General features: G+C 68.2%; 52 protein-coding genes (2 of these 52 running past the window's edge). 26 read left to right on the forward strand and 26 right to left on the reverse strand.

The genetic code is table 11. The features are described from left to right. The 4 genes from P3102_RS20025 to P3102_RS20040 form a co-directional block, all read right to left on the reverse strand. On the reverse strand, window positions 1-386 hold the beginning of the coding sequence (locus P3102_RS20025) for a M3 family metallopeptidase (RefSeq protein WP_276360785.1). 1657 nt of this gene lie to the left of the window's left edge; 386 of the gene's 2043 nt are visible here — the first part of the coding sequence; the start codon lies at window positions 384-386; its stop codon lies beyond the left edge, outside the window. Window positions 387-489: 103 nt separating this feature from the next. Then, entirely contained in the window at window positions 490-1200 is a 711-nt protein-coding gene (locus P3102_RS20030) for a histidine phosphatase family protein (RefSeq protein WP_276360787.1), read from the reverse strand. 105 nt (window positions 1201-1305) lie between these two features. Further along, window positions 1306-2145: an undecaprenyl-diphosphate phosphatase gene (locus tag P3102_RS20035; RefSeq protein WP_276360789.1), complete on the reverse strand. Its 840-nt coding sequence runs from the start codon at window positions 2143-2145 to the stop codon at window positions 1306-1308. Then, window positions 2145-3191, reverse strand: a complete 1047-nt coding sequence (locus P3102_RS20040) for an LLM class F420-dependent oxidoreductase (RefSeq protein ID WP_276360791.1) — start codon at window positions 3189-3191, stop codon at window positions 2145-2147. Before P3102_RS20040 ends, P3102_RS20035 begins: the two co-directional genes overlap by 1 nt. A 136-nt stretch (window positions 3192-3327) precedes the next feature. Here P3102_RS20040 and P3102_RS20045 point away from each other — a divergent pair, with 136 nt between their 5' ends. The 3 genes from P3102_RS20045 to P3102_RS20055 all read left to right on the forward strand — a co-directional run bounded on the left by P3102_RS20045 (window position 3328) and on the right by P3102_RS20055 (window position 5637). Beyond that, entirely contained in the window at window positions 3328-4293 is a 966-nt protein-coding gene (locus P3102_RS20045; RefSeq protein WP_276360793.1) for an aldo/keto reductase, read from the forward strand. Window positions 4294-4405: 112 nt separating this feature from the next. After that, window positions 4406-5419 (forward strand): hypothetical protein, encoded by a 1014-nt coding sequence (locus tag P3102_RS20050; protein ID WP_276360795.1) that lies wholly within the window; start codon window positions 4406-4408, stop codon window positions 5417-5419. After that, window positions 5416-5637: a DUF5703 family protein gene (locus tag P3102_RS20055; protein ID WP_016334446.1), complete on the forward strand. Its 222-nt coding sequence runs from the start codon at window positions 5416-5418 to the stop codon at window positions 5635-5637. Before P3102_RS20050 ends, P3102_RS20055 begins: the two co-directional genes overlap by 4 nt. Here P3102_RS20055 and P3102_RS20060 read toward each other — a convergent pair. The 9 genes from P3102_RS20060 to P3102_RS20100 form a co-directional block, all read right to left on the reverse strand. Then, window positions 5630-6373, reverse strand: coding sequence for an SRPBCC domain-containing protein (locus tag P3102_RS20060; protein ID WP_276360812.1), 744 nt, complete (start codon window positions 6371-6373; stop codon window positions 5630-5632). The two genes, P3102_RS20055 and P3102_RS20060, sit on opposite strands and share 8 nt — an antisense overlap. Beyond that, a complete protein-coding gene (locus P3102_RS20065; RefSeq protein WP_276360813.1) occupies window positions 6374-6970 on the reverse strand; it encodes a helix-turn-helix domain-containing protein in 597 nt (198 codons plus the stop codon). 40 nt (window positions 6971-7010) lie between these two features. Continuing rightward, complete coding sequence (locus P3102_RS20070) at window positions 7011-7898, reverse strand: alpha/beta hydrolase (protein ID WP_276360815.1); 888 nt, start codon at window positions 7896-7898, stop codon at window positions 7011-7013. Beyond that, complete coding sequence (locus tag P3102_RS20075; protein WP_276360816.1) at window positions 7898-9220, reverse strand: M20/M25/M40 family metallo-hydrolase; 1323 nt, start codon at window positions 9218-9220, stop codon at window positions 7898-7900. The genes P3102_RS20070 and P3102_RS20075 overlap by 1 nt, the downstream gene beginning before the upstream one ends. A 1660-nt stretch (window positions 9221-10880) precedes the next feature. After that, entirely contained in the window at window positions 10881-16880 is a 6000-nt protein-coding gene (locus P3102_RS20080; RefSeq protein WP_276360818.1) for an RHS repeat-associated core domain-containing protein, read from the reverse strand. Window positions 16881-16959: 79 nt separating this feature from the next. Beyond that, entirely contained in the window at window positions 16960-20040 is a 3081-nt protein-coding gene (locus P3102_RS20085) for a LamG-like jellyroll fold domain-containing protein (protein WP_276360820.1), read from the reverse strand. A 133-nt stretch (window positions 20041-20173) separates the two neighbouring features. Next, window positions 20174-22930: an AfsR/SARP family transcriptional regulator gene (locus tag P3102_RS20090; protein WP_276360822.1), complete on the reverse strand. Its 2757-nt coding sequence runs from the start codon at window positions 22928-22930 to the stop codon at window positions 20174-20176. A gap of 271 nt (window positions 22931-23201) precedes the next feature. Next, on the reverse strand, window positions 23202-23519 hold the full coding sequence (locus P3102_RS20095) for a YciI family protein (protein ID WP_276360823.1): 318 nt from the start codon (window positions 23517-23519) through the stop codon (window positions 23202-23204). A 792-nt stretch (window positions 23520-24311) separates the two neighbouring features. Beyond that, window positions 24312-24953, reverse strand: coding sequence for a TetR/AcrR family transcriptional regulator (locus P3102_RS20100; protein WP_276360825.1), 642 nt, complete (start codon window positions 24951-24953; stop codon window positions 24312-24314). A 360-nt stretch (window positions 24954-25313) separates the two neighbouring features. On the opposite strand from P3102_RS20100, the gene P3102_RS20105 reads away from it, so the two are divergent. Then, window positions 25314-25547, forward strand: coding sequence for an SRPBCC domain-containing protein (locus tag P3102_RS20105; RefSeq protein ID WP_276360827.1), 234 nt, complete (start codon window positions 25314-25316; stop codon window positions 25545-25547). Window positions 25548-25915: 368 nt separating this feature from the next. On the opposite strand, the gene P3102_RS20110 is transcribed toward P3102_RS20105, so the two are convergent. Continuing rightward, complete coding sequence (locus P3102_RS20110) at window positions 25916-26455, reverse strand: helix-turn-helix domain-containing protein (RefSeq protein WP_276360829.1); 540 nt, start codon at window positions 26453-26455, stop codon at window positions 25916-25918. A gap of 62 nt (window positions 26456-26517) precedes the next feature. On the opposite strand from P3102_RS20110, the gene P3102_RS20115 reads away from it, so the two are divergent. After that, entirely contained in the window at window positions 26518-27504 is a 987-nt protein-coding gene (locus P3102_RS20115) for an alpha/beta fold hydrolase (RefSeq protein WP_276360830.1), read from the forward strand. A gap of 411 nt (window positions 27505-27915) precedes the next feature. On the opposite strand, the gene P3102_RS20120 is transcribed toward P3102_RS20115, so the two are convergent. Together P3102_RS20120 and P3102_RS20125 are read right to left on the reverse strand one after the other, a co-directional pair. Next, window positions 27916-28359, reverse strand: coding sequence for an Lsr2 family protein (locus tag P3102_RS20120; RefSeq protein WP_276360832.1), 444 nt, complete (start codon window positions 28357-28359; stop codon window positions 27916-27918). A gap of 288 nt (window positions 28360-28647) precedes the next feature. Then, window positions 28648-29295 carry a TetR/AcrR family transcriptional regulator gene (locus P3102_RS20125; protein WP_276360834.1) on the reverse strand — a complete coding sequence of 216 codons (648 nt, stop codon included), beginning with the start codon at window positions 29293-29295 and terminating at the stop codon, window positions 28648-28650. Window positions 29296-29390: 95 nt separating this feature from the next. On the opposite strand from P3102_RS20125, the gene P3102_RS20130 reads away from it, so the two are divergent. Beyond that, the gene (locus P3102_RS20130) at window positions 29391-30881 is read left to right on the forward strand and encodes an FAD-dependent monooxygenase (protein WP_276360835.1); all 1491 of its coding nucleotides are present in this window, start codon (window positions 29391-29393) and stop codon (window positions 30879-30881) included. Further along, complete coding sequence (locus tag P3102_RS20135; protein WP_276360837.1) at window positions 30878-31279, forward strand: RidA family protein; 402 nt, start codon at window positions 30878-30880, stop codon at window positions 31277-31279. Before P3102_RS20130 ends, P3102_RS20135 begins: the two co-directional genes overlap by 4 nt. 287 nt (window positions 31280-31566) lie before the next feature. Here the strand turns inward: P3102_RS20135 and P3102_RS20140 are convergent, their stop codons facing one another. After that, window positions 31567-32448 (reverse strand): UbiA family prenyltransferase, encoded by an 882-nt coding sequence (locus P3102_RS20140; RefSeq protein ID WP_276360839.1) that lies wholly within the window; start codon window positions 32446-32448, stop codon window positions 31567-31569. Window positions 32449-32475: 27 nt separating this feature from the next. On the opposite strand from P3102_RS20140, the gene P3102_RS20145 reads away from it, so the two are divergent. From P3102_RS20145 to P3102_RS20185, 9 genes are all read left to right on the forward strand, one after another. Beyond that, window positions 32476-33543 carry a 3-oxoacyl-[acyl-carrier-protein] synthase III C-terminal domain-containing protein gene (locus P3102_RS20145; RefSeq protein WP_276360840.1) on the forward strand — a complete coding sequence of 356 codons (1068 nt, stop codon included), beginning with the start codon at window positions 32476-32478 and terminating at the stop codon, window positions 33541-33543. Further along, window positions 33537-34058: an isoprenylcysteine carboxyl methyltransferase family protein gene (locus P3102_RS20150; protein ID WP_276360842.1), complete on the forward strand. Its 522-nt coding sequence runs from the start codon at window positions 33537-33539 to the stop codon at window positions 34056-34058. The genes P3102_RS20145 and P3102_RS20150 overlap by 7 nt, the downstream gene beginning before the upstream one ends. Beyond that, window positions 34051-35094: an NAD(P)/FAD-dependent oxidoreductase gene (locus P3102_RS20155; RefSeq protein WP_276360844.1), complete on the forward strand. Its 1044-nt coding sequence runs from the start codon at window positions 34051-34053 to the stop codon at window positions 35092-35094. The genes P3102_RS20150 and P3102_RS20155 overlap by 8 nt, the downstream gene beginning before the upstream one ends. Next, complete coding sequence (locus P3102_RS20160; RefSeq protein WP_276360845.1) at window positions 35094-36239, forward strand: geranylgeranyl reductase family protein; 1146 nt, start codon at window positions 35094-35096, stop codon at window positions 36237-36239. Before P3102_RS20155 ends, P3102_RS20160 begins: the two co-directional genes overlap by 1 nt. A 953-nt stretch (window positions 36240-37192) precedes the next feature. Further along, entirely contained in the window at window positions 37193-37504 is a 312-nt protein-coding gene (locus tag P3102_RS20165) for a hypothetical protein (protein ID WP_276360846.1), read from the forward strand. Window positions 37505-37643: 139 nt separating this feature from the next. Continuing rightward, window positions 37644-38366, forward strand: a complete 723-nt coding sequence (locus P3102_RS20170) for a hypothetical protein (RefSeq protein ID WP_276360848.1) — start codon at window positions 37644-37646, stop codon at window positions 38364-38366. A 451-nt stretch (window positions 38367-38817) separates the two neighbouring features. Further along, window positions 38818-39009: a hypothetical protein gene (locus P3102_RS20175; protein ID WP_276360849.1), complete on the forward strand. Its 192-nt coding sequence runs from the start codon at window positions 38818-38820 to the stop codon at window positions 39007-39009. 208 nt (window positions 39010-39217) lie between these two features. Further along, window positions 39218-39478, forward strand: a complete 261-nt coding sequence (locus P3102_RS20180) for a hypothetical protein (RefSeq protein WP_276360850.1) — start codon at window positions 39218-39220, stop codon at window positions 39476-39478. A 251-nt stretch (window positions 39479-39729) separates the two neighbouring features. Further along, window positions 39730-39948 carry a cold shock domain-containing protein gene (locus P3102_RS20185; RefSeq protein WP_276371264.1) on the forward strand — a complete coding sequence of 73 codons (219 nt, stop codon included), beginning with the start codon at window positions 39730-39732 and terminating at the stop codon, window positions 39946-39948. 312 nt (window positions 39949-40260) lie between these two features. Here the strand turns inward: P3102_RS20185 and P3102_RS20190 are convergent, their stop codons facing one another. From P3102_RS20190 to P3102_RS20210, 5 genes are all read right to left on the reverse strand, one after another. Beyond that, window positions 40261-40827: a MauE/DoxX family redox-associated membrane protein gene (locus P3102_RS20190; protein WP_276360852.1), complete on the reverse strand. Its 567-nt coding sequence runs from the start codon at window positions 40825-40827 to the stop codon at window positions 40261-40263. 3 nt (window positions 40828-40830) lie between these two features. Then, on the reverse strand, window positions 40831-41256 hold the full coding sequence (locus P3102_RS20195) for a S26 family signal peptidase (RefSeq protein WP_276360854.1): 426 nt from the start codon (window positions 41254-41256) through the stop codon (window positions 40831-40833). Beyond that, complete coding sequence (locus P3102_RS20200) at window positions 41256-43088, reverse strand: ABC transporter ATP-binding protein (protein WP_276360855.1); 1833 nt, start codon at window positions 43086-43088, stop codon at window positions 41256-41258. Before P3102_RS20200 ends, P3102_RS20195 begins: the two co-directional genes overlap by 1 nt. Beyond that, entirely contained in the window at window positions 43085-43627 is a 543-nt protein-coding gene (locus P3102_RS20205; protein ID WP_276360857.1) for a TlpA disulfide reductase family protein, read from the reverse strand. Before P3102_RS20205 ends, P3102_RS20200 begins: the two co-directional genes overlap by 4 nt. Before the next feature lie 87 nt (window positions 43628-43714). Next, window positions 43715-43921, reverse strand: a complete 207-nt coding sequence (locus tag P3102_RS20210; protein ID WP_276360858.1) for a hypothetical protein — start codon at window positions 43919-43921, stop codon at window positions 43715-43717. A gap of 208 nt (window positions 43922-44129) precedes the next feature. On the opposite strand from P3102_RS20210, the gene P3102_RS20215 reads away from it, so the two are divergent. Next, window positions 44130-45941 carry an AfsR/SARP family transcriptional regulator gene (locus P3102_RS20215; RefSeq protein ID WP_276360860.1) on the forward strand — a complete coding sequence of 604 codons (1812 nt, stop codon included), beginning with the start codon at window positions 44130-44132 and terminating at the stop codon, window positions 45939-45941. 180 nt (window positions 45942-46121) lie between these two features. Here the strand turns inward: P3102_RS20215 and P3102_RS20220 are convergent, their stop codons facing one another. Both P3102_RS20220 and P3102_RS20225 read right to left on the reverse strand, forming a co-directional pair. Beyond that, the gene (locus tag P3102_RS20220; RefSeq protein ID WP_276360862.1) at window positions 46122-46421 is read right to left on the reverse strand and encodes an ANTAR domain-containing protein; all 300 of its coding nucleotides are present in this window, start codon (window positions 46419-46421) and stop codon (window positions 46122-46124) included. Between the two features lie 431 nt (window positions 46422-46852). Then, window positions 46853-47911 (reverse strand): glucose 1-dehydrogenase, encoded by a 1059-nt coding sequence (locus P3102_RS20225; RefSeq protein ID WP_276360863.1) that lies wholly within the window; start codon window positions 47909-47911, stop codon window positions 46853-46855. 361 nt (window positions 47912-48272) lie between these two features. Here P3102_RS20225 and P3102_RS20230 point away from each other — a divergent pair, with 361 nt between their 5' ends. The 4 genes from P3102_RS20230 to P3102_RS20245 all read left to right on the forward strand — a co-directional run bounded on the left by P3102_RS20230 (window position 48273) and on the right by P3102_RS20245 (window position 51170). Next, window positions 48273-48647 (forward strand): YciI family protein, encoded by a 375-nt coding sequence (locus P3102_RS20230; RefSeq protein WP_276360865.1) that lies wholly within the window; start codon window positions 48273-48275, stop codon window positions 48645-48647. After that, window positions 48644-49879: a DUF6596 domain-containing protein gene (locus P3102_RS20235; protein WP_276360866.1), complete on the forward strand. Its 1236-nt coding sequence runs from the start codon at window positions 48644-48646 to the stop codon at window positions 49877-49879. The genes P3102_RS20230 and P3102_RS20235 overlap by 4 nt, the downstream gene beginning before the upstream one ends. Then, window positions 49876-50760: a hypothetical protein gene (locus P3102_RS20240; RefSeq protein ID WP_276360868.1), complete on the forward strand. Its 885-nt coding sequence runs from the start codon at window positions 49876-49878 to the stop codon at window positions 50758-50760. Before P3102_RS20235 ends, P3102_RS20240 begins: the two co-directional genes overlap by 4 nt. Window positions 50761-50828: 68 nt before the next feature. Then, entirely contained in the window at window positions 50829-51170 is a 342-nt protein-coding gene (locus P3102_RS20245) for a VOC family protein (protein ID WP_276360869.1), read from the forward strand. 371 nt (window positions 51171-51541) lie between these two features. On the opposite strand, the gene P3102_RS20250 is transcribed toward P3102_RS20245, so the two are convergent. Continuing rightward, a complete protein-coding gene (locus tag P3102_RS20250) occupies window positions 51542-52057 on the reverse strand; it encodes a 2'-5' RNA ligase family protein (RefSeq protein ID WP_276360871.1) in 516 nt (171 codons plus the stop codon). Window positions 52058-52191: 134 nt separating this feature from the next. Between P3102_RS20250 and P3102_RS20255 the strand changes: the two genes are divergently transcribed. Next, the gene (locus P3102_RS20255; RefSeq protein WP_276360873.1) at window positions 52192-53259 is read left to right on the forward strand and encodes a spore photoproduct lyase family protein; all 1068 of its coding nucleotides are present in this window, start codon (window positions 52192-52194) and stop codon (window positions 53257-53259) included. Between the two features lie 111 nt (window positions 53260-53370). On the opposite strand, the gene P3102_RS20260 is transcribed toward P3102_RS20255, so the two are convergent. Then, window positions 53371-53808, reverse strand: coding sequence for an SRPBCC family protein (locus tag P3102_RS20260; protein ID WP_276360874.1), 438 nt, complete (start codon window positions 53806-53808; stop codon window positions 53371-53373). A 614-nt stretch (window positions 53809-54422) separates the two neighbouring features. On the opposite strand from P3102_RS20260, the gene P3102_RS20265 reads away from it, so the two are divergent. The 4 genes from P3102_RS20265 to P3102_RS20280 form a co-directional block, all read left to right on the forward strand. Next, window positions 54423-54578, forward strand: a complete 156-nt coding sequence (locus P3102_RS20265; protein ID WP_276360876.1) for a hypothetical protein — start codon at window positions 54423-54425, stop codon at window positions 54576-54578. A gap of 780 nt (window positions 54579-55358) precedes the next feature. Beyond that, window positions 55359-56210 carry a hypothetical protein gene (locus tag P3102_RS20270; protein WP_276360877.1) on the forward strand — a complete coding sequence of 284 codons (852 nt, stop codon included), beginning with the start codon at window positions 55359-55361 and terminating at the stop codon, window positions 56208-56210. 98 nt (window positions 56211-56308) lie between these two features. Then, the gene (locus tag P3102_RS20275; protein WP_276360879.1) at window positions 56309-57415 is read left to right on the forward strand and encodes a serine hydrolase domain-containing protein; all 1107 of its coding nucleotides are present in this window, start codon (window positions 56309-56311) and stop codon (window positions 57413-57415) included. Window positions 57416-57571: 156 nt separating this feature from the next. Then, window positions 57572-57671, forward strand: the 5' end (the start) of a protein-coding gene (locus P3102_RS20280; protein WP_276360880.1) for a hypothetical protein. 122 nt of this gene lie beyond the right edge of the window; only the first 100 of its 222 coding nucleotides appear in the window; its start codon is at window positions 57572-57574; its stop codon lies beyond the right edge, outside the window.

Consider the following 57671-nt stretch of genomic DNA (forward strand, 5'->3'; position numbering starts at 1 on the left):
AGACCGAGTTCTTCCCTGCGCTCGAACAGGGTGTTGATCCGGGCGAACAGCGCCGGGTTCAGGTTGACGGCGTCGGCGTGCGCGGCCAGCCGCGGCGCCATCTCGGCCTGCACGCGCTGGATCTCGTCGTTCGCGTTCGATCCGGAGAGGTTGAAGAACACGCTGGAGACGCGGGACAACAGCCTGCCGGACTTTTCGAGCGCGACGATGGTGTTCTCGAAGGTCGGCGGCTCCGCCGAGTTCGCGATCGCGTCGATTTCGGCGGCGTGCTCGGCCAGCCCCGCTTCGAAGGCGGGAAGGAAGTGTTCGTCGGCGATCCGGTCGAACGGCGGAAGGGCGTAGGGCAGCTCACTCGGCGCGGCGAACGGGTTGTCCTGCGAAATCATCGGTGTTGCTCCCGGGTCGTCGAATCTGCTGATCCGGCCACCTTACGGGCAGCGAGGGGCCGGTGGATGCCGTCCGTGGCGTGACGCCACGCCACGGCCGTGGTCACGCTCCGGTGGTACCGCCCACCACCGCGTCGGAGCTCCGCTTTCCCTTGCCCCGCTTGGCTTTCGTCTTGGATTCCGGGGGCGCGATACCGGTCAGGTCGCCGCCGTTGTCGTTGACGCGCAACACGAACGGACGAGTCTCGGTATACCGGACGACCGAAACCGACCCCGGATCGACCACGATCCGCTGAAAGGAATCGAGATGCTGGCCGAGCGCGTCGGCGAGGATCGCCTTGATCACGTCGCCATGACTGCACAAGAGCCACACCGCGTCGTCCCCGTGTTTCGCGGTGATCCGGGCGTCATGCGCGCGGACGGCCGCGACCGACCGGGCCTGCATCTCGGCGAGCCCTTCGCCGCCGGGAAAGACCGCGGCCGAGGGATGTGCCTGCACGACCCGCCACAGAGGTTCCTTGAACAGGTCCTTGAGCGCGCGACCGGTCCATTCACCGTAGTCCACTTCGGACAAACCGGGCTCTTTGACCTTGTCCATCCCGCGCGCCTCGGCCAGCTTCGCGACCGTCTGACGGCAGCGGAGCATCGGCGAGACGACCAACTCCGCGAGCGGGACCGGCGCCAGTCGTTCGACGAGCGCGGCCGCCTGTGCCCGGCCGGTGTCGTCCAAGCCGATCTTGGGCGTGCGCCCGGCCAGGACACCCGAACCGTTCGCCGTCGACTTGCCGTGGCGCAGAAGGATCACAGTACTCACGTGGCCCACCCTACGTGTCGTGCTTCGCCCACTCCCGCAATTCGGCACCTGGTTGCGATCGTTGCGCGTGCAACTACCGCAACCAGGTGACGAATTGCGCAGGATTCACAGGTGCGGACCCGCGCCGGGATCCAGGACGCCGGTGAAGATCAGCACGAACAGCAGGGCACCGAGCACGAGCCGGTAGATCACGAACGGGACGAAGCTCTTGGTCTTGATGTAGGACATCAGCCAGGCGATGACGGCGTAGCCCACGCCGAACGCGACCAGCGTCGCCAGGATCGTCGGCCCCCACTGTGCCGGGGCGCCGTCCTTGCCGATGTCGGTCAGCTTGTACAGGCCCGAGCCGAACACCGCCGGCAGCGCCAGCAGGAAGGAGTACTCCGCCGCCTCCGCGCGGGTGTAGCCGAGCAGCAGCCCGGCGCTGGTGGTGCCGCCGGAGCGGGAGACGCCCGGGATCAGCGCCAGCGCCTGTGCGAACCCGAAGCCGAGGCCGTGCGGCACGGTCAGGTGGTCGAGCGTGCGCTGCTGCTTCCCGATGCGGTCGGCCACCAGGAGGATCAGCCCGAACACGATCAGGGTGGTCGCGGTGATCCGCAGGTCACGGAAGGTTTCGTCGATGGCGTCCTGCAACAGCAGGCCCAGGACGACGATCGGCATCGAGCCGACGATGATCAGCCAGCCCAGCCGGGCGTCGGGGTCGCGGCGCCAGTCCTTCTGGTAGATCGAGAAGAACCAGGCGCGGAGGATCTTCCCGATCTTGCTCGAGAAGTACAGGATGACCGCGAGTTCGGTGCCGATCTGGGTCACCGCGGTGAACGCGGCACCCGGGTCGTCCCAGCCGGCGAGCGCCGCGGTGATCCGCAGGTGCGCGCTGGAGGAGATCGGCAGGAACTCCGTGAGGCCCTGGACGAGACCGAGGACCAGTGCTTCGAACCATCCCATCAGGCGACACCGGCCAGGGCGATCGCTTCGGCCGCGATCTCGAGGGCGCGTGCGGAGCCCTCCGGATCCGGCATGGACGGCGCGACGGTCAGCGTCGTGACACCGGACTCGGCGAAGGCCCGCATCCGGTCGGCGATCCGCTCCTTGGGGCCCAGCAGCGACGTCGCGTCGATGAACTCGAGCGGGACGGCCGCCATGGCGCCCGCGTAATCCTTGCCCAGGTACTTCTGCTGGACGTCGGCCGCTTCGCGGTCGAAGCCCATCCGGCAGGCTAGCTGGTTGTAGAAGTTCTCCTCCCGGCTGCCCATCCCGCCGATGTACAGCGCCGCGTACCCGCGGACCGCGTCGGCGCAGGCCTCCCAGTCGTCCCCGACCACCAGCGGGACGGTGGGAACGACGTCGAAGCCGTCGAGCGAGCGCCCGGCCTTGTCGGCCCCTGCCTGGATCAGCTTCAGTTGCGTATCGGCGTGCTCGGGCGAGTAGAACACCGGCAGCCAGCCGTTCGCGATCTCACCGGTCAGTTCGAGGTTCTTCGGGCCGATGGCGGCGAGGTACACGGGGATCTCTTCGCGCACGGGGTGCACGGTCAGGGTCAGCGCCTTCCCCGGTCCGCCGGGCAGGGGAAGCTGGAAGTGGTCGCCGTCGTAGCGGACCCGGTCGCGGCTCAGCGCCTTGCGGACGATGTCGACGTATTCGCGGGTGCGGCCGAGCGGCGACGCGAACTTCACCCCGTGCCAGCCTTCGGACACCTGTGGGCCGGAAACACCGAGGCCGAGGCGGAATCGGCCACCCGAAAGCGTGTCCAGGGTCGCGGCGGTCATCGCGGTCATCGCCGGTGTCCGCGCGGGGATCTGCAGTACCGCGCTGCCCACGTCGATCCGTGAGGTCTGCGCCGCCACCCACGCCAGCACCGTCGGCGCGTCCGAGCCGTACGCTTCCGCGGCCCAGACGACCGCGTAGTCCAGGTCGTCCGCCTTCTTCGCCAATGCCAGGTTGGCCGCGTCGTTCCCCGCGCCCCAATAGCCCAAGTTCAGTCCGAGTCGCACGGCGTGAATGTATCCATCGGAGTGTCACTCCTCCGTTCAGGGTGTTGACAGCCGATGACCCGCACGGTGGTACTCGACGACGACACGCTCACCTGCTCCGTGTCACCCACTTGCCTTCCGGCTAGGCTCGCCCGTCGTGGAAAAACGACAGCTCGGCCGGTCGGGACTTCGGGTCTCGCGGATGGCCCTCGGGACCATGACGTGGGGTGGCGACACCGACTCGGAGGAGGCGGCCAGCCAGCTGGTCGCGTTCGTCGACGCCGGGGGCACCCTGGTCGACACCGCCGACATCTACGGCGAGGGCGAGAGCGAACGCGTCCTCGGCGCGCTGCTCGGCGACCTGGTCCCGCGTGACGACATCGTGCTCGCCACCAAGGCCGTCGCCCGCCGCGCCGATGGCCCGTTCGGCGGTGGAGCCTCGCGCGGCGCGCTGCTGAGCGCGCTCGAAGGTTCGCTGCGCCGGCTCGGCACCGATCACATCGACCTCTGGCAGCTGCACGCCTGGGACACCACCGTTCCGGTCGACGAGACCCTCGGCGCCCTCGAGTACGCCGTGACCAGCGGCAAGGTCCGCTACGTCGGCGTCTCCAACTACTCCGGCTGGCAGCTGGCGACCGCCGCGGCCCGCAGTTCCGCCGTCGCCCCGCTGGTCTCGACGCAGGTCGAGTACTCGCTGCTGGAGCGCGGTGTCGATCGTGAGGTCGTCCCGGCCGCGGAACACCACGGCGTCGGACTCCTGCCGTGGGCACCGCTCGGCCGGGGCGTGCTCACCGGCAAGTACCGCAGCGGGACACCCGCCGATTCGCGTGGTGCTTCGAGTGTTTTCGCGGGGTATGTCGAACATCACCGGACCGAACGCGCGGCCCGGATCGTGCAGGCGGTCGCGACGGCCGCCGACGGCCTCGGGACCTCGCCGCTGGCGGTCGCGCTGGCCTGGGTCCGCGATCGGCCCGGAGTGGCCGCGCCCGTGGTCGGAGCCCGTGACACCGGTCAGTTGACCGGCTCGCTCACCGCCGAGGGCATCATGCTCCCGCCCGCCATCCGCTCGGCGCTCGACGACGTCAGCGCGATCGAGGTCGGATACCCGGAACGCGGCCTGTGAGCCGTCCGAACACTGGATTAGGTGACTGTTGAGTGACACCGGCGTGACGTGGTGGAGTTCCTGGAGGATGCTGGACAGGTCCGTTCGACGAGTAGCAGGTGGAGGCACCAAGGTGGGTCGGCTGTCCGCCGTTTCCCGGATCGCGATCCCGCTCGCCGGTGCGCTGGTGCTCTCGTCCTGTAGTGCGGACGACACCCCCAACGACACCTTGCAGATCGTGCAGAACCCCGTCGCGGCGACCGCGGCGGTCTCCCCCGCGGTGACGACCAAGCCCGCGGGTGCGGTGTTCGCCGGGCCGGGAGTGCGGGCGCTGGTGACCGACGAGGCGAGCAAGACGCTGGTCGTCGCCGTCTCGGAGCCGCCCTCCCTGCGTATCTACGATCTCGCCGTCCTGGGGGCCCCGAAGACGACCGTGGCCTTGCCCGGTCCGGCGGAGCGGCTCACGGTGTCGGGTTCCCAGGTCCTCGCCAGCGTGCCCGGCAAGAGCCTGCTGGCGAAGGTCTCCCTGCCCGATGGCGCTCTGGAGACGGTTCCGGTGGCGGGGCAGCCGTCGGCCGGACTCGCCGACGGCGACGCGACGCTCGTCTCGGTCCGCGACCGCAAGGCCGTCGAGGTGCTGACGAAGAACGCGGACCCGAAGACCATCACCGGCCAGATCTACAGCGCCGACGACGTGCTGGACACCGGCGACGGCGTGGTCGTGCTGGACAAACTGCGCACCGCCTTGTTCGCCGTCGACCTCACCGAAGGCAAGATCGGCGAGGGTTTGCGTGCCGGCGACGGCGCGGCCAACGCCGTCACCGACGACCTTGGCCGTGTCTTCGTCACCGACGCGCGGGCGGGTGCGCTGCTGGCGTTTTCCACGACACCGTTGCTGCTTCGCCAGCGCTATCCCGTCCCCGGCGGGGCGTACGGCCTCGTCTACGACCGCCCGCGTGGCCTCGTGTGGGTCACGCTCACGGGACGCAACGAGGTCGTCGGCTTCGACGTCCGCGGCGGGGAGCCGATCGAGAAGCACCGGTTCCCCACCGTGCGGCAGCCGGATTCGGTCACCGTCGACGCCCGCGGCGGCCGCGTGGTCGTCGGCTCGGCCATCGGAGAAGGGATCCAGGTGATCACGCCATGACAGTGGTGGACGAGGCGGTGGTCGAAGGGGATTGGGAGTACCGGCGGCTGCAACTGCCTCCCGGTGTCTCCCGGCGGGCGGCGGCGACGCAGCTGTCGATCCACGCCGAGTTCGCCGGTTGGGAGCTCTCGACCGTCCGGCTCTACTCCGATGGGACCAGGAGGGTGTGGTTGCGCCGCAAGCGCACCGCCACTCCCCTGCCCGGCCTCATCACCTGAACACCCGGCCGAGCCAGCCGGCCCAAAGCGCGTCCTGTTCTGCGGAGTCGACGTCGCCGAACAGGTGGTGCATCGCGACCATCGGCCCGGCGAAACCGCGGACGAACCTGAGGAGCGCGTCCTCGGTCCGGATCCCGACCGTCTGCACGTTCGCGAAGTAGACCTCGCCGTCCACAGTGGACACAGCGCCGGTGGACAGGCGGACCTTGTCCCCCGTTTCCGGCCGCCCGGCCAGGCCCAGTTCCCGGCCCAGCTTCAGCCACGCGCCGTCCCAGTCCTCGATCATCGGCCCGAAGACCGTGACCGGCACCGCCCGCCTGCCCGCGAAGCCGTTGAGATACTCCACCAGGGTGCGGAAGAACAGCTCGCCACCGGCGGTCATCGCCTCGAACTCGTCCTCCCAGTCGTCGCCGGGCAGGAAACCGCTCGTCACGGTCCGTAGCACGGTGCTGCCACCGGAACGGCCTTCGATGAGGAATTCGTAGGCGACGAACCGCCCGTCCGGCGCGGGTTCCGTGCCGTGGACGAGTCGTTCCAGTGGATCCCACGCCGTGATCGCCGACGTGGGTTCGTAGCCGCCGAAGGCGGTCTTCACGGTGCCGCCGACGCCGCCGTCGACCTTGTTGCGCCCCATGAACCACGACGTGATCCCCGGCCCGGTGGCGATGGCGTCCCAAACCTGTTCCGGTGTCGCGTCGACCTCGATGCGGTCGGTGATCTCGAATTCGTGGCCCATTCAGCGCTCCTCGGGCTCGGTTTCGACGCTCGGGTGGACGGCGACGACGATTCGGTGGTCGCGGCCCTGTTCGGCGCCTTCGTCGTGGTATCTGCTCACCAGGTTCGTGATCGCGACGGTGAGTTCTTCGGCGAACGCGGCCCTGTCCGCGGCGGAGGAGAACCGCACTTCGCCGTCGATCGCGAAGGTCGCGACCCGTTTGCGCGCCTTGGCCGAACCGGTGATCAGCAGGCCGACGTCGCGCACCAGCCTGCCTGCCACCGCGAGCAGCCAGCGCGCGGACAGCCGGTCCGGCGACTGGGCCGGATCGGGCTGCACCGCCGAAAGCGCCGTCGGTGAAATGACGTAGGAGGACGCGGTCGCGCGCATCATGCGTTCGGTGACGTTGCCCTTGCGTCGTTCCTCGACGAGCTCGACCAGCCCGTGCTTCTCCAGCGCGCGCAGGTGGTAGTTCACCTTCTGTCTCGGCAGGTCCACTCGCGCAGCGAGCATCGTGGCCGAAGCCGGTTCGGCGAGTTCGGCGAGCAGCCGGGCCCGGACCGGATCCAGCGACACTTCGGCCGCTTCCGCGTCCTCGATCACCGCAACGGAGAACATGGCAAGAAGATGGCACCGAAAAGAGAATTTGTCAAGAACGTCAGGCTTGTCGGCGAGCTCGGGACACCAGGGCGAGCAGGCGCGGAACCACCTGCGGCGCCGCTTCGAGCGGCACGACGTGCCCGACCCCGGGCAGCACCACGGCCGTCCCGTTCTCCACGGCACCCGCCAGTTCTTCGACGTCCGCCGTGGGCACCAGCCTGTCGCGCTCTCCCACGATCGCGGTCACCGGCACCGCGCCTACCTGCGACAACGCCGATTCCCGCAGGTAGGCGTCCAAGGCAGGCCGGAACGCGGACACCGTCTGCGGCCAGTTGCCGCGGATCATCCGCACGGTCAGCTCGACATCGGCGGGTACCGGGTCGTCGCCGAAGAGCCACCATCGCAGCCCGGCGGTCACCGCTTTGCTCGTATGGTCCCGCACCAGGCCGATCAGCTTCGACCCGAACACCATCTCCAGGTCCCGGCCGAGTTTCCCGAGGGCGTTCGGCCAGATCGCGTCCGGGGTGACGCCGCCCGCGGACATGGCGAGCAGCCCGATACCCGCCACCCGCGCCGCGAAGACGTCCGGATGGCGCTGGGCGAGCGACAGGATGGCGAGACCGCCCATGTCATGGCCTGCCAAGACGACCCGGCCATCGGGGATCACCTTCTCCAGCACCTCGGCCAGGTCGTCGGCGAGCTGCCCCATGGTGGCCGACGCGGCCCGGACCGCGCCGGATTCGCCGTGCCCACGCTGGTCGTACGTCAACACCGAAACGGGTTCCTCCGACGATTCGGCTGCCTCGGCCAGCACCGGCGCGATGGCGCGCCAGCTCCGCCTGTCGAGGGCGTATCCGTGGAGGAGCACCACGGTCACCGGCGCCGACGAAGCACCCCAGCGCTCGAAGTACAGGGGTGTGCCGTCGGCCGCCAGCAAACCGGGCATCAGGCCGAGCGGAGGAAGCGGTCGAGCACGCGCACGCCGAACTTCAGCGCGTCGACCGGGACACGCTCGTCGACTCCGTGGAACAGCGCGGAGAAATCGAGGTCCGCGGGCAGCCGCAACGGCGCGAACCCGAAGTTGCGGATCCCGAGCGTCTGGAAGGACTTCGCGTCCGTGCCACCGGAAAGCATGTACGGGAGCGTGCGGGCACCCGGGTCCTCGGCGAGGACCGCGTTGGTCATCGCGTCGACGAGAGCGCCGTCGAAGGTCGTCTCGACCGGCGGCAGCTCCATCCACTCCTTCTCGATGTCCGGGCCGAGGATCTCCTCCAGTTCGGCGTTGAACGCTTCGAGACGGCCGGGCAGGATCCGGCAGTCGACCGAGGCCTCCGCGACCGAGGGGATGACGTTCGACTTGTACCCGGCGGTGAGCATCGTCGGGTTCGCCGTGTCGCGCAGGGTCGCGCCGATCATCCGGGAGATGTTGCCGAGCTTCGCGACGGAACCCTCGATGTCGTCCTCGGGGAAGTCCCAGCCGGTGATCTCGGTGACGCCGTCCAGGAACTCGCGCACGGAGTCGGTCATCACCAGCGGGAAGCGGTGGTTGCCGAGCCTGGCGACGGCCTCGGAAAGCTTGGTGACGGCGTTGTCGCGGTGGATCATCGAACCGTGGCCGGCGGTGCCCCGCACCCGCAGCTTCATCCAGCGGATGCCCTTTTCGGCCGTCTCGATGAGGTACGCGCGGACGTTGTCCTTCAGCGTGATCGAGAACCCGCCGACCTCGCTGATCGCCTCGGTGACCCCTTCGAACAGCTCGGGCCGGTTCTCGACCAGCCACTGCGCGCCGTACTTGCCGCCCGCTTCTTCGTCCGCGAGGAACGCGAAGACGAGGTCACGCGGCGGGACGATGCCGTTGAGCTTGTAGTGGCGGGCCAGCGCGAGCGCCATGCCGACCATGTCCTTCATGTCCACGGCACCGCGGCCCCAGACGTAGTCGTCTTGGATCGCGCCGGAGAACGGGTGGACCGACCACTCCGAGGCGTCGGCCGGAACCGCGTCGAGATGACCGTGGATCAGGAGCGCGCCGCGCGAAGGGTCGGCCCCCGGCAACCGGACGATCACGTTGTGGCGGTCCTTGCCGCCGGACTCGACGTAGGTGATCTCGTAGCCCGCGTCGGTGAGCTTCTCGGCGACGTACTCCGCCGCGGCGCGTTCACCCACCAGCGTGTCCGGGTCACCCGTGTTGGTCGTGTCGATGCGGATCAGTTCGCTGGTGAGCGTGACTGCCTCTTCGGCGGCTGCTGCGATCAAATTCGGTTCGGTCACCAGGCATTCCTACCATTGGTGGAGCCGACCGACCCGTCACGACCGCCGCGCGGGCACGTGTGAAGACCCACTCCCGGCCGCACCACCGCAGGCGGCAGCCCAATCGGCAACCCGCACTCGAGTGCCTCCGTCAGTGCACGACTAAGACGCCGCAAGTCGAAGCCTCAGGAAACCAGGCCTCGCACGACAGCACCGACCCGAAACGGACAAATCGAGCCACTTCTCGGCCGGCGACTGTGGTCCGGCGTCGACCGGACGACGAGCCATAACCTCGGGCTCCGCCCAGGCCGCCACACGGACACCGGAGGAAAGCCTTCGCGGCGGGGCCCCGCCCCGGTCGCCTGCAGGCCGACACGCGTTCGAACTGGTCAGAACCGATTGCGACCGGACGTCCCACAGCGGGCCCAGCTTCCCACGGGAGGCGCCCAGCTGAACAACACAGGCACCCGGCTCACGATGCGGCGATTCTTGCATCGCCACGGCCGTACTCCGCGCCTTCCGGGCCGACGCCGCCAATGGATTCCCAGCGACGATTCCAGCACTAACCTCGACGAGGGCTCGCTGATTATGCGCCAACCCCTGCTTTGATTTAGCGGAAGACACCAAATCTCATCTGCCATTTCGACCCCAGAGGACGAGGGTCAAGAACTCACCAGATAGGGAGAAGATCGGATCTCTCGATGGCTGGATGCGCATACTCAGGATGCGGCTCGTCCGGCACAAATTCCCAGGTCATGCGAAATGCGGGCATCGAGGCCATGCAGGGCTCGGCGTCATCTCACCGCTGAAGATATGGGTGATACCTGCGGGTATCACCCATATCTTGCGGTGGCCGAGAATCGGGTGACTCAGCGCGTCGCACGCCTGAACGCGGAACGAGGGTTCGACGCTCGCCGAGGCCAAGTTGATGGCATTCTGGCGCACGCCTCGCGCACTACCAGCACTGGTGCCACCTTCGCGGCTATCAGACCGGCACGAACGCGATCACGACCACCAATCTCCTCGAGTACGTCGACGACCAGATCACCCGCTGGGACGACACCCACGACCAGGACACCCACGACCAGGACACCGACGCCTACCCGAAGTACCGGCCCGACACGATCCGGCAGACCATCAACGCGCTGGTTTCTGGGCCGAACGCAGCACCGGCCAGGCACCCGACGACCACCCCGGCTCACTCTGGGCCGGGCAACGCGGCAGGCTGACCCTCTCCGGCATCACCCAAGTCGTCCTCGCCGTCAACGTGGCGCCGGAAACCAGGGTCTCCGCCCCATCGGCTACGCCGTACCTCCGGCACCCCTCGAAGAGGCGGCGCCGACGTCGCCCAAGTCCAAGCTTTGCTTGATCACGCCTTCATCGAAGCTTCCCCCGATACCTCCAAGCTGGGAAAGCTGAACAAGCGTCCATCATCGGCACCGACGGAGCTGACGTTGACCGATTCTTTCTTCACGACCCCAGCGCGAACGGGCTCGGGCCGACGCCGACGTCAACCTTGCCAGTGAGCTCATCGTGGAAATGGCCGCGAGCGAAGGGCTGAGCAATGAATGCAAAGGCTGTCGCCAACGTTCACCGGTCCCATTTGCGAAGCCTGAGCTTCTGTCGGCGAATGTGTGGTGCCCCGGTCAATCGAATACCGGGGCACCACACAGCACGGTTCTCATCTGGGTCCTGGCTGTCTCCCGCCGACGTCTCGGCCATCCCTGATTCCACCGAGGCCAGCGGGTGATCCGCCGCCACCTGCCATCAACGGTATGGTCAACGCGTCGGCCACGGCGTTGGCCGAGACTGTGAATCCTCTGCCGAGGGTTTCGGCTCCCGCGCGGACGACGTTCGCTCCGTGGCGGACCGTTCTACCGACGGCCTTGCCGGTGATGTGCGCGCCGCGTACAAGATGCCAGGTGGCCGGAGTGACTCCTTCTTGCAGCAGCCATCGGGCGCCTTGTTGTGGGCCATAGGAGACCCATTCGAGGACGTTGCGCTCACCGATCTTGAATGAGCCCATTCCAGCGAAGGAGGCGCCGACTCCGGTAGTCACCAAACCGTTGGACATGAGTCCGGCCATCGGACCGCTCACCACAGTCGCGCCGATTGCCTCGCGCGCGGTGAACCAGCTGCCCAAGACATCGCCAAATCCTTCGTTGATGGGCCTCATACGCTCCCGGTACTGTCGGTAGGCGGCTTCGTACGCGGTCTTCTGAGTGATCGCCCTGGCCTTACGCGCAGTGACCACGGCAGCATTGGCCCGGGCACGGGTGACCGAGCGCTTGGCAGCCTGAATGCTCTTGATGCGTTTCACGTGCCGCGACATCGTGGCTCGCTGGGCTGCGGCACGAGCTTTCGCCTTGACCGCTTTGTTGTAGGCGAATCGGGCCATCGAGAACGCGAGGCCCCACAGTTTTCCGGTCGGGTCGCTGAAGCTGGCGGGGCTGTTGTTGGCGTAGGCGTAGGCGTTGAGCTGTTGCGGGTTGTCGGCGTCCAGGACGGGGTCGACGGAGGTGAATCGGCCGGTGTCCGGGTCGTACTGTCGGACTCCGACGTTGACCAGCCCTCCTGGTTCCTTCGCTCCCATTTGGAATCCGTGCTCGTTGGGCCACGCCGCCGTTTGGCCGCGTACTTCGCCGAACGGCGTTTGCCTGCGCTGCACCACTTCCTGTGACTTTTCGGCTACGGCCGTATGCGCGGTGCCCTGGGCGTCGGTGACCAGCCACGTCACCCCGGCGATGGTGCGCTGGGCGACGATGGCGCCTCCGTGCTCGTAGAACCTGATGCCGTCGACCTTGCCGGTGGCCCGGTCGAACCGGACCTGGGTGTCGGAGAGGAACAGTGTGGTGCCGGTCGGGTCGGCGCGGACGACCCGGTTGCCTTCGGCGTCGTCGACGTAGGTCGTCGTGCCGGTGCGGTCGGTGGTGGAGACGAGGTTTCCCTCCACGTCCCAAGTCATCTTCTGGTCGCCGGGCCTGCCGGTGGTGTTGCCCAGTTCGTCGTAGGCGTAGCCGTCCGTGCGTGTCCCGGTGTTGTCGGTCGTGCTGGTCGAGGCCAGAGCGTGCGGTTTCGCCGACTTCGCCGCCGGATAGGTGTAGGTGGTGGTGACGTCACCCGTCGGCGTCGCGTGCCGGACGCGGCGAGTGCGGTTGCCGACGGCGTCGTAGTCGAAGCTCTGCCAGTAGGGCGCGGGACCTCCGAGGCCGGCCGTGCTGGGTGCCGCCGCGCAGTCGCCGGACGTCGGGGTCCAGGCCCCCGTCATCCGCTGGTTGTGGTCGTAGGTGAAGCACTGGGTGTCGGCGGAGGCCGCCTCGGCGATCCGGGTGACGTTGCCCGCCGGGTCGTAGTCCTGACTCACATCGGACACGACGGGTGCACCGGTTTCTTTGGTGGTCAGGGCACGGGTGAGTCGCCCGGTGGGTTCGTAGCTGTATTGCGTCTCCATCAGTTTGCCGGTGGTGCCGGTGGCGAAGGTGTGCACGCCGGTCTGGCCGAGGTTGGTGTATTGGGTGGCCGCGACGTAGGTGGTCACCGGTCCGGTGCCGAGTTTGGACTTCAGTACCGAAGGTTTGCCCAGATCGTCGTAGCCGTATTCGACCACTTCCGTGGGCAGTTCGCCGACCTGCGGGTAGGTGCTGGTGACGAGCTGACCGTTCGCACGGTAGGTGTTCTTGAACTCGTAGACACCGGCGAGCTTGCCCGCCGGGGTGCCCGCGGTCTCCGGGATGGTGATCTTCGTGCCGGTCGGCTGGTAGTGATTGTCGTAGCCGGTGACCTCGCTGGTGTAGGTCTTGCCGTCCTGGTGGCGGATCGCCGCGTCCAGCTGACCGTCCTGCTTGTCGTCGTAGATCCACTCGGCCCGTTTCACGGCGCCTTCGTGCAGTGCGGTACGCCTGCCGAGGACGTCGTAGGTGGTGGTCAGGACGCGGCCTTTGGCGTCGGTCGTCGTGAGCTCGTCTCCGGCGGTGTCGTAGGTGCTCTTCGTGGTTCCCGAGTCCGGGTCGGTCGTGGACGTGCGACGGCCGCGAAGGTCGTAGCCGTAGCTCCACGTGTTGCCCGCGGGGTCGACGACGGTCGCTTCCAGGTTTTTGCGGGTGTAGGTGTATTTGGTGCTGTCGTAGGGCCCGGTCGGTGTGCCGTCCCGGTACTGGCGTAGCTCGACCTTGCGGTCGCGGCCGTCGGTGACGGTGCTCGTCGCGGTGCCTCCCTTCGGCGGGGTGACGTCCACGCGGTCGCCGCCGTAGACGGTCGTGGTGGTGGACTGCACCTGGTCGTAGGCTTTGACCACTTGGGACACGGGCCGGTCGGCCGCGTCGAACGTGGTCAGCACCTGATTGGGGATGCCGTTGTCCTGCAACGCGACGAACAGTTCGGTGCCGGGTGCGCCGCCGACCGGGTAGGCGGAGTTGGCCTTGACGGTCCGGCCTGCCGAGTCGTGGACGGCGTCGCTGACGACACGCCCGGACGATCCAGGGCCCTGAGTCTGGCGTTGCCGCAGGAAACCGTCGTAGAGCACCGTGGACGTCACGTAGCGCACGTCGTCGGGATGCAGTTCGGCCGTGATGACGGAGGTCGGCGCGTCCGCGCGAAACAGGTACGTGTGCTTGACGTGCGGCTCGGCCTTGCCCTGTAGGCGGCCTGGTTTCCAGACCGCGGTGAGGTGACCCAGCGGGTCGTGCGCCTGGCTGGTGATCTTGCCGTTGGGGTCGGTCGTGCCTACTTCGGCCTCGGCCCAGGCCGGTTCCACGGTGGTGGTCGTGGTGTGCCCGAGAGCGTTGGTCTCGGCAATGGCCGTCACCGGACCACCGGTCGCCGGGGTGAACACGGTCTTGGTGAGCGCATCACGGGCGTCCCAGGACTCCACGACGCGGCCGTGCGCGTCGTACCCGGCACGCGAGACGGTCGTGTAGCCGCGCGCACCGCCGGACAGGGAAGAGATCTCCTCGGTGCGGGTCTCGTCTCCCTTGGTCGGCGCTAGGCCGAAGTCGCGGCCGTCGTAGGACGTCCGGGTGTCGCTGACGATCTCCTCGTCGCGGGTGGGCTGTTTGTCGCAGGACAGAGCGTAAGTCTGCTCACGGGACGGGAACTCGATCAGCCAGCGTCCCTCGTCCCGGACGTATTCGGTCCTGGTGCACTGGTCGTCGTCGGCCGTGTTCTCGTCGCCCAGGTCGTTCTCCGCGACGGGAAGCCCATGCTTGTCGAATTCCGTCGTGGTGCGGGTGCGGAGGTATCCCCGGCCACCGTCGAGTGCGACACGGTGCCGGGTCGTTCCGTCGGCGACGAAACGGGCCTGCACCGTGGCACCACCGCGGACGTCGGTGGCGGTCGGATCGGACAGCCACGGGTCGACGATCTCTCCGGAGATCTCAGCGCCGCCAGGTCCGGCGAGGGTACGTTTCTCCCGCGCTCGTCCCTCCAGGCCGGGGCTGTCGGGCACCTCGACGTTCTCGGAGTCCTTGACACGTGCCGGTCGTTTGCCGCCGCCGGGCAACTGGTCGCCGTCCATGCCCCGGAAGTAGAGCGTCTCGCCGTGGCGTGCTCCGGTGCCGGTCCCTTCGGTCACGCGGACTTTCTCGTAGCCGCGCCAGCCGTTCCACGTGCGGTATTTGCCGGGCACGGTCTCGTCTTCGGTGTGGTGCCAGGCCGCTCCGCCGACGTACTCGTAGGCCGTGGTGCTCACCGGGTTGCCGCCGGTATGGTCCACTTCGGACACTGAGGTCACGACGTACTTGTGGAAGTAGTCGATCTTGGGGTCGGTATCGCCGGTCCTGGTCCAGTAGGAGGGGAAGCAGCGCAGTGTGTTGGTCTCGGGCGCGGCGGGCATGGTGCCGCCCGCGGCGCAGTGGGGATCGGAATAGCCGACGACGATTTCACCGCCGGTGCCGTTGCGGATGCGTTCGATGCGGCGCCACTTCATGGGCGGCGCGGTGTCGGAGACCGCGCGTACCCGGTTGTCCCGTGCCATTCCGGTGAAGGTGGTTTCGGGCATGTCGAGCGTGCCGCCGACGTGGCCGGTGTGGGTGATGCCGTCCAGCCACAGGCCGGCGCGGGTGTTGTCGCCGGGGTCGGGGTAGGAGTGCCGCAGCGTCCACGAGTCGACCGCGCGGCGCCCGGTGCTCCCGGCGACGTTGGTGGAGAGTTTGCTCAGGCGTTTGGTCGTCCAGAAGGTCGGACTTGCCACGCGGCACGGGCTGCCGGTGCACTCCAGGTCCCAGGGAACGTCCTTCCACGTGGTGGCGTTCTTGGTGTCACAGTCGGCTTCGCAGCGGTCGGCGACCTCGACCACGACCTGCATGGGCACATGGCCGTACTCGGAGTCGGTGCGGGTGCCGTAGTCGATGCGGGTCAGCCAGCCGCCGCGAACGTAGTCGGTCGCTTTGGTGGCGTCGTTGTTCCGGGCGTATTTGTTGCTTTCTTTGGTGTACCACAAGGACATGGAGTTGCCGTGGGTGTCCACCACGTGGTCGAGGTTCCAACGCCACGCCTGGGAACAGGAAGGACCCGTTTGGTCGGCTGTGCGACACGGATCGGTGCCGTACACGGGAACCGTCCACGTGGAGTCGGTCTGTGGACGGCCCTCGGCCCAGCCGGGCAAACGGTTCCGGCCGAACCAGAACTCGGTGCCGTGCCGGTCGGTGACCACCCAGTGCTCGCCGTCGTTGTCGCCGTTGACGGCTCCGGTGCGGCGCTCGACGCGCATCCCGGCGTCGTGTCGGGCACGGAACTTCCCGGTGACGTCGTCCCGCACCAGTTCGACGGTGCGCCCGTCCAGCGACAAGACGGCGTTGTCGGAGACCCAGCACTGGTCTCCGGTCTTGGCGACTCCTCCGCCCATGTCAGTGCAGGAGCGGTAAGACCGCTCGATATAGCCTTGGGTGAACGAGAATCCCTCCCCCACCCAGCTCGGCTGGTTGTTGGTGGCGGCGGTCATCCCGTCGACCGATTGGCTGGAATAGTCCAGACGAAGCTGAGGAGCGGGCCCTTCCAGAGCAGGCGGAGTGCGCATCGGGTACTGCCAGGAGAAGTCGCCGGACGAGCCGCCGAATTCCCAGGATCCGGAGGCTTTGAGTTCGGTGGCCTTGAAGTCGCCCGAACTCCCCTCAGGGCCCGCCGCCAGCGCGACCAGGCCGCCGGCCGGGACCCTGCCGGAAACCTTGGTGCCATCGTTGACCGACGGCACTGCGATTCCGGCGCACTTCGGATCGCCGGGCGTGTCCACGGCGCAGGCGGGCAGGCTGAGCAGCCGGAGCCGGTTGCCGTAGTCGGCGCCGAAAGCCGAGCGGAACGCCGAGTAATCCACAGAGAGGTCTGCGTGGCCTTTCTCTGCGTGGGTGTTGCTCTCCAAGCGCATCAGCACGGCCCAGGAGCCGCGTTCGGCCGCATTCCGGTCCAGCACCTCGACGCTCGCCGTGCCCGCCGCTCCCACCGGGGTCACGCTGACCGGTAAGCCACCCACACGGGCATTCGTGGCCTGCCGGACGGCGGCCTTGCCCGGCTGCGGCCACACGGGCGCGGGAACAAGCTTGCGAGCCGCTTCGTCGTCGGGGTCGGGCGCATAGGGCACCGAGGACGCGGTTTTCCCCTCCACCACAGGATGTTGTTGCGCCTTCAGCCGCTCATATGCCGCGGCGGGTGCCGCCGTGGCGACGGCCAGCCCGGCGACGAGAATCGGCACCAGTGCCGCCGCGCATCCTCTGCGCGCCAGGGACTGTAACGGTCTTTTCTTCTGCACGTGAGTCATCCCCTCGATGTGGTCACTGCTGGTAGAGCGCGGTGATTTCCAGGTCTGTCGGCACGCCGGCCAGCACCCGGACGTCGTCGAGACCGCCGAACCAGGAGTCGGAGTCGGCGCCGTTCCATCGGCCTTGGCCGACTATCAGGGGCCCGGTGGAGTCCCAGGACGTCGGGGCCGACACGGTCGAAGCCAGTTGCCCGTCGACGTAGAGCCGGACCTGACGCGCACCCGGGTCATGCACACCGACCAGGTGCGTCCACCGCCCCGGCACCGCCTCGCCCGTCGAATAGGCGCGGTGCTGCGCGGGGTTGTCGACGTCGGCGCCGGTGACGGCGAACGCCCACTTCCGGGATGTCGCGGCGTATTGGAGCAAGAACGGGCTGGTGCGTGAACCGTGGCCCGCGACCGCCGCCTGCCATCCCGGCGTCGGCTGGTCGATCTTCACCCAAGCGGATACCGCGAACCCGGTCGTGGACCGCGTCACCGGCCCTTGGGTCGTCCCCGGCCTGCCGCCGGTGTGGATCGAGCGTCCCGTCCCACTGTGGCCCTCGCGCCTCCCCCAGCCGGGATGGGTGCCGCCGGGAAAGGTCAAGTGCCTGCCGAAACCGGAAGTGTCCAGCGCGGTGGCCCCGGACTCCTCCTCGAAGAGCCAATCTCCGACCGGGGTGGTCGCGTTGGCCAGTTCGGTGACTTCGCTGAGATAGATCCGGCGGGGCCAGACCTGGACGTCGGCCAGCTCGCCCTGCCAAGGATCGGCGGCACCGGGGCCACGTCCCAGAACCAGCGGGCCGGTCGCGGCCCAGGCCTCAGCCGGAGCGACGGTCTCCCCGGCATGGCGCCCGTCGACATACAACGTGAGCTTGCGGGTCGCCGAGTCGTAGGTGCCCGCCAAGTGAGTCCACACGCCGTGACGCGCAGGATGGATGGAGGACGCCGTGCTGCGTGCGGCGGTGTCGCTGTCGCCCTGCGGCATGGAAAACACCCATCGATCACCGGCACGGCCGAGCGCGAAGCCGCCCACGTGAGTGCCCTCTTGGGTGACGGCCGTACCGGCGGGCGCGGTCGAGCGCACCCACGCGGCCACGCTGAAACTGTCGGCGGTACCGACCACCGGTCCCGCCGTGGCCGCGGTACCGCCGGCCAGGGCGGTGGGGCCGCCGAAGAGCCTGCCGGGTGCGCCGAGGGCACCACTGCTCAAGGTCGCCGGTTGCCGTCCGTCCGCCGTGTCGGCGAGAGTCGGACCGGTCGCTTCGTCCAGCTTCCAGCGGCCGACCGGGGGCGCGCCCGAGCCGACCCGGAAGTGGTACTGGGCGGTGCCGGACTGGTTACCCGCCCTGTCCACCGACCGGACGTACAAAGTGTTGGTGCCGCGCCATTCCGGCGTCACTCCGGCGGTCGCCGTGCCGCCGAGAGCGGTGGCCGGCACGAAGTGCGCGGGCGGGTCCGCGACGCCCACGAGGTAGCCGGCGACGTCGGCGACGCCCGCCGCCGCGAGCGTGAAGTCTCCGCTGACACCCACCCCACCGTGCACCACGCCATCGGATGGGTAGCGGCCATCGGCGGTGGCGATGGCGGGCGGCACGTGCGGGCGAGTCACGTCGACGTAGAACTCGCAGTACGCGGACTTCTCACCGGGGTCGATACCGTCGTGGGACTGGCTCTGGAAGGCGTAAAGCTTCCCGTCCGCCAGCGGACCCGCCATGCGGAACTGGGCGACGGCCCCGGCGGGGATACCGGGTACGAACGTCGATTCCCAGGTGACGAACCGGCCACCGGGCGACTCGCGCTCGCCACGGGCGAAGTAGGTGTCGTGGATTTGGCCGTCCTCATCGCGGGGGCGGGCACGCAACGTCGGGCTGGTCGTACCCACATAGAGCGGCTGTGCGCCACACGCCTTGCCCTCGACGCTGAGCTGGTCGGGAGCCTGGGGGTAGGAGTTGTACTCGACCGACAGCGCCGTGCGGTTCTCGTCGAACTTCTTCCAGCCGGCGTTGATCGTGCCCTCGTCACCGGCACGCAGGCCGAGGGTGAGGGTCCCCCAGCCGGTGCCGTCCTGCGCGGCCTTGGTGACCTTGTCGCCACCCCATTCGCTGTACCGCCCGGCGTCCCGGCAATCGTTGTTGTTCGCCCCCGCCAGATAGCTCGACCACGGCCACGAACCCCAGTGGTTGGCCCACGTCGTACCGGCGTTGACCGAGTTGACCAGGTACAGGTCGGTCCACGTGTCGGAACAGGAATAGGTGTGCTTGAGGTAGGAGCTGAACCAGGCGCGCAACACGTGCTTGCTGCGCAGGTTCTCCATCGGGAAGGTCCAGATCGCGCGGTAGCGTTCCCACCCGTCGCCGCTCTGTTCGACGTAGCCGACTTTCGCGCCCTCACCGCGGTCATAGGACCAATAGGACTGATCCGGATGCCGTTCGTTGATCATGGTCCAGTTCGCGGCGCCCACGGTGGTCGCAGGAGCTACGACCGCTGGATAGGCGGCGGCGGAAGTCAGCCGGGCCAGATCCGCGTCAGGGTCAGGAGAAAGTGTGCGCAGCGCGGCGACGAGTTCGGCGCTGCCCGCCGCCTCGCGGGACTTCACGCTCAGCGCGGTGACGACTCCGCCGACGTCGAGGGTGGTGGTCAGGTCCACTCCAGGCAGGGCCTCGCGGTAGACGGCGGTTTTCCCGTCGAGGACAGGAACCGGAAGGGCGCGCGGCCAGGGCAGGATGCGGTCGCCCGACGCGAACAGCGGGCCGGCGCCACCCCCCGACAGAGTTGCTCGCAGCGACGACATCGTGGCGGTCACCCGGCCTCCGGCGTCGCGGCGGAGGGTCGTGTCGACCGGGGCCCAGCCGCCGCCGGGAAGGCGCACCCGCACCGGTCTCGCGTTCACGACCGCGGTGAACGTGCCGCTGGGGTTGGCGAACACCTGGGAGGTCTCCGACTTCAGGCCGGCGACCTCCACCCGCCGGTCGAACCGACTGGCGGCCACCGAGGCCGAAGCCTCGTCGGGCAGCTCGGCGGGTGCCGCGACCGCGATGGCGCCAGTCCCTTGCACAGCCCCTGACACCACCGCGGCCACCATGAACGCCACGATCGATCTTCGCTTCGCCACCCTCGCCCTCCCCAGTCCGAGAGCGACGGAAGCGCGGCCGTGTGCTCCCGCCGGCGTGGCGGGCCGCGTCGCTCGAACAGGACCGTAGGGCGGCGAACGCGGTAGCCGCTGTCGTCACACTTGCACGGCGCTGTCACGCGGTACCGGTGCCCGGCCGGGTGTGCGCGGAAAGCAGCGCCTGGATCTCTTCGGCGGTGGCGTCATCGCCCTCCCGCAGGCACCGGTCGTAGGCCTCCCGCCAAACTCCGTGTGCTTGATCGACATCGCCGAGCGCGAGCAGCGCGTGCCCCAGTCCCACCCGCAGCGGCACCGCCGACCTGGTCACGTGGACCTCTTCGACGAGGTCGATGGCTTCCCGATAGGTTCCGGCGGCGGTGTGATGATCGCCTGCGCCGGCTTGCACTGCGGCGATGGTCTCCAGACCGGCGACGATCCGCGAGGGTTCTTTCCCTTTGCGGAAGATGCCGAGGGCTCGCCGGGCGGGTTCATCCGCCTCCTCGAAGCGGCCGAGCCCGACGAGGGTGTCCGCGAGGTTGTTGAGGGCCATCGCGATGGACAATTCGTCGCCTACGGACTCGTGCAAGCGGACGGCTTCCCGTAGTGGTTCGACGGCCTCGGCGAACCGGCGCCCCCAGTTGAGGGCAGACCCCAGGTTGAGCAGCGACGTGCCCTGTTCCGCGAGGTCGCCCAGCTCGCGAAAAACCTCCAGCGCGGTGTGGTAGCAGAAGATCTGCTTTCTCCGGTCGGCGACCCGGCCGTAGCCGGTGCCCACACCGTTGTAGCACTTCGCCCGCAGGAACCGGTCCCCGGCCGCGGTCGCGCTGCGGATGGCGGCCTCCCCCATCGCGACCATCCGCCGCCAATGCCCACGCAAGTAGAGGTACTGCCAGCACAGCTGGAACAACACCGCGGCTTGAACGTGCAGGCCGTGCTCGTCCGCGCCGAGGACCAACTTCGCGATCGTGTCGATTTCCCGGTCGAACCAGGCGACGGCGGCATGGTGGTCGGGGAAGTCGACCAGCGGCACGCCGGGACCGGCCGGAGTGATCGGCATCCGGTGCGCAGTGCCGCTGAGGTGACCGCGCGCCCGCTCCGCAGTGTGCACATAATGCGCTACCAGCCGTTCGATGGCCGCCGGCGCGCCGGGCATTGTCGCCGCCTTGTCCCGCGCGTATTGCCGCAGCAGGTCGTGCAGTTCGAACCGGTCGGGCAACCGCTGCTGGAGAATGCTGACTTCCGCCAATCGCCCGAGCGCGGCACCCGCGTCCGCCGTCGGGATCGCGGCCAGTGCGGCGACCGCGTGCCTGCCGATGGTGTCGCCGGGAAACAGGCCCAGTACAGCGAAAACCGCCGCGGCTTGCGCATCGAGGGCGTCATACGACCAGTCGAACAGCGAACGCAGGTCGGTGTTGCGATCGTCCTCGACCGTCAGGACCTCCAGCCCGCGCTGGCCGGCCAGCTCGTCTCGTAGCGATGACAGCGGCCACTCCGGGTGCCGGGCGGCGTGGTCCGCGGCGAGCCGCAGCGCGAGCGGCAACTGCGCGCACGACTCCACGATCGCCGCCGCCGCTTCCGGCTCGGCCGCCGCCCTCTCCCTGCCGACCTGATCGGTGAACAACTCCAGCCCCTCGACGGGGGAGAGCAAGCCCAGGGTGAGGTGGCGCGCGCCCTCCCGAGCGGAGAGGCCCCGCAGTTTGCGACGGCTGGTCACCACGACCGAACCCCCACCGGGCAGCAACGGCCGCACCTGGGCGCTGTCACGGGCGTTGTCCAGCACGACCAGCACCCGGCGGACCGCGGACTCGGTACGCCAGAGCGCCGCTCGTTCCTCGACGTCGGCCGGGACACGCTCCGGCGGCACCCCCAGCGAACGCAGCAGCACGTCCAACGCCTCCGCCGGATCGACCGGCGCGCTGGGACCGTAACCACGAAGGTCCAGATACAGCTGCCCGTCCGGGAACCGCGGCACGACCCGATGTGCCCAGTGCACGGCCAAAGTCGTCTTCCCGATACCGGCGGCCCCGTCGACGGCGGAGATCACGACCGGTTGACTGCCGCCTTCGTCCACCAGGTGATCCAGCCCCGCCAGCTCGTTCCCCCGCCCGACGAACCCGCGTATGTCACCCGGCAACTGGCGAGGCACCCGCGCCGTGGCCGGCTGATCGGCCACGAGCGCTTCGTCGTCGAGCAGGATCGCTTGGTGCAGATCGGCGACGGCGCACCCCACGTCGAGCCCGAGTTGCTCCCGTACCAGTTCGGAAACCTGGCGATAGGCTTCCAAGGCCTCGGCCCGCCGGCCGGCCCGGTGCAGCGCCAGCATCAGCCTGGCCCACAACGTTTCGCGCAGCGGGTGCCGGGCGGTCAGATCTCGTAGGTCGGCGATCACTTCCTGCCCGCGACCGCGTTCCAGGTCGACGTCCAGCATTCGCTCGCGGGTGGCGAACCACAGCTCGGCGACTTTCGGTCCCGCCTCCGCCCGCAGATCCGGCGACGCGACATCCTCCAACGGATCGCCACGCCACAGCCGGACTGCCGACGCCAGCAACGCGTACTCCCGGCCGGCGTCCCCTTCCCGTGCCGCGGCGGCCGCCGAGTCGACCAGCTCACGCATTTCGAGCAGGTCCAGATCGGCGGCGGCGGCGCGCAGCAGATATCCCCCCTCGGTCGTCTCGATGACGTCGGCTCCGAGGCTGCGCCGCAACCTGCTCACCAGCGTCTGAAGGCCATTGCGCACATCCAGCGGGGACTCCTCACCCCACACATGGCCGATCAGTTTCCACTGCGGGACGACTTGGTTCGCCGAGAACGCCAGCGACGCCAGCAAAACACGCTGTCGGCCACCCACGTCGACCGGCCCGGCGGCCGTCTCGACCTCGAATGGCCCCAGCACCCTGATTCGCACACCCCGAGCCACCGCTTCTCCCCGGAACAAGCCTGGCATCTTCAGTCTCCGTGCACGCCAAAGAAATGTTCACCTGCGTCTGTTCACCAGCACCTTTTCGGGCGATCGGGGAGATTCCGGGAGAACCATCCGGACGGTGCCGGCGGCCAGGCTGCACGTCTGGCCGTCGGCACCCCGAGAACCCGATCACGCCGGACTGCCGAGACCTGGCCCTTGCCAACGTGGTCGTACCACTGCGATCGACCCGTCTGCCGGACGCTCAGGTGGGGGGTTCCTCCTGGAGGGCACGTACCTCGACCCTGCTTCGCAGCGCACGCGATGCCTGCTTGGCCCATTCGATCGCGACGTCGTCGTTCTCGGCCTCGATGATCCAGAAGCCACCGAGGTACTCGTCGGCTTCGGCGAACGGGCCCGGGGTGAGTACGGGGCTGTCTCCGGAGTAGTCCACCGTGGTCGCGCTCGACGGCGGGTGCAGGCCGCCGGCGGTCACGAACGCGCCCGCCTCCTGGACGGCGGTGTTGAACGCGCCGACCGCGGCCATGATCTCCTGCAGCTCCGCGGGGTCCATGCCCTCCATCGTCGGCTCCTCGGCGGAGTCGTGCGGGAGGCTCAGGAAATACTTCGCTATGGTCGTCTCCTCGTCGTTCGTGTCTGTCGAAAACGCTATGTGGGGTATCCCGGTGGCGTATCGGTCATCGTGACCGATGTCCGGTAAGCCGATGACCGGCGTCAGCCGTCAGACGAGGCCGGCCGGTTCGCGCGTTCAGGGGCCGGCTGCGCCGCACTCGATACCTCTCACGCTCCCCTGTGGACTGTCTTCAGGTACCGGTAAGAAAGATTTCGCCAGTGCGGACGCTGGTGAGCGGCGGGCAGAACACGCAGGAAGCCTCACCGATCGCCGTCCACGATCCCGGTTCGCGAAAGACGTCCGGCCCCCCGCCCAGAGGCGTGCAGATCACTGTGGCCTTTTACCCACCTGTACCCGAGTTGCATTGGGCCGTCCAGCCGTTACCGGTTTGCTCGCTCGACAAGAACGGACGCGGGCACGGGCACTCCCGCTTCTGCCAAAAGCACCGCCGGCACGCAGCGCTGCCTCGCAGGCCCCAGCTCGACCGGTGCGTTATTGGCCGTCGCGAAACCCCGCCTAATAAAGCGAACGAAACCGGCACCTACCTCTCCTGACTGCGTACAAGGAATCACCGTAGTGTGGTTCTACCGCTCGATCTGCCACAGCATTCAACAGCCAAGAGCAGATGAATGAATGTGGACCAGTGCCCATTCCGAGCGCGACGTGTAACGTTGGCGGGAAAGGTACGAAATCCTGAACTTGCCGAGGACCAGGTAGTGCGTCAGGCGCACCGCTCGATCATCAGGACACCTCCCGAACGGCATATTCCAGCACGCGTTTCCCGAGCAGGTCCTCGATGGCGTCGAGCAACGTGAGCACGGGCTCGGCGATCGCGTCAGGCTCTTCCCCCGCCAAGGTGCGGGTGCCGATTTCAGCGAAGATCAGCGAGTGGAACCACCCGATCTGACTCGCGACCAGCCGGGGCACCGGATCCCCGGCCGGCGCACCGGTCTCCTCGGCGAGCAGGGCGGCGAGCTCGTCGACATTCTGCACGGCGAGGTCACTCAACCGCGCGGCCAGCGAGGGCGTGGCGAGCATCATCGCCAATACCCGACCGAACCCGGGCGTGAGGCCGACGGTTCGTTCGCGGTCGCGCACCTCTTGCCGCAGATGGACGAGCACCGCGCGCGCGGCCGATCGGCCGACGCCGCGCGCGGCCACGATTCCGGCCAATCGCCGGTGCGACGCCGCTTCTGGCGGCAAGACGAGGTCTTCCTTGGTGTGGAAGTAGTTGTAGACGGTGTTGGGCGAAACCTCGGCCGCCTCCGCGACCTCCGCAATCGTCACCTGATCGAATCCGCGCGCCACGAACAAGGAGATCGCGACGTCGGAAATCCGGCGCAACGTCTGCCGCTTCTTCCGCTCCCTCAGCCCCTCCACCATGACATAAGTCAAGCACACTGCAAACTTTAAGTCGACCCCAAAATTCAGCCGAGGCCCGGCCCGCCTGTCGCAAGTGTCTGGCTACACCAGGCCAACCGGCATTCTCACCGCTGATCAGCCTCGAGTGATTCTCGCGCTCTGCGCCTGCGGGGCGGCTGGTGATGGTCGAGTGGAACTTCGACCGCCTATTACTCCAGCCGCACTTTCGCCACTGAGTGAGGTCGACGTGTGCCTGGACCGGTTCCGCGGCTTCTGGGACCAGCGACTCGATGCCCTGGGCACCGAGTTGGCCCGCAGCAGGCGCGCGTCCCGGACCTCAGGTGTCGACAAGGCCGATTCGCCGGAGAAAAGGAAGACGACATGAAGGACGTGCTTGACGAACTGGCCGCCGCGCGCCGGACGATGGGAACAGCGGCCTTGCCTGCCGGCGACGCTTACACGATGGAGTTGCGGCGTCGCTACGACGCACCGATCGAGGACGTGTGGAACGCCATCACCGACCCCGAGCGGCTGGACCGTTGGCTGAAGTCGGTCACCGGGGACTTCCGCCTAGGGCGTGTCCTGCGGATTTCCTCCATGATTGTGTGTAGATGATTGCGTGGTGAGCTGACGAACAAGGCCTGGGCAACGATCGCGCCGTTGCTGCCTGCGGAGTCGGGGCAGCACTTCCTGCGCGACGGGGCCAGGTCACCTATCGACAGGCTCGCGGAAGCGCGGCGCGCGCTCGCTGTCGAACCACTACTTACTTGGTCGATGTTCGAGGTCATCAGGGCCGATTACAGCGATTGGCAAAGCAGCAATGACCGACCTCATAGATCGCCGACCCGCGACGATGAATCCGCCCCGGCTCCGGCTGTCGTTCCGCCACGCCGGCACGGTAACTCCCATCCTGCTGAATACTTTTCGCTTCCCCACCACTAGAGCGACCACGGAGCAGCCGAGCGAGCTGTCTCAACGCGCGTCTACGTGTCGGCCTGACCGCCGGCGGGGAACAGGATCGGGCTCAGTAAATACTGCGCACGATCGGGAGTGGCCGAGTTGCGCAGGCGCGGAAGGATCGCCGCCCGCAGATCCTCGATCAGGGCCGCGGCCTCCTGATGGGAGAGCCACACCGCGTGTTGCCGATAGCCGACCAGGTCGGCGACCGGATCGGCGTCTTCCCGGTCGACATAGTTGGCGAACTCGGCGAGCAGGGTGACCATGGCCAGGGCGAAGATCTCGCGGTGGTCTTCGGGTGTTGCCGCGGCGACCGCGTCGGCGTCGATGGTCGCGCGCTCCGGGCGCAGGCGGTAGCTCCGCTCCACGGCGCCCCGCACGCGGTGCTCGGCGGCGACCTCGAGAACCCCCGCGGTGGCGAGCAGATCGACGTGCCGGTACACGGTCGCCTTCGACACGTCCGTCAAGCGTGCGCACAGCTGCGCGATCGTTTGGATCCGCCCGCCGGACAGAGCGTGCACGATCCGCAGCCGCACCGGGTGCGCCAGCAGTTCCAGAGAGTCCATGACCCTATGCTCTCACTCGTGATAACGTTCTCAAAGTTGAGAACGTTGGAGTGGAGGACAGTATGGCGTCAAACGAACCGACCAATACGGACCTCGAGGTGTGGCGATCGCCGGACTATGCGGATCCGGCTCTGTTCGACGAACAAGAGGTGACCGTGGGTTCGGGCCCTTTCGCCGTGCAAGGCACGATCGCCCTTCCGCACGGCGAGGGCCCCCATCCGGCGGCCGTGGTACTCGCCGGCGGCGGGCCGTTCGATCGGGACGGCACGGCAGGGCCGAACAAGAACTTGAAGGACATCGCTTGGGGTTTGGCCAGTCGCGGTGTGGCGGTCCTGCGTTTCGACAAGGTCACCTACACGCACCGCGAACAGGTCGCGGCCACACCGGAATTCACGCCGACCGAGGAATACGTTCCCCACGCCGTCGCGGGCATCGAGATCCTGCGCCGGCTGCCGACAGTGAACGCTGATCTCGTTTTCGTGATCGGGCACAGCATGGGCGGCAAGTTCGCGCCGCGGGTGGCCGCCGCCGGAGCCGAGGTGGCCGGTCTTGTCGTTCTCGCCGGGGACACGGTGCCGATGCAATGGTCGATGGTGCGTGTCATCGAACACCTGACGAAGGCCGATCCGGCGACCGCGGCGTTGCTGCCCACCGTCGAAGCGGCCACCGAACACGCGAAACTGGTGGACAGCCCGGATCTTTCACCCGCCACGCCCGCCGCCAAGCTCCCATTCGGGATGCCCGCACCGTATTGGCTGGACATGCGGGCCTACGATCCGGTGGCGGTCGCCGCGACGCTGGATCTGCCCATGCTCTTCCTCCAAGGAGAGCGCGATTACCAGCTGACCATCGACGGCGATCTGGCCGGATGGCGGGCCGGCCTCGCCGGCAAGCCGGATGTCACATTCCGCGTTTACACCGCCGACGACCACATGTTCTTCCCCGGGACCGGACCATCGATGCCCGAGGACTACGCACATCCGCACCACGTGGACCCCGAAGTCATCACCGACATCGCAGACTGGCTCAAGGACCCGCGTTCGAACTGACCGCCGCTGACCCGCACTGCGCGAGACAGAGTCACCTATACCGGTGGCCGGGTAGTTATCCGGTGCGTGTGCCCTGGCCGAGACCGCGCGCGCCACGTGCCGGCCCTCACGAACACCTACGCCATCACCTGCAACCTCGGCGTTGACCGCACGACGCCAGGTACGTCATGCCACCCCTGGCAGATGGTGGTCCGGTGCGGGGTAGCCTCACCGCCCCGCACCCGCGTCCCGGACAAGCGATCGGCGCGCAACCGGTCCCCGCACCACGTGACGACCAAGCCTGAAGCCAGAGCTGACGAAAGGCGACGCTGCCCAACTGGCCTTTGCCCAGATTCTCGCGCCCACGCCCTGGTACTCGGCGCACTCGATAGTGACGCCGGAGCCGGGGTCCGACGTCGCCGAAGGAACCTGTCAGCTGTCCGTTTTCTTCTTCCGCGGTGCGCGTTTGCCGGTCGGTTTCACCGGTACTTCCTCCACCGGTTCCGGTTCCACGTCATCGACCGGCCCGGCGTCATGGAACGCCTCGTAGATCTCGTGCGGGACACGCCCACGGCCGGCGATGGCGTATCCGTTCGCCGACGCCCACGCCCGGACCTGCCGGTTACGCTCACGATCCGTGGACGCCGCAGCACGGCCGTGTTCAGCAGTGGACTGACCCGCAGCGACACGAAGTTTGCGTCCACCCGTGCGGGTTCCCGCTTCGACGTAACGCTCCAGCTCCTCACGCAGCGCCTGCGCGTTCTCGTCGGAGAGATCGATCTCGTACAGCACACCATCGAGCGCGAACGGCACCGTCTGCGTCGCCTCACCGCCATCGAGATCATCGACGATCTGAACACTGACCTTCTGAGCCATTTACACAGCATTCAAAAAATCGAACGACGCCCCTACGCGCCGCCGAACTCCCCGCAGCCTGCGCACCTCATCCGTGTCCCAGTCGCCCAGCGCAGCAACCACTGGAGGCCGTCTGGTGGCAGCTCGACGGCGGCCTGCTCGCCAAGGCCTCCGCGCGAGGAACGTGTTGTGATCACCACTGTCTACTTCGATGAAGGGTGCCAACTCGTCCCCTCATCGCGCGGCATCACCCACGTGCGTCGTTCATGGCTGGTCAAAGAAGGCCGAACCAGCCGGAACAGTTGATCATCAGGGCAAATCTGCGGTGAGCAACCGTAGGCCCTGTTCGAAGAGTTCGGTCAGATCCGTTCCCGTGAGGTGATCTTGACCCTGGGCGAGATGGGAGTATTCGCCGTCCTGGATCGCCTTGTGCAACTGTTCGATGCCGGCGGGCAGATCCGGGCCGGATTGGATCGCCGCTTGCTCCTCGAGGGCATGGCCGGTGACGAAGTGCAGGATCAAGAGCGCGATCCGCATTGCCGCCGCGGCGTCGAGCCCGGTCTCCCGTAGAGCGCCGTTGAGAGCTTCGGCGAATCCCAGGGTGTTCGGTCCGATGGCGTGCGTGCCCGCGTACACCCGCGCTCCGTCGCGATAGGACAAGAGTGCTGTGCGTAGGCTTCTTGCGAGGGCCCATACCCGTTCACGCGGTTGAGCGATTCCTTCGCCCACACCACGGCAGCCGCTGAGCATCGCCTCGGCCATGGCGGTCAGCAATGCCCGCTTGGTGGGGAAATAGCCGTAGAGCGTCCCCACTTGGACGCCGACCGCAGTGGCCAGTTTCCGCATGGTGAGCCCGTCAAGGCCCACTTCCTCGAGTAGCCGCAGTGCGGCGGCGGTGACGTGGTCCCGGTCGGCGGACGGCGGCCGTCCTCGGGTGCGGGGCTGGTGCGCGGTCATGTTCGGGCGAGCCTAGCAGCGTGTTGACAACTTCTCGGTCGCCCAGGACACTGAGCGATATAATGAACGTTGTTCATAAATTAGAGGAGACGACCGTGGATGCCGATGTGGTGATCAGCGGAGCGGGCCCGACGGGCCTGTTGCTCGGCGCCGAACTCGCGCTGGCCGGATTGCGGGTCCGAATACTCGAACGGCAGGAGGCGCGGCACGGGCAGTCCCGCGCCCTCACACTGCATCCCCGCAGCATCGAGATCCTCGACCTGCGCGGTATCGCCGATCGCTTTCTCGCCGTCGGCCATACCGTCCCGAGCTGGCATTTCGCGGGCCTGCCACGAAAACTGGACTTCTCCGTCCTCGACACCCGCCACGGTCACACCCTGTTCCTGGAGCAGGCCCGGACAGAGCGACTGCTCGAAGATCGTGCACGGGAACTCGGAGCCGAAATCTCCTATGGGCACGAAGTCGTGTCGCTGACTCAGACCGGCGACGGAGTCGACGTCGTGGGAGTGGGGCCTGACGGGGACTTCAGCCTTCGCGCGGCGTATCTCGTTGGCTGTGATGGTGGCCGCAGCAAGGTCCGGGAGTGCGCCGGCATCGGTTTTCCGGGATCGGACAGCACGATGAGCACCATGCTCGGCGACTTCGCCGTCTCCGACAAGGAGGAGATCGCCGCGGCCGGGCAAGTCCCCGTGCTGATCGCCCCGCTGTCCGGCGGCGTGACCCGCTTCGTGGTCACCAGTCCGGGGCGTATGCGTATCCCGCCGGCGGAACCGGTGACTTTCGAAGAGTTCCGCGAAGCGCTGGTGGAACTGACGGGTACGTCCTTCGGAGTCGCGGAGCCACAGTGGCTGTCGCGCTTCGGCAACGCCACACGGCTGGCCGAGAACTACCGGGCCGGCCGGGTGTTCCTCGCCGGCGACGCGGCGCACATCCATTTTCCCGCAGGCGGGCAGGGCCTCAACACCGGTCTGCAGGACGCGATGAACCTGGGCTGGAAGCTCGCTGCCGAGATCAAGGGCTGGGCCCCGCCGGGTCTGCTCGACACCTACCACGCGGAGCGCTTCCCGGTGGGACAACTGGTCGCCGACAACACCCAGGCCCAGACGTTGCTGCTCGAACTCACCCTGGTACCCGACTACCGGCGTCCGGTGATCGCGCTGCGCGGGCTGCTGGACTCCCTTCTGGACCTCCCCGAGGTCAACGCCCGGCTGGCCGGTCTCGTGTCCGCGCTGGCGACGTCCTACCCGGCACCGGACGACGACCCGCTCGTCGGCACCCGCATGCCCGATCTGTCCCTGTGCTCACCAGGCACGAAAGTCTCGAAACTGGTGCACAGCGGCACATTCGGCTACGTCGACTTCACCGGGGACGGCGCGGCACAGGTCACCGAGGGATGGAAGGACCGGATCGCGGTAGCCACCGGTGACGATCGGGCCTGGGCCGAGGACGTCGGCGAAGTGCTCGTCCGGCCGGACGGCCATATCGCGTGGGTTCGCCGCGAAAACGACCTCCCGGACTCCGCGAGCCGGGAAGCTGGGCTCACGGCCTGGGCTGGAACCCCTGATCGTGCGGCGGTGCGGCGATGACCGATCCCGAGTACCTGACGCCCGCAGGTCTCCACCACGTTCCCGGAGGCTTCACCCCCGTCGTGCTCGTCTCCGGCGCCGACCTCGTCTTCCTGTCCGGACAGGTCGCCTGGGACGAGCAGGGGAACCTGTGCGGAACGGACCATGTGTCCCAGATCCGGCAGATCGCGCGGAACCTCGACACCGCGCTCGCGGCCGTCGGTTGCGGACGCGAGCACATCATCAAGGAAACCGTGTACGTCGTGGACTACCACCCCCAGGTGCTCTCCGGGCTCTTCGCGGTACTGCGCCAAGGGGGGTCCCGGCCTCCGGCGAGCACCCTGGTCGGGGTCGCCGCGCTGTTCGAACCCGGCGTGCTGGTCGAGGTCGACGTCGTCGCGAAGATGGCCACCCGATGAGCCATTACGTCCTAGTGCACGGATCATGGTGTGGCGCCTGGGTGTGGGACCGGATCGCGGCGCGGTGTGTCCGATCAAGGACACACCGCACCCATATCCGCCGACACACTCGATCATTACGGGACAACCTTTAATGTCGCGTACGTCTTTTGCCATGCGTCCGCTGTGGGTTCACGTGGTTCTGGCCAGCCTGAGGAAGTGGCTCGTTCGGGATGTACATGGGCTTTCTCCGGCGCGGACGCCGGCGCGCATTGCGTCGGAACCCCGGCAGAGAAGACACGAGCGCTCTAAGCAGTGATGACGATCAGTAGCGTGACATCCAGGATCGCGCTCACGATCGTCAGCCGAAACGCCACGGGGCTTAGCGGTGCCCGGACCGCGGCCACGGCGGTCGCGGCGGCCAACGCGATCCCCACCCCCGACACCGTCAGCGCGAACACCGTGGAAGTCGTGGCGGGGGCGACGCCGAGGATCACCGACGCGGTGGCCAGTGCCGTGGCCATGACGATCACCCCGTTTCGGGGGCCGAATCGGTGCGGCAGACCGCGTACACCGGTTTCCGCGTCCGCCCGAAGGTCGGGCAGAACGTTCGCGAAGTGGGCGCCGAACCCGATGAGTGCGCCGGTGATCGGTATCCACCACGGCGGCCACGGCTGCCCGGGCAACGCGACGTACGGCGCGACAGGCAGCGCACCGAAAGCGAGCAGATAAGTCGCTCCGGACCAGATCGTGGCTTTGAGCCCGAGGTTGTACGCCCACCCAGCCACGACCACGATCAAGAGCGCCACCGCTGCGGCCGGTCCCAGCAGCGCCGACAGCACGATCGCCGCCATCAGAGAGACCGACGCGGCTCCGGCGATCACCACCGGTGGGACGGTTCCGGCAGCGACCGGCTTGTCCGGCCGCCCGACCGCGCGGTCCCGTGTGGCATCGATCCAATCGTTGGACCAGCCGATCGACAGCTGGCCGGTCAGCACCGCGGCACCGAGCAAACCCACCTTGGCCACGTCGAGCCCGGTACCCACGGCCAGGATCACCGACACCAAGGTCACCGCGAGTCCCGGAACGGGATGGCACGCACCAGCCAGACCCCGCCACAGATGTTGCCGCCGGGATCTGGTGCCCGCGTCGGGTGGAGCGCCGTCCGGTGCGGTCGGTGAACCGGTCATCTGCCGAGTGTAGGCCGAAGCCGTACCGTGACAGAGGTGACGACAATTTCGGCGGTCCATGGAGTCCTTCCGCCGCATCGCTATCCCCAGGCGCAACTGACCGAACTATTCGGCAGACTCTGCCTGCCGGACTCGGCCGCGCGCGCTGTGGCGAACCGGTTCCACACCAGCGCGCGGGTCAGCACCCGTCACCTGGCAATGCCCATCGAAAACTATGAGAACCTCGATAATTTCACCGCGGCGAACGACGCGTTCCTCTCGGTCGCGGTGGACCTGGGCTGCGAGGCCGCGCTCGCCGCTCTCGACGACGCAGGCCTCGCCCCCTCCGATGTGGATCTCGTGGTGTCCACGACGGTGACCGGCATCGCCGTGCCCTCCTTGGACGCCCGCATCGCGTCGCGGATCGGGATGCGGTCAGACGTCAAACGGATCCCGATCGTCGGGCTGGGTTGCCTGGCCGGAGCGGCGGGTATCGCGCGATTACACGACTACCTGCGTGGCTGGCCGACGTCGGTGGCGATGCTGATCTCTGTCGAGCTGTGCTCGCTCACCGTCCAGCGTGGGGACGCCAGTGCCGCCAACATGATCGCGTCCGGACTGTTCGGTGACGGCGCCGCCGCGGTGGTCGCGGTGGGCGACAGGCATCGAGCCGCGAGGACAGGACCGCGGGTTGTGGATTCGGTCAGCCACCTGTATGAGAACTCTGAACGCGCGATGGGATGGGACATCGGCAGCACCGGGTTGAAAGTGGTGCTGGGTGCGGAAGTGCCGGAACTGGTGCACAAGTACCTGGCGGGCGATGTCGAGCACCTGCTGGCCAGGCACGGATTGGACATCGGCGATGTCGCGCGCTGGATCTGTCATCCCGGTGGGCCGAAGGTGATCGAGGCGATCCAGACGGTCCTGGGCTTGGACGAGGACGATCTGGCGATGACATGGAGTTCGCTGGACCGGATCGGGAACCTGTCGTCGGCCTCGGTGCTGCACGTCTTCGCCGACACCGTCGCCGACCGACCGGCGTCCGCCGGTGATTGGGGTGTGGTGATGGCGATGGGCCCGGGTTTCTGCGCCGAGCTGGTGTTGCTGCAATGGTGAGCCAAATCTGGTACACGGTCCTGGTAGGACTGGTCGCGGCGGAACGGCTGGCCGAACTGGTCGTCGCGAAACGCAATCTGGCCTGGAGTCTGGCGCGGGGAGGGCGGGAGACCGGGTTCGGGCACTACCCCTTCATGGTCGTGCTGCACACCGGGCTACTGGCCGGTTGCCTGCTTGAAGTGTGGCTGGCCGGCCGGGTCTTCACGCCGGTGCTGGGCTGGTTGATGCTGGCGTTGGTGCTCGCATCACAGGCGTTGCGATGGTGGTGCATCCGCGCTCTCGGCCGTCAGTGGAACACCCGCATCGTGGTCGTCCCGGGGCTCCCCCGCGTCACCGGCGGCCCCTATCGCCTGTTGCCTCACCCGAACTACGTCGCGGTCGTCGTCGAGGGTTTCGCCCTGCCGCTCGTGCACGGCGCCTGGCTGACGGCCCTCGTGTTCAGTGTGCTGAACGCCGGGCTGCTGACGGTTCGGATCCGCGCCGAGAACCGGGCGCTGAGGTCGGCGCATGCCTGATCATCTGCACGATGTGATCGTGGTCGGCGGTGGTCCCGCCGGGCTCGCCGTCGCACTCGGTTGTGCGCGGGCGGGCATGGACGTCGTGGTGTGCGAAAAGCGCACCGGTGTGATCGACAAGGCGTGTGGGGAAGGGCTCATGCCGGGCGCCGTGCGCGCCTTGGCGGCGCTCGGCATCGATCCGCCGGGATACCCGATCGAGGGCATCACCTACCGGCAGGGAGCGACGGTCGCGCACGCGATGTTCCGCGCCGGCTCTGGCCTGGGCGTACGGCGCACCGCACTCCACGACGCCCTCCGTACCGGAATATACCGACAAGGCGTACCGGTCCTGCCGATGGCGATCACTGAACTCACCCAGCACGATGGGCATGTACGGGCGGGTGAGCTGCGAGCGCGCTATCTGGTCGCCGCCGACGGGCTGCACTCCACGGTCCGCGACCTCGCCGGCCTCGCCAAGACCGGCACCACAAGGTCCGAGGGCAGGCACCGCTGGGGGCTGCGCCGTCACTACGCCCTCGCCCCGTTCTCCAGTGCGGTCGAGGTGACATGGGCGGATCGATCCGAGGCCTACGTGACGCCGGTCGGACCGGGCACGATCGGCGTGGCGATCCTGTCCTCGGTCCGCGCCGGGTTCTCCGAACAACTCACCGCCTTCCCCGACCTCGCGGCACGCCTTTCCGGAGCGGAACCGGTCTCGTCGGTCCGGGGCGCCGGCCCGCTCCGGCAGCGAACCTCAAGCCGGGTCGCCGGTCGTGTCCTGCTCGCCGGGGATGCGGCCGGTTACGTCGACGCCCTCACCGGAGAAGGACTCGCGGTCTCCCTCACCACTGCGGCGGCACTTGTTCGCTGCCTGCGGGCGGACCGGCCCGCCGCCTACGACCACGTCTGGAAGCGGACCTCGCGACGGTCACGCTGGCTGACCGAAACACTGCTGTGGGCGCGCGGACGGCCCGCGTTCGCACCGCGGATCGTGCCGGCTGCCGCCCGTGCCCCTCGGTTGTTCGCCGCCGTCGTCGACCAGCTCGCACGCTGATGCGCGACGTGGCCGAGTGGGACCTGGTGATCGTCGGCGCCGGACCCGCGGGAACGACGGCGGCAATCGCCGCATTGAACGCGAATCCGTCCGCGCGCGTACTCATGCTGGACACCGCCGACTTCCCCCGGGACAAGGTCTGCGGTGACGGGGTCGCACCGCACTCGATGGACGTTCTCGCCGATCTCGGGGTGCCGGTCACCGAACTCGCGGCAGGTACCAGGCCCATCACCACACTCAGCCTCACATCACCACAAGGCCTGCACGCCAAGCGGAATTTCGCGCGGCCCGCCTTCGTCATCCCTCGCGCGCTCTTCGACGCGAGGCTCGTGCAGGCCGCTCAACGGAAGGGCGCGGTACTCCGACGCCATCGTGTCCGCACACTCGTCCAGCAGGACGAGCTGGTCCTCGTCGACGGCACGATCCGCGCCCGGACCGTCATCGGCGCGGACGGTGCGGAATCGGTCGTCCGACGACAATGCGGCGCCGAAAAACCCCGGGCAGGCACCATCGCGATCGCCTTGCGCGGATACACCCACGCGGGTCTCTGGCCGCCCGGTGAACAACGGCTCGTCATGGCCAGCGCGCACTGGCCCGCCTACGCCTGGGTGTTCCCGGCCGGGGACGGCACCGCCAACGTCGGTTACGGCGAACTCATTCGAACCGCACCACCGTCCCGGGCGGATCTGACCGCACGCTTATACGGGCTCCTCCCGGATCTACCGCCAGTTCGGTTACGCGGGCACCGCCTGCCCCTTTCCCCCGGCCGGCCCTGTGTCGCGCGCGGCAGGGTACTGCTGGCGGGCGACGCTGCTTCGCTGATCAATCCACTGACAGGCGAGGGCATCTACTACGCGGTTCTCTCCGGCGCCCTGGCAGGCGCTTCCGCCGCGACATCGGATCCTGCCCGCGCCTACCGCCAGGCTTTGCGGCACCGGCTCGGCAGACATCTGCGGCACACCGACATCCTCGCCCGGCTCGCCCGTACGCCACGGCTGGTCGACGTCGCCACCGCGGCCGCCCGCGACGACCAGCGTGCCTTCGACCGCGTCATCGAGATCGGCCTCGGAGCGGGCACCCTCGATCTCTCACTGATCACGATGTTGCTCACTGCCCTGACGCGGCGTTCTGGCGAAGCGCTCTGATCCGGGTTCCAGTCGACCATGATGATCGCGCCGGTCGGCATCTTCGATGCGCAGGTCCGGCACCTTGGCGAGGTGACCGTTCGCGTTCCGGCGCCATGTCGATGCTTGATTCCCGAGTTCCCGATGGCCGCGCTCGCCACCGCGTTACCCAGCAGGACGAATCCGCCGGACAGCAGCGCGGCGGTCAATCCGCGTCGCACGTACTTGTGCACGGCTTCTCTTTCCTTACCGTCCGTCCAATGTGGAATTGAGTATGGAAAGAGATCGTCAACTGGGATGATCGTTGCCGTACTCGTCCGGCCAAGGGACAACTCGGCGGCCGTCCGGTGGCGCTGGTCGAGAACATCCTCGCCACGCTCGGCGAGCAGACGTCATCGTCGCTGACACCAGCGCAGCGGACAAAATCCTCCTGCGTGTGGCCGAGAGCCTCAAAAACCGTTTTGGCTCAATGGAAATCATCGCCAACGAGGCCGAGGAAATCCTCGATGCGCACCCTCTCGCCCGGGTCCTGATCTGATGACAGGCGAACGAGCCGAAGCTGATCAAGATCTCTGTTCGATTCTGGTTCGTTCTCGAGCTCGTGTTCGGCCGACGCCTGACGATACCTGGGGCCTGGAGCCCTCCAGCTAAGACTGCGCGCGGCCGGACACGACCGGTGGCGGCCCGGATGGGACGCCTTGTCCTGATCATGGACCGTGGAGTCCTTCATCGGGACCGGCGGACCGCACCCGTTCGGGCCACCACCACACCTGTGGTTCAAGGATGTCGCTCGTGGTTCGAGCCCGTCCGCACGACCTACACCTTGCTTCTCGGGAACCTGCAGCTCTGGCACAAGACCGGAGTCGTGCGGATCGCTGGGATCGTGAACGGCTCAATCGGCGGGAAGGCCACAGAGCCTCGTTCGGGCCGAGCGGCACCACGACGTCGCCCTCGTCGACGCCGGGGGCAAGCTGGTGTCCAAGCGTCGCATCGCTGAATCCGCCGACGGCTTCACGGAGCTGATGGCCACGCTGGCCGACGCCGGTGACACCCTCGAGGCCCCGATCCCGGTGGCGATCGAGACCCGCGCGGACTGCCGGTCGCCGCGCTGCGGGGAGACCGGCCGGAAGATCTACGCGATCCACCCGATGGCCGTCGCCCGCTACGTCCGCGCTGTTGCCGGAATCGTGATCGAGGTGCCGGACGCCGACGTCCTTCGGCTGCTGCCGGTCCCTGCGCCGATCGTCGCGGCCGTGACCGTCGAAGTCGACGACTCGACCGGTTGACGCACTACACCCCGTCACCCGATCAGGGAGTCGCCCATTCGGCGGGCAACCTCCTGAGGGTGCATATGCGTGAATGGTCCGCTGCACCACGTGCGCGACAGCGGTCGTGGATTCGGTCCGACAGCGAGGGGATTCGCGGGTGGCGGAACGATGGGTAACGCTCAAGGACGGCCGGAAGGTCCTGATCAAGAGCAAGGCGGGGCCTGCGGCCGCGGCCGTCGCCGCGGCGGTGGTGATCGCCGGCGGCGGGGGAGCGGCGGGACTCGGCGCGTTCGGCGGCGCCTCGAGTCAGGCCGGTGCCGGTGCGGCATCGGAGGCGCTGGCGGGCAACACCGGCGGTGTGGTGGATTCGCTGCCCGGCCGGTCGATGAAGACCAGGCGCGCGGAAGGACGCGAGTCCGCCAAGCGCGGCCGGACCGATGAGGCCCTGAGCCGTCTGCGGCTCAAGAAGCTGAGGCGGGAGGTCGAGCGCGGGACGAACTGCGTCGCGGCGGCCACGGACCGGGTGCGGGAATTCCTGGTCCGGACGCCGTGCACCTCGATGGAGCGGATGCTGCTCGCGGTCGGCGACGGCCAGGGCAACGCCGCGGTGGTCTCCGTGGTCCGGATCGGGTTCAAGAGCAAGAAGGACGCCGACGCGTTCAAGCGCGTGGAGGACGTGCACGGCAGTGGCGACGTCCGGCCGCTCGACGTCGCCGCGGTCCTCGGCATCGCCGGGGTGAAGATGACCGGCCTGCACTACCACGCCCGTCCGGATCGCACCGCGATCGTCGTCGCCGAAGCCGACACCGCGCGCGGCCGCGTCGACCGGGAAACCCTGGACGCGCTCGCCGACGTCGGCACCTACCTGCCGACCACCTGAGCCGAATCGGCCCCGGTCGCCGCGCGGCGACCGAAAGCATGGGTTTGTCAAGGTCGCGGTGGTGGTTCTCCGCCGTCCATCCGGCGGAGCGTGCGCGGTAGACCAGCTGGTCGGAGATCACCGCATTACTTTTCCGGACTTAAATGCTTGCTTTTGCGCCCTCGATCGGAGGCGCTTCTGGGCTCGACGCGCGAGGCCGTACCCCGATCGAGGAGAAAGCAACACTGCGGCTCCCGCCGCCGCTGTCGGCGTGTCGGGCAGCCTCGGATCGCTTTGCCCAGTTCGGGACTCCTCGCGGGCATCTGGTCGGGTCGGGCAGCGTTCCCGACCCGCTGCCCCCTCGTCCAGGTGACGAAGGGGTGCGGACGTCGTGGGTTTCAGCTAAGAAGGAGCGTCCTTTTCCCTGCCCGAAAGCGAGGATGCGATGCGCTCACGCGTGCGTCGATCGGCTGTGTCGATCTCCGCCTTCACCGCTGCGGCGTTTCTCGCCACCACTCCGGCCGCGATCGCCGAGCCTGCACCGGCCCAGCCCGCTTTGCCGCTGCTCGGCCCCCTGTTGGGAACTGTCACGCAGTCCCTCGGAGTGGCACAGTCGGGTGCCGAGATCAGCACGTTGCTGCCGAACGGGCTTCTCGGCGGATAACCGCAAGTGCCGGCGCCGGAGAGGGGGTCGGAGTTTGAGCCGCTCTCCCGCGGCGCCCGTCACCGCTATTCACTGAGTGAGCTATCGACGAGGCGGGCTTCTCGGCGGGGGTTCCGCGGGATGGGTCGGTGCAGTCCTCGGCGACGGCCTTTCCTCGCGGGGTAAGAGTTTCGGATTGAGGATGACGGGAAGGCCTGGGTCGACGAGCTTGGGGCTGTCGCCCGGTGAGGCTGGCCGGCTTCGCGACGGCGGCGTTGAGACTGATCTCCAGCCCTTCGACCTCGCCGAGCCAGCCGTAGGCGCGGGCCTCGGCGATGCGGTCGCGCAGGTTCTGGACGATCTCGGCCAGGCGTTGCTCCTGGCGGGGATCGACCCGCAGGACTGGACAACGGACGCAGGCATCCGCTGCCCGATGCTTCGCACCGAATCCAGCCGGTTGCCGATGCTGCGCGAGCTGGAAGACACCTGACCGAGCGCATCGCTGAAGCCCGGCAACGCACATGGCTGGGTGAGGTCGAAGGGTTCCGCCAGACCCCGATCGAGTTGCGGGAGAAGAAACAGCACGCCGAACGACTCGTCCGCGCCGGAGTCACCGACGTCCCACAGGCGCTCGACCAGCCACGCTCCGCACGCGCGGCCGTCCAGACGGCGGGCAATACCAGGCCCGCCATGTCCCCGAACTCGGTTGCGCCGCCGCCAAGTGCCCGCCATGCTGCCGGCATGGCGCACGGCACCGTCAAGTTCTACAAACTCGAGAAGGGCTGGGGAGCGATCGCATCGCCCGACCTGCCACAAGGCTTCGACGCATGGGTCCACTTCAGCGCGATCGGGATGGACGGCATCCGCGCCCTGGAAGCCGGCGACCAAGTCGAGTTCGACTACGAAGAAGTCCAACAGGACAGCTTCCGCTTCCGCGCGACCCGCGTCCGCAAGCTGTGACTCCGGATCCAAGATCAAATTGACAAGTACAGAGAGCAGCGGGACACGCCCGAGTCGACTACTGGAGTCCCACCGCTACCGACGAACACGCCCCACCGCACCATCGAGGATCCGCCCGCATGATTGTTCACGGTGGCGATCACATTCGGTTCGGTCACCAGGCATTCCTACCACTGGTGGAGCCGACCGACCCGCTGCCATCAGGTGATGGACGTAATGTGACCGCCCACTCCCCTCGCCCGCCGCGACGGGAACCACGCGCTTCGCGCCTGACACGAACCGCAAGTAGTCGACCAACTGCGGGGCAGCAGGTCAGCGAGCATCGGGGACCGGGCCGACGAAGAGTTCCGCGAGGTCCTCGAACCGCACCACGGCCACGGCGCCCACCGCGCCGACGGCGGCAGCGAGGACGGCGGCGACCGGTTCCACACCGTCCACACCGGACAGGGTGCCGGCGCCGAGCGCCGCGACCAGCAGCAGGAGCGCGTTTCGCACGATGTGCCGGGGCGCGAGTACGGTTCGCGCCGGGCCGAAGCAGTGGCACACCGCACCGGTCCGGCGCGTCACCGCGCGCCATACCGCCGCGGTCAGCACGCCGAACACTGCGGCAGCCGACACCAGCCCGGCAGCACCGAGCCACCAGCCCGGTACCGAACCGGCCGCGACCAGCACACCGGCCGGAAGCAGGAGAACGGTGATCGCGAACTCCGCCCCCAGTGTGACCGCGGCGAACAGCCGGGCCCACCGCGCCGGGATCCCGAACGCGGGCACCGACGCCACGAACTCCGCATAGGAGTCCCTTCCCCGCACCTTGCTGACGGCGGACACCAGCAGCGTCAGTCCGCAAAGGACCATCGCGGACACGGCCACGTAACCCATCGCTCACCTCTGCCCGATCGGGCGGAGCACGACGCCGATCAGCGCGTCCGCCGGGATGTAGCCGAGCCGCCGGGAGTCGTTACTGCGCGCGGGATTGTCGCCCAGTACCAGCAGGTTGCCCGCGGGGACGACGTCGTCGGGCACCGGGATCCGCGCCGGGACGGGGTCTCCCGGCACCGCCACGGCACGCTTCACCAGCCGTCCGGCAGTCGGGTCGCCGGGTGCGCCGGGGCCGCCCTGCACCACGACGACCTGCCCGGTGCGTACCCCCGCCAGCCGTGACCGCCGCACCAGCAGCCGATCACCGGCGACGTAGGTGGGTTCCATGCTCACCCCGTGCACCGTCACGACGATCAACCGCCGGCGCATCGTCACGAGCCAGGCGACGGCGGCGACGATCACCGCGGCCACTGCGAGCAGCACGTACATCACTGGGACACCACCTCGTCATAACCCGAAGCCTGCAGGCGGAACAGCCGCGCGTACTCCCCGTCCGAGGCGATCAACTCGTCGTGAGAACCCAGTTCGGCGACCCGGCCCTCGGCGAGTACCGCGATCGCCGACGCGTCGCGGACGGCGCCGAGGCGATGCGAGATCAGCACGCTCGTCGCGCCTTCCCGGTGCCGCCGCAGACTGCTGTGCACTTCGTGCTCGGCCTCCGCGTCCAGTCCGGAACTCGGTTCGTCCAGGATCATCAGATCCCGGCGGTCACGCAGGAACGCCCGCGCCAGCGCGAGTCGCTGCCACTGACCACCCGACAGCAGCACCCCTGTCTCCGGATCCTCCCGGTCGACCTCGTCGAAGAACATCCGCGAGAGAAACGTGTCGTAACCTCGCGGCAAGCCGACCACGATGTCGTGGGCGCCCGCCCGCCGGGCGGCCGCGACGACCCGCTCCCGATCCTCCATCACGGACACGTCGCCGAGTCCGATGTTCTCGGCGGCGCTGAGGTCGTAACACATGTAGTCCTGGAACACCGCGCCGATCTTCGCGCGCAGGTCGTCGACCGGCACGTCCCGCAGATCCACGCCGTCCCAGAGGATGGCGCCGCGATCCGGGTCGTAGAACCGGCACAGCAGCTTGACCACCGTCGACTTCCCGGCACCGTTCAACCCGACCAGGGCCAGCGCGTGCCCGTGCGGGATGGTCAGGTTCACGCCGCGCAGTACCCACGGCTGGTCCTCGGCGTAGCGGAACCAGACGTCACGCAGTTCGATACCCGACCTCAGCGCCGGGATCTGCCGCGGCAAAGCGGGAACAGCGAGATCCGGGCCCTGCGACTCGATTTCGTCGTAGTGGTCGAACAGCAACGTCGAATGGTGCGCGGAAGCCAGCCGGGCGACGAGGCTCTGCAACGCGCCCTGCACCCCGCCGACGGACGCCACGAAGATGGCGATGTCGCCGAGCGAGAGCCTGCCGTGTGCCGCCAGCCACGCGGCCCAGACCAGGCCACCGGCCGAAACTGCCGCCGTCAGCCCGGCCAGCAGGCCCTGCATCCGCGCCTCCCGGCGATCCTGGCCTTCGACGACGGCGTGCGCGGCGGTCAGTTCGACGAGCATTCTCCGCCGGAACAGGTCACCGAGCCCGAGCAGCCGCAGTTCTTTCGCGGCGTCCAGGCTCGCCAGCAGATCCGCGTAGAACACCTCGCGCCGTTCGGTGGGCGCGATCGACCACATGACCCGCGCCCTGGCGCGGCTCAACCGCAGATTCGCGAGCAACGCGGGAATCGCCGCCACCAGCACGATCAGGGCCATCCCCGCGTTGATCACCAGCAGCGTCCCGAGGAATCCGCCCAGCGTGATGGCCGCCTGCACCGAACCGACCCCGTCGTCGACGAGCTGACCGGGACCGCTGCGGCCGGTCTGCTGCGCGAGCCGGAGCTTGTCGCGGAAGCGCGGGTCCTCCATCCTCGCGATCCCGGCCAGCCTGCCCATCGCCCGGTAGAGCCGGTCCATCGTCACCACGGCGACCGCTCGGTCGAGCCGTTGCTTGAGGTATTCGGTGCCGACCGGGAGCAGGCCCACCATCAGCCCGGTGACCGCGAGAGCGACCGCCCACGGGAGCAGTGCCAGCCAGACCTCACCGGCGGCCAAGCCGTCGAGGAGCACCTTGGTGCACCACGCGGTCGCGATCGGGACGGCGCCGCCGAGCAGCGAAAGCACCATGTACAGCGGCGTTCCCACCGGGGCGGCCCGCCGGGTGAGGCGGACCGCCGCCACGAGCAGGCTCAGGACCCGGCGGGCGCCGAGGGAGGTGTTCACAGCGTGGCCGGCACCGGCAGGGCCGACATCTCCCACCCGCTGGCCAGCACGGTCCGGTCGCCGTCGACCAGACAGAGCGCGGGATAGCCGGAGGCCCCGAAGGCCTTGTGCACGACGCCACCGTCGGTTTCGAGGATCACTTCGGCGACTTCGCCGAGCCGGACGACCATGTCGGCCGTCTCCTCCTCGCTCCCGGCAGCGATCGCGACCACTTTGCCGTCGAAACGGGTGGCGTACTCGATGAACTGGGGCATCCGCTCCTTGCACGGCTCGCATCCCGGCGAAAAGAAACCGACAAGGGCGCGAGAACCCTCGATGTCCGCATTGGACAGCTCGACGCCACCGACCGTGGCGGCACTGAAGTCGCCGATCGTGGCGCCCGCGGGCAGCGCGATGTCCGGCTCCGCGGCCGCCCGCTGTTGCACGTTCTTCAGGGTCTCGTTCTGCTCGCGCAGCCTCCGGATGATGCCGAAGCTGAGCAGCAGGTCCAGTACGCACAGGAGTCCGACGAGCACGACGGCGACGGTCAGGATGGGCATGGTGTTCTCCAGTGGAGGAAGAGGGTCGGGCGGGGTGCCGCGGGTGGCGGCCGGTGCTCGCGCGCCGGTCGCCACCCGTGGTGTCGATCAGCCTCCGCAGATCCGGTAGGCGTAACAGGCGCCGCAGAACTCCTTGCAAGCAAGGTTCGTCGAGCAGTTACGCCGGAAGTCGCTGCGCTCGCGGCAGTAGCAGTGCCTGTAGTACGAGTCCGGCGGGCAACCGGCACCCACGTCCGCCTTGGTCACGAACACGCTCAGCAGTCTGTCGCTCAGGGATCCCAATGTCTTGCGCATGTTCCGCGCTCCTCACTTCCTCCGCGCCGGGCGGCGTCGGCAGCGCCCAACGTAGGAAAGACCCGTACACGAAGGCGGATAGCGGCGATACACGCGCCCGTGTATCGCTTGTGCCCCAACTAGGGATGAACGTCCGGCAAAGTCGATGATGATAGAACCGCCTGAAGGGGTCTCACGTTTCTGTCTCCAACTCTCGGGGGAGGTGTGAGTGTCGTCGATCGAGTTCAGGGTTCTGGGGAGGCTCGAGGTACACACCGAAGGCGGGACGATCGCGCTGGGATCGGCGAAGCAGCGCAGCCTTCTCGCCGCGCTGCTGCTGCACCCCGGCCGGACCGTCCCGATCCGCAGGCTGATCCAGACGTTGTGGGGGGACGAGCCGCCGCTTTCGGCGGTCGCCAACCTGCGCACCTACGCGAACCGGCTCCGGGGCGTCCTGCCGGGGGAACGCATCTCCGGTCGTGCCTCGGGCTACGAAATCCAGCTATGCCAGGGGGAACTGGATCTCCATGTGTTCGCCGAACGGGCGGGCACCGGCCGCGCGGCCTTCGCGCGTGGTGACCATTCCGCCGCCGTCCGTCATCTCGGTGCGGCACTTTCCGCTTGCCGTGGCGCGGTGCTGGAAGATCTCGCCGACAACGAAGCCCTCGCCGGATCGATCGCGCCGGTCGAGGAGCTCCGGCTGTCGGTCGCGGAGGACCATCTCGACGCCCGGCTCCGGCTCGGGGAGCACCGCGAGGTGATCGCGCCACTGCGGGAATTCGTCGCCGAACATCCGTTGCGGGAACGGCCTTGGGCCCATCTGATGACCGCTCTGTACCGATCCGGTGATCCCGCGGGAGCGCTCGCCGTCTACACCGATTGTCGCCGCGTGCTCGCGGACCGTCTCGGCCTGGAACCGTCACCGGACCTCGCCAGACTGCATCGGGCGGTGCTGGACCGGGATCCGGGCCTCACCGCGGTCTCCCCCGTCGCCGTCACCGCCGGCCAGGCCCGGACCTCGGAAACGGCCGTGCCGCAGGAGCTTCCGGTGCGGTGCCGGTCGTTCGCCGGCCGGGCAGGCGTCGTCGCGCGGCTGACCTCGCTCCTCGTCGGGACGGAACAGTCCGGGCCGAAGGCCGCCGTCGTGCACGGCCCCTGCGGCATCGGCAAGACCGCGCTGGTACTGGAGGTGGCGCACCGGGTCGGCGCGCGGTTCCCTGGCGGGCAGTTGTACGTCGACCTGAGCGTCGACGGTCCGGCTTCCCGGGTTCCGCCGCGGCTGCTGCGCCATCTCGGCGTCGCGACGTCGGACATTCCGTGGACGCCGGACGAGGCGGCCGCGGTGCTGCGTTCGCAGCTCGCCCATCGTGCGGTGCTGCTGGTGCTCGACGGCGCGACCGAGTCCGCCGCGCTCCGTCCGCTGATTCCGGCGAGGGGTCCGTGCGCGGTGCTGATCACCAGCCGCTCGCCGCTGATGCTGGACGGCGCGGAACATGTCGCCCTCGGGCGGCTGTCCGATGAGGACGGTCTGGCGGTGCTCGCCGGATTGGCCGGACGAGCCAAGGTGGACGCCGATCCGGGCGCGGCGGCCGAGATCGTCCGGCACTGCCACGGGATCCCGGCCGCGCTGCGGATCGCGGGCACCATCCTGGCCAACCGGCCGACCCGGCCGTTGTCCTGGCTGGCGCACCGGCTCGCACCCGAGGAAAGCAGGCTGGACGAACTCGGTTTCGGCGGGGAATCCCTGCGGGCGCTGTATTCGTCGGCGTTCCGGCCGATCGCGGCCGGTGAGGATCCGTTGGCCGCGGCCGCGTTCCGCCTGCTCGGCAGGCCGGGTTTCGAGGTGTGCCGCACCGACCAGGCCGCGGCCATTCTCGACGCCTGCCCGATGAAGGCCGAGGCCGCGCTGGATCGCTTGGTCGATCTGGGGCTGGCCGAATGGGGCGAGGAGGACACTTACCGGTTGCCGCCGCTGATGCGCCTGTTCTCGGCCGAACTCGGCGCGCTCGTCCCCGCCCAGCGAACCGCCCTGTCCTGGTGAACCGGTGCCGATCGATGATCTCCAGGTCATCGATCAGCACCCAGTCCGGCGTAGATGAAAAGACGTCGGAAGGTTTACGCGGTCGCGAACAGGACACTCAGAGAAGGGACCGCGTTCAGAACGGAGCGTGGAGTCGGGGTTCTGTCGGTCCAGCAGCGGGCTGACAGAACCCCCCGAAACTCAGTCGGCGAACGCGCGGCCCAGCACCGTCTTGCGAATCTCGGCGAGCACCGCCCCAACAGTGTCGCTGTCCATCGTGTGCGGGGTGCCGCTGCCCGCTGCGACGATGACGTCGGCGACGGTACGCAGTTTGACGTTGGAGTGCTGAGAGACCGTCTTCAACGCCGCGAACGCCTCCTCGGACGAGATGCCGCAGAGCAACCTGATCATGCCCTTCGCCTGCTCGATCACCGGCAGCGTCGCCATGGCGTTCTTCAGCTGGTCCCGCTCCGCCAGCACATTCGACGGCTCTTCCTGCATCGCCCAACCCGCCCTTCACTGACCTGGCCACGCCGGCGCAGATCCCCACGTCGAGATCGGTCAGCAGCCGGAGCGGAACAACCGCCCAAGCCGCCGCGGCCCCGTCGCGTGGCCTCGTGCATCGATTACCACGCTCACCACTCGGTCAAACCGCTCCACAATCGTTGCATACGAGCCGGCAGTGTGGCGGACAGGATTTCCTCTGGTGCGACTTCACGCGCACGCGCAACGAGCTACCTGCGACTTATGCAGGCAGCCGACGTCCGTCGACTGTGCCGCGCCCTCGACGTCGAGTGACCTCACGCCCGCACCCGTCGCGGGCGGTGACCGTCCGGTCAGATAGCGGTTCCTCACCGGTGTCACCGACCCGCGCTACGCCGCCCTGGTCCGTTCGGCCTACCGGCTTCGCCACGAGTGTCGCTGTTCGTTGTTCAGGCGGATGCGGTGAGATCCACGACGACCTTGACGTCGTCTTCTTCGCTGGTGAATGCGTCCGCGGCGTGGGCAAGGGAAACCCGGCGGGTGATCAGCTGTTCGAGCCAGTCAACATCGGCTTTGGCCAAGGATTCGACAGCCTGATGGTAGTGCCGCAGGTTGGCGTTCACCGAGCCGAAAACGGCGTCGTTCTCCAGTACGAGTTCACGGTTGACGGCACCGGCGTCGATGGACAGTGCCTGACCGGCGGACGAGACGCCGGTCAAGCACACGATGCCGTAGGGCGCGGTGTGTCCTATCGCGTCGAACACCAGGCTGCCCGCGCCGGTGGCTTCGATCACCACGTCCGGTTCGAGACCCGCGGCGACCTCGGCGACCGGGTCGTGGTGGTAGGTGGCACCCAACTGCTCGACCAAACCCGGTTTGGGACCGGTGGTCACCCGATCGAGTACGTGCACGTCCAGCCCGCGCTGGACGCCGAGCAGCGCGGCGAGCAGGCCGATCGGCCCGGCACCGGTGACCAAGACCCGCTTGGGCTCGAACCAGGCCCGCTCCCCCACTCGCCAGATCTGTTCCCACGCCTTCGCGACGACGGTCGTCGGTTCCATCAGCGTGGCGACCCGCTCGAGGCCGTCATCGATCTTTACCGCGTACTCCGTCTCGAGTGTCCACAGTTCGCTGCCGTAGCCGTCGAGCTGCTTGATGCCACGTTCGGTGTAGCGGCCGTTACGGCACATGTCGAACTCGCCGGCCGCACAAGCGCCACAGGGCACCGGATCCGGTCGCCGGACCACTCCGACCACCAGGTCGCCCGGAGAAAAGCCACTGCCGGCCGGTGCGGACGAGACTTGCCCGAGGGACTCGTGTCCCAGCACCAGACGCTCGCTGCCCGGTGGTGCCCAGCCGTACTGGCCGAGGGCGATCTCCTTGTCGGTGCCGCAGACTCCGAGGGCCAGACCGCGGACGAGCAGTTCGCCGGGAGCAGGTACCGGATCGGGCACCTCGGACACCTCGAGCGAGTTCGCCTGGCCGGGCACGACGGTCAGCGCTTGCATCAGGAACTCCGTTCGTCACGAGCAGCGGTACACCGGGCGGATACCCGGCACGACACTCTTCGACCCCTCGCGGCGGCGAAACGGTCACGAAATGACCGCCCGGGCGGTGGCGGCCGGCCGGACTCGGCTTCGTGATCTTCGACGACAGCGACACCGCGGGATGCCCGCTGGACGTCCCTGGGGCTGTTCACCCCGGCCGCTACGCCGCCACCTCCCACCGCGGCCGGGGGATGCGCCGCGGTCCCACCCGGCCCGGCACGGGCCGAACGAGTTCGAGGAAGCTCGACGCGACCTGTCGAGTTACGGTCGAGCCGTTCGTCATCCTCTTCGACGGATCGACACCGCCCGAGCTGGAGGACACGTGCTCTACATGCTGCTGATCTACGACTGCGACCGCCCCGAACCCACGGAGCCGGCCTTTCCCGAAGCGCTGGCCAGGGTGAACGCGTTCGCCGACGAGTGCCGTCGCCGCGGCGTGTTCGTCTCCGGGCATCCGCTTCAGGGTGAGCACACCGCCACCACGGTCAGCGTCCGCGACGGCAAGACCTTGATCACCGACGGCCCCTTTCCCGAGACCCACGAACACCTCGGCGGCGCCTACGTCCTCGACTGCCGCGACCTCGACGAGGCACTGGAGCTGGCCGCGCTGTGCCCGATGGCCGAAGTGGGCTCGATCGAAGTCCGTCCGATCGCCGGAGTCCCGGACCTCGACCACCGGCCGGCAGCGGGCGTATGACCCCGGCACCGATCCTGCGGGACGTCTACCGCGAGAACCGGTCCCGGCTGCTCGCCGCCCTGGTCCGCGTCCTCGGCGACTTCGAGCTCGCCGAGGACGCGCTCCAGGACGCCTGTGCGCTCGCCCTGCGGAAATGGGACGCCGCCGTGCCGGACGACCCGGTGGCATGGCTGCTGACCGCGGCCCGCAACTGTGCGATCGACCGGCTCCGCCGGGCCCGCCGGGGCCGGGACAAACTCGCCGAACTCGGACCACGACCGGAAGCGACGACCATGGACTTCGGCGAGGGCACCCTGCGCGATATCGGCGACGAACGGCTCAGCCTCGTCTTCACCTGCTGCCACCCCGCACTGGCCGAAGAAGCCCGTGTCGCGCTGACGCTGCAGGCCGTGGCCGGGATGAGCGCCGGGCAGATCGCCCGCACCTTCCTCGTCGCCGAACCCGCGCTCGCCCAGCGCCTGGTGCGGGCCAAACGCAAGATCCGCGACGCGCGGATCAGCCTCGAAGTCCCCGCCGACCACCTCCTGCCCGAACGACTCCGCGGCGTCCTGGCGGTCATCTACCTGATCTTCACCCACGGCTACACCGCCGACGCGGACCGGCCGGAATTCCGTTCTCTGCACCAGGAAGCTATCCGGCTCGCCAAACTCGTCGCCGCCCTCATGCCCGACGAGCCGGAGGCGCTCGGCCTGGCCGCGTTACTCCTGGTGCAGGACTCGCGCACCGCGACGCGCTACACCGCGAGCGGGGATGTCGTCCTGCTCGCGGGCCAGGACCGCTCGCGGTGGGACCGGGCCGAGATCGCCGAGGGTGTCGGGCTGTTGGATCGAGCTCTGCGTCACGGACGCCCAGGCCCGTATCAGCTGCAGGCCGCCATCGCCGTCTTGCACGCTCAAGCGCCGACGGCCGAGCAGACGGACTGGGCGGGTATCGCCGGTCTCTACGAGCGGCTGCTGGAAATGAACCCGTCCCCCGTCGTCGCCCTGAATCACGCGGTCGCGGTCGCCATGGTCACCACCCCGGCGGACGGCCTCACACTCATCGACGGCATCGAAGGTCTCGACCGCTACCACCTACTCCACGCCGCCCGCGCCGACCTCCTGCGGCGACTCGGCAGGGCCGCCGACGCCGCGGCCGCGTACCGGCGCGCACACGAACTCGCCCTCAAACCCGCCGACCGGCGCTACCTCATGAGCCGGTTGAAAGCCCTCGACACCGCGGAGTCCCGATGAGACTGTCCATCCTCGACCACGGCCATCGTCGCCGCGCGAAACTGTTCTTGGGCCTCACCTCCAGGCGGTCCGGTGTGGCCAGTCCCGACATCGTGAAGATGCTGTTGTACCGTCCCGGCCTCTTCGCCCAGCCTCTGCTGGATCTCACGGCGAACGCGATGCGCGGACCGTCCTACTGGACCGCCGGTGAACGCGAATACCTCGCCATGTCCACCGCGCAGCTGCACCAGTGCCCGTTCTGCGCCGTCACCCACGCCGAACTCACCCGCATCGCCGGCACCGGCGAGATCGACCCGGACGACGCCGGGTCGGCGCGCCCCGAGCTCACCGCCGTCCGCACGTTCCTGGAGGCCGTCAGCCGCGACCCCGGCTCCGTCGACGCCGCTACCGTGACCGAACTGCCTCGGCACGCCGTCGCCGAAGCGCTCCGCGTGAACTTGGTCTGGAACATCGTCAACCGGCTCGCCAACGCCTTCGGCTTCGTCCTCCGTGACGGCCAGCTCGAGACCGGAACCAGGTCCCTGCACCGGTTCGGCTACCGCTTCCCCGGCTTTCTCATCTCCGAGGGCACCAAAACCGACTTCGGTGACACCGGACGAAACCTGCGCCACGCCATCCTGGCAACACCGGGCACCACAGACGAAACCGTCCGTTCGGCGGCTCTGCTCGGCGACGCACTTCCCGAGCCGCTGCAGAGCTACGTGACGAAGGTCCGCGACGCCTCCCACAAGATCACCGACGCCGACATCGACGCACTCAAAGCGGCCGGCTACAGCGAGGACGCGCTCTTCGAAGTGACCGCGGCCGCCGCGGTCGGCGCCGCGCTGCGCAGCTTCGACGCCGGACTCCGCGCGCTCGACGCAAGGAATGCGCCGAGGTGATGTCGAGACGAGACACGGGCGTTCGTCCTCGAGAAACAGACAACCGCCCTGCACCGAAAGGACCGATCATGCCCGGACAGATCAACTGGGTGGAAATCCCCGCTGCCGACACCACCAAGGCCCGCGCCTTCTACCGCGCCCTCTTCAGCTGGGACACCGACGAACTCGGTGACGACTACCACGTGATCACCAACGGGCCCGACGGCGCGATCACCCCAGCAGGTGACGGCTTCACCCAGCCGAGGGTCTACTTCGCCACCGACGACATCGATGCCTCGACCAAACGGCTGCACCGACTCGGCGGCCACAGCGAAGACATCCGCACGGTCCCCGGCGTCGGCCGGATCGCACACTGCCACGACGACCAAGGAACCCCGTTCAGCCTCTACGAACCCGAACCACGAAATTGAATGCCGGTGCGCCGCCCGTCGGTCTACCAGCAGTTCGGGGTGCGTCGTCCAGTGGATTGGGTAGCTCACAGCCGTAACTCACGTGATCAGCGCCGTAACACCCGAGTTACGTCCCTGATCACGCGAGTTACGCCTGTGAGCACGCGAGTTCGTCATTCACGCACACGAGTCGCGCGCGGCGTCACGGTCACGGGCAGGCGAGAACCGGGGCCCGCGGACGGCCACCGCCGTGCTCGGGCGGCAGCGACGCGGGCACTACCCACCCGACAGCGTGTTGCGGATCAGGCTCCAAGTGACCCGCGTCTCGCCGACCACGGCGGCGACCAGGTCAAAGCACGAACAATCTGTGAGCCGGCCCCGCCTTGCCGGGCTCACGCACCGCTGCGGAATCGGTACTGGCTGACCGGTTCCCACGGGCCACCCAGATAGCGCCAGATCGCCAGGCCGGTCACCGGTGCCGTGGTGGGGGTGATCTCGCCTCGCAGGGTCGCGAGGGTGATCGCCGCAGTGGTGGCGCTGACTTTGTTCTGCACGGTGACGTGGGGCTTGAGGGGCTGCCTGTCCTGTGGTGTCAGCCACTGCTGCCATCGGGTTCGCAAGCCACCGTGCACGGCCATCAACCCTGGTGAGTCGATCGCGAGCGCGACCCCGCGGCCCAGTGAACGGACTCCGGTCACCGTCAGAAGGAACCGGCTTGTCTCGCGGGCCAGGCCGGCGCAGTCCGCGCTGACCACGTCCAGGTGTTCGCCAGGAAGAGCGTGGAAAAGCGTGATGTGCGCTCCCACCTGGAGCCGGTCCGGCGGGAACCAGGTACGGCGCAATCGGTCCCAGAAGTCCTGAGTGTCCCGATCGACCGTCGCGGTGACCACCAGTGGTCGCTCGGCCACGTCCGCTGTCCCTTCTGGTGACACCCGCTCGGCGTCCCCGGCTGTGCCTTCGTTCTGTCACGGACGGCGCCTGCGTGCGTCACTTCACGAGGGCCAGGCACTGTTTCTGTCGGTGCCTTGCGGACACTCGTGGAGTGACCATCTCGACGACGCTGCTTTCCCCCTCCCGGATCTACGTGGAGCCCGCCGCCGCGGAGCTGCCACGAGGACGCGAGGTACTCGCCAAATTCCCCGACGCACAAAGAGTCGAGGTCGACAGCCACTGGCGCATCCCCGAACTGCACGGCGACGAGGCCAACGCCCGCCGCTGGGTGCGGATCAAACGCGAGGCGCTGGTCCTGGGGGTGAAGAAGTCCCTCAGCGCCCGCCCGAACGGGCGCTCGGCCCACTTCATCGCCCCGTCCACGGCCAACGGCTGCGCGATGGCCTGCGCCTACTGTTACGTGCCGCGTCGCAAGGGCTACTCGAACCCGATCACGGTGTTCGCGAACATCGAACAGATCACCCGCTACCTGGCCCGTCACGTCACCAGGCAAGGCCCGATGCTCGAACCCGGCCAGATCGACGACCGCGCCTGGGTGTACGACATCGGCGAGAATTCCGACTGCTCGGTGGACGCGTTGGTCAGCGACAACGTGCGAGACCTGGTCCGGTTGTTCCGCGACCTCCCCACCGCGAAAGCCTCCTTCGCGACCAAATACGTCAACCGCGACCTGCTGGACTGGGATCCGCAGGGCCGTACTCGCATACGGTTCTCCCTGATGCCCGAACGCACCGCGAAACTTCTCGACATCCGCACCACCCCCATCGCCGAACGCCTCGCCGCCTTGGACGATTTCCGTACCGCCGGCTACGAAGTGCACGTCAACCTCAGCCCGATCGTCGTGTACGACGGCTGGCTCGACGACTGGCGGTCCCTGCTCCACGCACTCGGAGACGCGACTTCCCCTGACACCCGGGATCAGCTGGCCGCCGAAGTGATCATGCTCACCCACAACCAGCCACTGCACGAGGTCAACCTGCGCTGGCATCCTCGAGCCGAAGACCTCCTCTGGCGCCCTGACCTGCAGGAGACCAAACGCAGCGAAAGCGGCGGGATCAACGTCCGCTACCGAGCGGGACTCAAGCGGGCACTGCTCGACTCCTTCCTCGCGCTGGTCGAGACACACGCGCCCTACCTCCGCGTCCGGTACGCCTTCTGAACGTCTCGACGGCCAGCTTCCCGGGCCGCCCCGGTCCACCTGCAGTGGAACGGGCGACCGGACGGGTCAGCTAGCCATCTGACCTGGTTCCCGTCCGGCATTGCGCCCGGGTCAGTGACCGGCCCAGCCGCCTTGCTGTTCGGCGGCTTCCACATCGGAGTCGGCGGTCGCGGTGTGCGCGAGCGCGGCGACGGTCTCTTCGAGTCCGCGCTGGACTTCCTCGTCGTCGGCGTCCCGGACACTGTGCAGGGTCACCGTGAGACGGCACGCATTGGGGCTGTCGTCCTCGACGGACAGCTCGCCCTGGTAGTCATGGGGCCCCTGGGCGCCCCAGCGCAATGAGCGGTTTCCCTCGTCGACCTTCAACCACGCCTCGCCCTCGACGTGCTCGCCATGGACATCGGCTTCGACATGGACGGCATTTCCGCCCTGTGGTTCGGCCGCGCTCAGCTGCGGGAAATAGCGAGGCAGGTTCCGCGGCTCCCGCAGAAACCTGAACAGGTCGTCGGCGGGCATCTCGATGGTTGCGGTATGGCGATAATCGGTCATGGCCACGCATACCCGGCGTGTCCCCCGCGAAACCTCCGCACGCGGCCATGATGAGTGCTTGGGGAGTGGCGAGCAGGGTTCCGTAAGGCATGGCTGTGATTCGAGGACGCGCCGAGTTCGGTTCCGTTAGGCCGTTGTCGTCGCGGGAAATGGTCAAGCCGAGTGACCGGGCTGGTTCGCGCTCCCAGCCAGGACCAGGAGTGCAAAGCACGGCGACACGCCTGCTTCGCGAACCTGCCGGATCTTCAAGCCCCGGCAAGATCGAAGCGAGTCTTCATAACCTCCCGAATAGATCTTTCTTCTGGCCACTCACGCCTTTCTCCCCGAACATTCCACCTCCCCTGAACCAGTTCTTCTTCTACCGCGGCATCAGGGTGCGTGCCGACTAGATCTTCGTAACGCCGACCCCGTGGTTCAGCGGGGCGAGCAAACAAAATCTCGACATGCCGGACAACCACTGGGACCGCGACCGCCACGGCGTGCCGCGGAACGTCGATCGACAAGTAGTGCTCTCGCGCCGGTCGGTGTCCTCGATCCACGGCGCTCACGGCAGCGTCCGCGGCTGCGGAAGAGACCCAAGGTGTAAGCCGTGGATTTCCGGGGAAAGCCTGACCATGACCGATTTGACGAACGTTCGCGCTGGGATGACCGAGGTGGCCGGGCGAGCGGGCCAGATCGCCGCCATGCGCCGGATGCTGCTCGCTTTCGGCGTCGGTGGAGCGCTGGGCTGCCTGGCCTGGATGGCGATCTGGCTCGCGACCCAGCTCTGAACGACCTTCCGGCGAACCCGCGCCCGCGTCAGGTCGCCGCGGATCGACGCTCGGGTCCCCGCTTCTCCTTTGCTCGAGTTTCAGGCATCGGGCCGTGCCGACTCCTGCTGCCGTCGACCAGGTCTTCGGGTTTGGTGCCATCGGCGATGAGCGCCCCTAGGAGGATCTTCGACGTCGGCGTCTTCGCCACCACTCGGCCAGCGCCACCCCGCTGAACGGGCCCAGCCCGGCGATCCCGTGTATCCAGATGTCCGTGGCGCCGAGAAGATGGTTGATTCCGACAACGCTCAAGTAGCACAGCGCGGCAAGGGCAATGAACCACACGACCGCTCTCCGGCGCCCGCGTGGTGGCTCGACTGAGGAGCTCTCGTTCTGGAAAGTCGGCACGATGTGCAGCATGTACTGCCGGGCGATACGGCGCACCGGTGACGCGTATTCTCGCTACGTTTCCCGTGACTCACGCAGGCGCAGAACGCCGTCATCGGGCAGTGGCCCCGCCTTCGGACGCGGGCAGGGTCCTCCTGCGCTCGGATGTCGTCGTCAGTTCTGGAGTGTGCCTCGCCTCCCAGTGAGCGGGCGAGAGCGACAGCGGCCCTACGCCGACGTCGGCCGAGGTGTGATGTGATCGGTGAGGCCTCCCATCGCGTCACCCTCTCGGCGATGCCATTCGGTCGGTAAAGCCCCCGACCCGCTACCACCGTGGGGTGAGTATCGTGGCAAAACCCACCCCACGACAGGTGACCGGTAAGCGTGCCGGGACGCGGCTGACAGACTGCGGGGGTGATCGTCGGATACGTTCTCGCGCTGCTGGCGGCGCTGGCCTCGGGTAGCGGCTCGGTACTGGAGTCGATCGGGATCCGCCGCGCGGGCGCTTACGGCGGCAGCGCGCTGGACCTGGTCAATCTGCGGCGCCAATGGGTCTACTTCGCGGGCATCGGCGTCGACCTGGTCGGCTTCGCCTGCGCGGCGGCCGCGTTGCAACGGCTGCCACTGTTCCTCGTCCAGTCGGTGCTGGCGTTCAGCGTCGGCGTGACGGCCGCGATCTCCGCGTTCATGGGCACCCGCCTGGCCGCGCCGGGCTGGGCCGCGCTGGGCGTCGGGGCGGTCGGACTGATCTTGCTGGGCTTGTCGGCGCAGCCGGGCCCCGCCAAGGTGCTCCCGTCGGCGTGGCGCTGGGTTCTGCCCGCGATGGCGTTGGTCGTGGGGTCGATCGCCTGGTACTTCAGGCGCTTCGATCGTCCCTGGGTGGCGCAGGTACTCGGCTTCGCGACGGGTGTCGGCTTCAGCGTGGTCGGCGTCTCGGCGCGCACCCTGGACTTACCGTCGTCCGGCTGGGCGATCCTGGTGGAACCGGCCGTGTGGGCGATGCTCCTCAACGGCATGGCCGCGGCGGTCGCGTTCGCCCTCGCCCTGCAGAAAGGCGGGGCGACGGCGGTCAACGCGATCATGTTCACCACGAACACGGCGTTGTCCTCGATCATCGGCCTGGTCTTCCTCGACGACCGCGTCCGTGACGGTTTCACCACCTTCACGGTCGCGGGCCTGATCCTGGCCATGTCAGGCGCCATCGTCACCGCCCACTACGCCACCCAGGCCAAGGAACCCGTCCGTGGGGCTCACCTGAGCTCGTGAGGTAGTCGCGTCGACACGTCGAAGGGTGCGGTTTCCCGCAGGTCCTTGTCCGGTCGACCCCAGGGTCCGCGGATCACGCGTTGCCTAACGTCGTGACCATGCTTCTGCAGACGATCTTGTCCATCATCCTCGCCGTCGGTCCGGCCGTGGCACCGGCCACGCCGGCCATCCCGGCGTTCGAGCTACACGACCGGCTGGCCGGGCTGGTCGCCGACCGTGACATCACGGCCGGGCTGATCCACGTCCGGAACGGCACGAGTGAGTGGTCCGACGCGGTGGGCGTGCGTGACCTGGCATCGAGGACACCGGCCGCGGCCGACGGCCATTTCCGCATCGGGAGTGTCACGAAGACCTTCGCGGCCACAGTGCTCTTGCAGCTGGTCGACGGGAAGAAGCTGTCGCTCGACGACCCGATCGAGCGACACCTGCCAGGTGTCGTGCCCGATGGCGCACGCATCACCGTGCGACAGGTCCTGCAGCACACCAGCGGCCTGCACGACTACATGAGCGAACCGGGTCACTCGACCAACCGCTGGCGCGGCGACGCCCGATTCGACGACTACACGCCACACCAACTGCTGAAGGTGGCGTTCACGAAAGGCCCGGACTTCGATCCGCCGGGCGCGTCCTGGCGTTACTCGAACACCAACTACGTCGTGGCCGGCCTGCTGATCGAGAAGCTCACCGGCCATCCCTACGGCGACGAGGTGACACGCCGGATCTTGCGCCCGCTCAAGCTCACGCACACCAGCGTGCCGGGCCACCGCCCGTCCTTGCCCCGTCCGCACGCCCATGGCTACGAGCCGCTGTCCACGGCCCCGCCCAGCATCGTGGACGCCACGAAGATGGATCCGTCACTGGATTGGGCGGCCGGCGAGATGATCTCCACTACGCGAGACTTGACCACGTTCGTCACAGCTCTGACGAGCGGGGGGCTGACCAGTCAGGAAAGCCTGGCGGAGATGCGGCGGACGCGGGATGCAGATCCGCTCTTTCGCTACGGCCTGGGTTTGCAGCAATTCACGATCCCCTGCGCCCACCGCTCTGAATCCGTATGGGGACACACTGGGCAACTGATCGGTTACCTCACTTTCGCCGTCACCGACGGGAAGGGGAAATCGCTGGTCGTCTCCCTCAATCCCTACGAACAGGACTCACCTGCCGCGGCAGTGGTCTCCCTCGCGGAGGCGACTTTCTGTCGCTGACGATCCCCCGACCCGGAACGGAGGTTCAGCTCCATTCGGCCTACCGGGGACGCGCATTCAGAGCAACCTTCCCGCGCAGGAGGCGGGCCCGGTTTCGCCGTGAAGGGGCTGGGGCATCAGAGCCTCACCTCAACAAGCTGATCAAGGAGTCGGGCAGTGGCTAGCTACAACGTGAAACCGTCCAAACCCTTCGCCGTCTTCGGTGCGCTGGTGGGGGTGGCGATGCTGGTGTTCGTGTTCACCAAGGGGGTCGGGC

The organism is Amycolatopsis sp. QT-25 (genome assembly GCF_029369745.1).
Taxonomy (GTDB): domain Bacteria; phylum Actinomycetota; class Actinomycetes; order Mycobacteriales; family Pseudonocardiaceae; genus Amycolatopsis.

Bases quoted from the DNA above. Each gene is read 5' to 3' on its own strand.
- P3102_RS20095 (WP_276360823.1), bottom strand. From the start codon at position 23,519: ATGGAGGGCATGGACCCCGCGGAGCTGCAGGAGATCATGGCCGCGGTC.
- P3102_RS20185 (WP_276371264.1), top strand. From the start codon at position 39,730: ATGGCGCACGGCACCGTCAAGTTCTACAAACTCGAGAAGGGCTGGGGA.
- P3102_RS20060 (WP_276360812.1), bottom strand. From the start codon at position 6,373: ATGGGCCACGAATTCGAGATCACCGACCGCATCGAGGTCGACGCGACA.
- P3102_RS20120 (WP_276360832.1), bottom strand. From the start codon at position 28,359: ATGGCTCAGAAGGTCAGTGTTCAGATCGTCGATGATCTCGATGGCGGT.
- P3102_RS20140 (WP_276360839.1), bottom strand. From the start codon at position 32,448: ATGACCGGTTCACCGACCGCACCGGACGGCGCTCCACCCGACGCGGGC.
- P3102_RS20240 (WP_276360868.1), top strand. From the start codon at position 49,876: ATGAGACTGTCCATCCTCGACCACGGCCATCGTCGCCGCGCGAAACTG.
- P3102_RS20160 (WP_276360845.1), top strand. From the start codon at position 35,094: ATGCGCGACGTGGCCGAGTGGGACCTGGTGATCGTCGGCGCCGGACCC.
- P3102_RS20190 (WP_276360852.1), bottom strand. From the start codon at position 40,827: ATGGGTTACGTGGCCGTGTCCGCGATGGTCCTTTGCGGACTGACGCTG.
- P3102_RS20210 (WP_276360858.1), bottom strand. From the start codon at position 43,921: ATGCGCAAGACATTGGGATCCCTGAGCGACAGACTGCTGAGCGTGTTC.
- P3102_RS20220 (WP_276360862.1), bottom strand. From the start codon at position 46,421: ATGCAGGAAGAGCCGTCGAATGTGCTGGCGGAGCGGGACCAGCTGAAG.
- P3102_RS20125 (WP_276360834.1), bottom strand. From the start codon at position 29,295: ATGACCGCGCACCAGCCCCGCACCCGAGGACGGCCGCCGTCCGCCGAC.
- P3102_RS20265 (WP_276360876.1), top strand. From the start codon at position 54,423: ATGACCGATTTGACGAACGTTCGCGCTGGGATGACCGAGGTGGCCGGG.
- P3102_RS20115 (WP_276360830.1), top strand. From the start codon at position 26,518: ATGGCGTCAAACGAACCGACCAATACGGACCTCGAGGTGTGGCGATCG.
- P3102_RS20110 (WP_276360829.1), bottom strand. From the start codon at position 26,455: ATGGACTCTCTGGAACTGCTGGCGCACCCGGTGCGGCTGCGGATCGTG.
- P3102_RS20055 (WP_016334446.1), top strand. From the start codon at position 5,416: ATGACAGTGGTGGACGAGGCGGTGGTCGAAGGGGATTGGGAGTACCGG.
- P3102_RS20065 (WP_276360813.1), bottom strand. From the start codon at position 6,970: ATGTTCTCCGTTGCGGTGATCGAGGACGCGGAAGCGGCCGAAGTGTCG.
- P3102_RS20245 (WP_276360869.1), top strand. From the start codon at position 50,829: ATGCCCGGACAGATCAACTGGGTGGAAATCCCCGCTGCCGACACCACC.
- P3102_RS20035 (WP_276360789.1), bottom strand. From the start codon at position 2,145: ATGGGATGGTTCGAAGCACTGGTCCTCGGTCTCGTCCAGGGCCTCACG.
- P3102_RS20225 (WP_276360863.1), bottom strand. From the start codon at position 47,911: ATGCAAGCGCTGACCGTCGTGCCCGGCCAGGCGAACTCGCTCGAGGTG.
- P3102_RS20135 (WP_276360837.1), top strand. From the start codon at position 30,878: ATGACCGATCCCGAGTACCTGACGCCCGCAGGTCTCCACCACGTTCCC.
- P3102_RS20105 (WP_276360827.1), top strand. From the start codon at position 25,314: ATGAAGGACGTGCTTGACGAACTGGCCGCCGCGCGCCGGACGATGGGA.
- P3102_RS20150 (WP_276360842.1), top strand. From the start codon at position 33,537: ATGGTGAGCCAAATCTGGTACACGGTCCTGGTAGGACTGGTCGCGGCG.
- P3102_RS20275 (WP_276360879.1), top strand. From the start codon at position 56,309: ATGCTTCTGCAGACGATCTTGTCCATCATCCTCGCCGTCGGTCCGGCC.
- P3102_RS20195 (WP_276360854.1), bottom strand. From the start codon at position 41,256: ATGTACGTGCTGCTCGCAGTGGCCGCGGTGATCGTCGCCGCCGTCGCC.
- P3102_RS20070 (WP_276360815.1), bottom strand. From the start codon at position 7,898: ATGCCCGGTTTGCTGGCGGCCGACGGCACACCCCTGTACTTCGAGCGC.
- P3102_RS20235 (WP_276360866.1), top strand. From the start codon at position 48,644: ATGACCCCGGCACCGATCCTGCGGGACGTCTACCGCGAGAACCGGTCC.
- P3102_RS20155 (WP_276360844.1), top strand. From the start codon at position 34,051: ATGCCTGATCATCTGCACGATGTGATCGTGGTCGGCGGTGGTCCCGCC.
- P3102_RS20260 (WP_276360874.1), bottom strand. From the start codon at position 53,808: ATGACCGATTATCGCCATACCGCAACCATCGAGATGCCCGCCGACGAC.
- P3102_RS20100 (WP_276360825.1), bottom strand. From the start codon at position 24,953: ATGGTGGAGGGGCTGAGGGAGCGGAAGAAGCGGCAGACGTTGCGCCGG.
- P3102_RS20205 (WP_276360857.1), bottom strand. From the start codon at position 43,627: ATGCCCATCCTGACCGTCGCCGTCGTGCTCGTCGGACTCCTGTGCGTA.